At 67.5% G+C, this 56,269-nt stretch carries 55 protein-coding genes and 1 pseudogene (1 of these 56 cut by a window edge); 29 read left to right on the top strand and 27 right to left on the bottom strand.

Annotated elements, in window-relative coordinates:
• The 10 genes from H3O04_RS05780 to H3O04_RS05735 all read left to right on the top strand — a co-directional run.
• Positions 1-164: the final stretch of a RidA family protein gene (locus H3O04_RS05780; RefSeq protein ID WP_012336771.1), read on the top strand. Its footprint begins 187 nt before the window's first position; only the last 164 of its 351 coding nucleotides appear in the window; the start codon falls outside the window, past its left edge; the stop codon is at positions 162-164.
• Between the two features lie 17 nt (positions 165-181).
• Positions 182-1,426 carry a D-amino acid dehydrogenase gene (locus H3O04_RS05775; RefSeq protein ID WP_237666190.1) on the top strand — a complete coding sequence of 415 codons (1,245 nt, stop codon included), beginning with the start codon at positions 182-184 and terminating at the stop codon, positions 1,424-1,426.
• Positions 1,423-2,238 carry a maleate cis-trans isomerase family protein gene (locus tag H3O04_RS05770; protein WP_027810884.1) on the top strand — a complete coding sequence of 272 codons (816 nt, stop codon included), beginning with the start codon at positions 1,423-1,425 and terminating at the stop codon, positions 2,236-2,238. Before H3O04_RS05775 ends, H3O04_RS05770 begins: the two co-directional genes overlap by 4 nt.
• Positions 2,239-2,328: 90 nt before the next feature.
• Positions 2,329-3,030, top strand: coding sequence for a GntR family transcriptional regulator (locus H3O04_RS05765; RefSeq protein ID WP_011549803.1), 702 nt, complete (start codon positions 2,329-2,331; stop codon positions 3,028-3,030).
• Between the two features lie 154 nt (positions 3,031-3,184).
• On the top strand, positions 3,185-4,069 hold the full coding sequence (locus H3O04_RS05760; protein ID WP_006481237.1) for a glycosyltransferase family 2 protein: 885 nt from the start codon (positions 3,185-3,187) through the stop codon (positions 4,067-4,069).
• Between the two features lie 78 nt (positions 4,070-4,147).
• Positions 4,148-5,083, top strand: a complete 936-nt coding sequence (locus H3O04_RS05755) for a dihydrodipicolinate synthase family protein (protein ID WP_202587310.1) — start codon at positions 4,148-4,150, stop codon at positions 5,081-5,083.
• A gap of 104 nt (positions 5,084-5,187) precedes the next feature.
• The gene (gene rhmD, locus H3O04_RS05750) at positions 5,188-6,366 is read left to right on the top strand and encodes an L-rhamnonate dehydratase (RefSeq protein ID WP_012336767.1); all 1,179 of its coding nucleotides are present in this window, start codon (positions 5,188-5,190) and stop codon (positions 6,364-6,366) included.
• 96 nt (positions 6,367-6,462) lie between these two features.
• Positions 6,463-7,251 (top strand): SDR family NAD(P)-dependent oxidoreductase, encoded by a 789-nt coding sequence (locus tag H3O04_RS05745; protein WP_027810880.1) that lies wholly within the window; start codon positions 6,463-6,465, stop codon positions 7,249-7,251.
• Positions 7,252-7,268: 17 nt separating this feature from the next.
• The gene (gene rhaM, locus H3O04_RS05740) at positions 7,269-7,583 is read left to right on the top strand and encodes an L-rhamnose mutarotase (protein ID WP_023474533.1); all 315 of its coding nucleotides are present in this window, start codon (positions 7,269-7,271) and stop codon (positions 7,581-7,583) included.
• Positions 7,584-7,669: 86 nt separating this feature from the next.
• Positions 7,670-8,566: an amidohydrolase family protein gene (locus tag H3O04_RS05735; RefSeq protein ID WP_202587309.1), complete on the top strand. Its 897-nt coding sequence runs from the start codon at positions 7,670-7,672 to the stop codon at positions 8,564-8,566.
• A gap of 209 nt (positions 8,567-8,775) precedes the next feature.
• On the opposite strand, the gene H3O04_RS05730 is transcribed toward H3O04_RS05735, so the two are convergent.
• The gene (locus H3O04_RS05730) at positions 8,776-9,630 is read right to left on the bottom strand and encodes an SDR family oxidoreductase (RefSeq protein ID WP_034175604.1); all 855 of its coding nucleotides are present in this window, start codon (positions 9,628-9,630) and stop codon (positions 8,776-8,778) included.
• A 139-nt stretch (positions 9,631-9,769) separates the two neighbouring features.
• Between H3O04_RS05730 and H3O04_RS05725 the strand changes: the two genes are divergently transcribed.
• Positions 9,770-10,105, top strand: coding sequence for a winged helix-turn-helix transcriptional regulator (locus H3O04_RS05725; RefSeq protein ID WP_237666189.1), 336 nt, complete (start codon positions 9,770-9,772; stop codon positions 10,103-10,105).
• Positions 10,106-10,124: 19 nt separating this feature from the next.
• On the opposite strand, the gene H3O04_RS05720 is transcribed toward H3O04_RS05725, so the two are convergent.
• The gene (locus H3O04_RS05720; RefSeq protein ID WP_023474529.1) at positions 10,125-11,087 is read right to left on the bottom strand and encodes a LysR family transcriptional regulator; all 963 of its coding nucleotides are present in this window, start codon (positions 11,085-11,087) and stop codon (positions 10,125-10,127) included.
• 88 nt (positions 11,088-11,175) lie between these two features.
• Here H3O04_RS05720 and ilvD point away from each other — a divergent pair, with 88 nt between their 5' ends.
• The 8 genes from ilvD to H3O04_RS05680 all read left to right on the top strand — a co-directional run bounded on the left by ilvD (position 11,176) and on the right by H3O04_RS05680 (position 21,199).
• Positions 11,176-12,891, top strand: coding sequence for a dihydroxy-acid dehydratase (ilvD, locus tag H3O04_RS05715; RefSeq protein WP_202587307.1), 1,716 nt, complete (start codon positions 11,176-11,178; stop codon positions 12,889-12,891).
• A gap of 1 nt (position 12,892) precedes the next feature.
• On the top strand, positions 12,893-14,275 hold the full coding sequence (locus H3O04_RS05710; RefSeq protein WP_006481246.1) for an MFS transporter: 1,383 nt from the start codon (positions 12,893-12,895) through the stop codon (positions 14,273-14,275).
• A complete protein-coding gene (locus tag H3O04_RS05705) occupies positions 14,265-15,182 on the top strand; it encodes a TauD/TfdA dioxygenase family protein (RefSeq protein WP_023474527.1) in 918 nt (305 codons plus the stop codon). The genes H3O04_RS05710 and H3O04_RS05705 overlap by 11 nt, the downstream gene beginning before the upstream one ends.
• On the top strand, positions 15,182-16,468 hold the full coding sequence (locus H3O04_RS05700; protein WP_202587306.1) for an aconitase X: 1,287 nt from the start codon (positions 15,182-15,184) through the stop codon (positions 16,466-16,468). The genes H3O04_RS05705 and H3O04_RS05700 overlap by 1 nt, the downstream gene beginning before the upstream one ends.
• Positions 16,465-16,929 carry an aconitase X swivel domain-containing protein gene (locus tag H3O04_RS05695; protein WP_006481249.1) on the top strand — a complete coding sequence of 155 codons (465 nt, stop codon included), beginning with the start codon at positions 16,465-16,467 and terminating at the stop codon, positions 16,927-16,929. Before H3O04_RS05700 ends, H3O04_RS05695 begins: the two co-directional genes overlap by 4 nt.
• Before the next feature lie 34 nt (positions 16,930-16,963).
• Complete coding sequence (locus tag H3O04_RS05690; RefSeq protein ID WP_006481250.1) at positions 16,964-18,289, top strand: FAD-dependent oxidoreductase; 1,326 nt, start codon at positions 16,964-16,966, stop codon at positions 18,287-18,289.
• Between the two features lie 165 nt (positions 18,290-18,454).
• On the top strand, positions 18,455-19,858 hold the full coding sequence (locus H3O04_RS05685) for an MFS transporter (protein ID WP_202587305.1): 1,404 nt from the start codon (positions 18,455-18,457) through the stop codon (positions 19,856-19,858).
• Between the two features lie 147 nt (positions 19,859-20,005).
• A complete protein-coding gene (locus H3O04_RS05680) occupies positions 20,006-21,199 on the top strand; it encodes a porin (RefSeq protein WP_023476622.1) in 1,194 nt (397 codons plus the stop codon).
• 114 nt (positions 21,200-21,313) lie between these two features.
• Here H3O04_RS05680 and H3O04_RS05675 read toward each other — a convergent pair whose 3' ends face one another.
• Positions 21,314-21,628 carry a hypothetical protein gene (locus H3O04_RS05675; protein ID WP_006481253.1) on the bottom strand — a complete coding sequence of 105 codons (315 nt, stop codon included), beginning with the start codon at positions 21,626-21,628 and terminating at the stop codon, positions 21,314-21,316.
• 135 nt (positions 21,629-21,763) lie between these two features.
• Positions 21,764-23,809: a transketolase gene (gene tkt / locus H3O04_RS05670; protein ID WP_202587304.1), complete on the bottom strand. Its 2,046-nt coding sequence runs from the start codon at positions 23,807-23,809 to the stop codon at positions 21,764-21,766.
• Between the two features lie 799 nt (positions 23,810-24,608).
• Here tkt and H3O04_RS05665 point away from each other — a divergent pair.
• Positions 24,609-26,306: a M4 family metallopeptidase gene (locus H3O04_RS05665; RefSeq protein WP_023476620.1), complete on the top strand. Its 1,698-nt coding sequence runs from the start codon at positions 24,609-24,611 to the stop codon at positions 26,304-26,306.
• A gap of 233 nt (positions 26,307-26,539) precedes the next feature.
• Complete coding sequence (locus H3O04_RS05660; RefSeq protein ID WP_334028551.1) at positions 26,540-27,580, top strand: hypothetical protein; 1,041 nt, start codon at positions 26,540-26,542, stop codon at positions 27,578-27,580.
• A 58-nt stretch (positions 27,581-27,638) separates the two neighbouring features.
• Here H3O04_RS05660 and H3O04_RS05655 read toward each other — a convergent pair whose 3' ends face one another.
• Together H3O04_RS05655 and H3O04_RS05650 are read right to left on the bottom strand one after the other, a co-directional pair.
• Positions 27,639-28,628 (bottom strand): ABC transporter substrate-binding protein, encoded by a 990-nt coding sequence (locus H3O04_RS05655; RefSeq protein ID WP_023476618.1) that lies wholly within the window; start codon positions 28,626-28,628, stop codon positions 27,639-27,641.
• Positions 28,629-28,673: 45 nt separating this feature from the next.
• A complete protein-coding gene (locus tag H3O04_RS05650) occupies positions 28,674-29,018 on the bottom strand; it encodes a DUF3088 domain-containing protein (protein ID WP_006481258.1) in 345 nt (114 codons plus the stop codon).
• A gap of 491 nt (positions 29,019-29,509) precedes the next feature.
• On the opposite strand from H3O04_RS05650, the gene H3O04_RS05645 reads away from it, so the two are divergent.
• From H3O04_RS05645 to H3O04_RS05630, 4 genes are all read left to right on the top strand, one after another.
• Positions 29,510-30,694: a porin gene (locus H3O04_RS05645; protein ID WP_023476617.1), complete on the top strand. Its 1,185-nt coding sequence runs from the start codon at positions 29,510-29,512 to the stop codon at positions 30,692-30,694.
• Between the two features lie 130 nt (positions 30,695-30,824).
• Positions 30,825-32,081 (top strand): sulfite dehydrogenase, encoded by a 1,257-nt coding sequence (gene soxC / locus H3O04_RS05640; protein WP_202587303.1) that lies wholly within the window; start codon positions 30,825-30,827, stop codon positions 32,079-32,081.
• Positions 32,074-32,598 (top strand): c-type cytochrome, encoded by a 525-nt coding sequence (locus H3O04_RS05635; protein ID WP_202587302.1) that lies wholly within the window; start codon positions 32,074-32,076, stop codon positions 32,596-32,598. The genes soxC and H3O04_RS05635 overlap by 8 nt, the downstream gene beginning before the upstream one ends.
• Before the next feature lie 79 nt (positions 32,599-32,677).
• On the top strand, positions 32,678-33,865 hold the full coding sequence (locus tag H3O04_RS05630; RefSeq protein ID WP_202587301.1) for an LLM class flavin-dependent oxidoreductase: 1,188 nt from the start codon (positions 32,678-32,680) through the stop codon (positions 33,863-33,865).
• Between the two features lie 54 nt (positions 33,866-33,919).
• Here the strand turns inward: H3O04_RS05630 and H3O04_RS05625 are convergent, their stop codons facing one another.
• The 7 genes from H3O04_RS05625 to H3O04_RS05595 all read right to left on the bottom strand — a co-directional run bounded on the left by H3O04_RS05625 (position 33,920) and on the right by H3O04_RS05595 (position 40,823).
• Positions 33,920-35,137: an acyl-CoA dehydrogenase family protein gene (locus tag H3O04_RS05625; protein WP_202587300.1), complete on the bottom strand. Its 1,218-nt coding sequence runs from the start codon at positions 35,135-35,137 to the stop codon at positions 33,920-33,922.
• A gap of 157 nt (positions 35,138-35,294) precedes the next feature.
• Positions 35,295-36,182, bottom strand: coding sequence for an ABC transporter permease (locus H3O04_RS05620; protein ID WP_202587299.1), 888 nt, complete (start codon positions 36,180-36,182; stop codon positions 35,295-35,297).
• Positions 36,179-37,177 (bottom strand): ABC transporter ATP-binding protein, encoded by a 999-nt coding sequence (locus H3O04_RS05615; RefSeq protein ID WP_202587298.1) that lies wholly within the window; start codon positions 37,175-37,177, stop codon positions 36,179-36,181. Before H3O04_RS05615 ends, H3O04_RS05620 begins: the two co-directional genes overlap by 4 nt.
• A 67-nt stretch (positions 37,178-37,244) precedes the next feature.
• Positions 37,245-38,276 (bottom strand): ABC transporter substrate-binding protein, encoded by a 1,032-nt coding sequence (locus H3O04_RS05610; RefSeq protein ID WP_011545454.1) that lies wholly within the window; start codon positions 38,274-38,276, stop codon positions 37,245-37,247.
• Positions 38,277-38,324: 48 nt separating this feature from the next.
• Entirely contained in the window at positions 38,325-39,251 is a 927-nt protein-coding gene (locus H3O04_RS05605) for a TauD/TfdA dioxygenase family protein (protein WP_006481267.1), read from the bottom strand.
• 209 nt (positions 39,252-39,460) lie between these two features.
• Entirely contained in the window at positions 39,461-40,468 is a 1,008-nt protein-coding gene (locus tag H3O04_RS05600) for an SDR family oxidoreductase (RefSeq protein WP_027810850.1), read from the bottom strand.
• Positions 40,469-40,541: 73 nt separating this feature from the next.
• Complete coding sequence (locus H3O04_RS05595; RefSeq protein ID WP_202587297.1) at positions 40,542-40,823, bottom strand: hypothetical protein; 282 nt, start codon at positions 40,821-40,823, stop codon at positions 40,542-40,544.
• A 285-nt stretch (positions 40,824-41,108) separates the two neighbouring features.
• On the opposite strand from H3O04_RS05595, the gene H3O04_RS05590 reads away from it, so the two are divergent.
• The gene (locus H3O04_RS05590; RefSeq protein ID WP_023476607.1) at positions 41,109-41,255 is read left to right on the top strand and encodes a hypothetical protein; all 147 of its coding nucleotides are present in this window, start codon (positions 41,109-41,111) and stop codon (positions 41,253-41,255) included.
• A gap of 77 nt (positions 41,256-41,332) precedes the next feature.
• Here H3O04_RS05590 and H3O04_RS05585 read toward each other — a convergent pair whose 3' ends face one another.
• From H3O04_RS05585 to H3O04_RS05570, 4 genes are all read right to left on the bottom strand, one after another.
• Positions 41,333-41,497, bottom strand: a complete 165-nt coding sequence (locus tag H3O04_RS05585) for a zinc ribbon-containing protein (protein ID WP_023476606.1) — start codon at positions 41,495-41,497, stop codon at positions 41,333-41,335.
• Between the two features lie 36 nt (positions 41,498-41,533).
• Positions 41,534-41,806, bottom strand: a complete 273-nt coding sequence (locus H3O04_RS05580; protein WP_202587296.1) for a DUF2934 domain-containing protein — start codon at positions 41,804-41,806, stop codon at positions 41,534-41,536.
• Positions 41,807-41,832: 26 nt separating this feature from the next.
• On the bottom strand, positions 41,833-42,258 hold the full coding sequence (locus tag H3O04_RS05575; protein WP_202587295.1) for a CBS domain-containing protein: 426 nt from the start codon (positions 42,256-42,258) through the stop codon (positions 41,833-41,835).
• A gap of 71 nt (positions 42,259-42,329) precedes the next feature.
• Positions 42,330-43,040: an MgtC/SapB family protein gene (locus tag H3O04_RS05570; RefSeq protein ID WP_077179803.1), complete on the bottom strand. Its 711-nt coding sequence runs from the start codon at positions 43,038-43,040 to the stop codon at positions 42,330-42,332.
• A gap of 509 nt (positions 43,041-43,549) precedes the next feature.
• On the opposite strand from H3O04_RS05570, the gene H3O04_RS05565 reads away from it, so the two are divergent.
• The gene (locus H3O04_RS05565) at positions 43,550-43,834 is read left to right on the top strand and encodes a helix-turn-helix domain-containing protein (protein ID WP_011545460.1); all 285 of its coding nucleotides are present in this window, start codon (positions 43,550-43,552) and stop codon (positions 43,832-43,834) included.
• The gene (locus tag H3O04_RS05560) at positions 43,824-45,128 is read left to right on the top strand and encodes a HipA domain-containing protein (RefSeq protein WP_202587294.1); all 1,305 of its coding nucleotides are present in this window, start codon (positions 43,824-43,826) and stop codon (positions 45,126-45,128) included. The genes H3O04_RS05565 and H3O04_RS05560 overlap by 11 nt, the downstream gene beginning before the upstream one ends.
• A 69-nt stretch (positions 45,129-45,197) precedes the next feature.
• Here H3O04_RS05560 and H3O04_RS05555 read toward each other — a convergent pair whose 3' ends face one another.
• Positions 45,198-46,163 carry an SDR family NAD(P)-dependent oxidoreductase gene (locus H3O04_RS05555; protein ID WP_202587293.1) on the bottom strand — a complete coding sequence of 322 codons (966 nt, stop codon included), beginning with the start codon at positions 46,161-46,163 and terminating at the stop codon, positions 45,198-45,200.
• 139 nt (positions 46,164-46,302) lie between these two features.
• On the opposite strand from H3O04_RS05555, the gene H3O04_RS05550 reads away from it, so the two are divergent.
• Positions 46,303-47,223, top strand: coding sequence for an AraC family transcriptional regulator (locus H3O04_RS05550; protein ID WP_023476599.1), 921 nt, complete (start codon positions 46,303-46,305; stop codon positions 47,221-47,223).
• 143 nt (positions 47,224-47,366) lie between these two features.
• Here the strand turns inward: H3O04_RS05550 and H3O04_RS05545 are convergent, their stop codons facing one another.
• From H3O04_RS05545 to H3O04_RS05505, 9 genes and pseudogenes are all read right to left on the bottom strand, one after another.
• Entirely contained in the window at positions 47,367-47,897 is a 531-nt protein-coding gene (locus tag H3O04_RS05545; protein WP_202587292.1) for an OsmC family protein, read from the bottom strand.
• A gap of 60 nt (positions 47,898-47,957) precedes the next feature.
• On the bottom strand, positions 47,958-49,028 hold the full coding sequence (locus tag H3O04_RS05540) for a substrate-binding domain-containing protein (protein WP_202587291.1): 1,071 nt from the start codon (positions 49,026-49,028) through the stop codon (positions 47,958-47,960).
• A 166-nt stretch (positions 49,029-49,194) separates the two neighbouring features.
• Complete coding sequence (locus H3O04_RS05535) at positions 49,195-50,256, bottom strand: ABC transporter permease (RefSeq protein ID WP_202587290.1); 1,062 nt, start codon at positions 50,254-50,256, stop codon at positions 49,195-49,197.
• Positions 50,253-51,815, bottom strand: a complete 1,563-nt coding sequence (locus tag H3O04_RS05530) for a sugar ABC transporter ATP-binding protein (RefSeq protein ID WP_202587289.1) — start codon at positions 51,813-51,815, stop codon at positions 50,253-50,255. The genes H3O04_RS05535 and H3O04_RS05530 overlap by 4 nt, the downstream gene beginning before the upstream one ends.
• Before the next feature lie 102 nt (positions 51,816-51,917).
• Positions 51,918-53,300 (bottom strand): LLM class flavin-dependent oxidoreductase, encoded by a 1,383-nt coding sequence (locus tag H3O04_RS05525; protein ID WP_011545468.1) that lies wholly within the window; start codon positions 53,298-53,300, stop codon positions 51,918-51,920.
• Between the two features lie 26 nt (positions 53,301-53,326).
• Positions 53,327-54,094, bottom strand: a complete 768-nt coding sequence (locus H3O04_RS05520) for an ABC transporter permease (RefSeq protein ID WP_202587288.1) — start codon at positions 54,092-54,094, stop codon at positions 53,327-53,329.
• Positions 54,091-54,825 carry an ABC transporter permease gene (locus tag H3O04_RS05515; protein ID WP_202587287.1) on the bottom strand — a complete coding sequence of 245 codons (735 nt, stop codon included), beginning with the start codon at positions 54,823-54,825 and terminating at the stop codon, positions 54,091-54,093. Before H3O04_RS05515 ends, H3O04_RS05520 begins: the two co-directional genes overlap by 4 nt.
• A 4-nt stretch (positions 54,826-54,829) precedes the next feature.
• Positions 54,830-55,633, bottom strand: a complete 804-nt coding sequence (locus H3O04_RS05510) for a transporter substrate-binding domain-containing protein (protein WP_202587286.1) — start codon at positions 55,631-55,633, stop codon at positions 54,830-54,832.
• A 177-nt stretch (positions 55,634-55,810) separates the two neighbouring features.
• A pseudogene (locus H3O04_RS05505) lies at positions 55,811-56,269 on the bottom strand (LLM class flavin-dependent oxidoreductase); the annotation flags it as partial.

Genomic DNA, 56,269 nt, shown 5'->3' with positions numbered 1-56,269 from the left:
TATCCGCGAGCATCTGGCTGGCCGACTATCGCAGCTTCGCCGAGATGAACAGTGTGTGGGACGCGTGGGTGCCGCAGGGCGACGCACCGGCACGCGCGTGCGTCGAATCGAAGCTCGCGTTTCCCCAGTACACGGTCGAGATCGCGGCGATTGCCGCGAGCTAGTACAGGAGAACCGGACGATGAAGACGATCGTGCTCGGCGGCGGCATCGTCGGCGTGACCACTGCATATTTTCTCGCGAAGGCCGGCGACGAGGTGACGGTGATCGAGCGTCGCGACGGCGTCGCGCTCGAAACCAGCTTCGCGAATGCGGGGTTGATCGCGCCTGGCCATTCGTATACCTGGGCGTCGCCGCGCGCGCCGAAGATCCTCTTCAAGTCGCTGTTCGCCGACGGCCAGGCGCTGCGGCTCAAATGGACGCCCGACTGGCGCATGTGGGCCTGGTGCGCGCTGTTCCTACAGAACTGCACGGCCGAGCGCTCGCGACGCAACACGTCGATCAAGGTGCGGCTGTGCCGTTATGCGCAGCAGCGGCTTCAGCAGGCGACGCGCGACGAGCTGCTCGAGTACGACCGCACGAGCGGCGGGCTGTTGTACCTGTATCGCGATCCGGCGTCGTTCGAGCGCGGCGTCGCGAACATGCGGATTCTGACCGACAACGGTCTGCCGCTCGACATCCTGGATGCGCGGGCCACCGTCGAACGCGAGCCGGCGCTGCGCCACGCGGCGGCCGGGATCGCGGGTGCGATCCATTGCCCGAGCGACGAGAGCGGCGACGCGCATCTGTTCACCCGTGCGCTCGCCGAGCGCTGTCGTGCGCTCGGCGTCGAATTTCGCTTCGGCACGTCGATCGACGGCGTGCGCGCGAGCGCCGACGCGATCGACTACGTCGAAACATCGCAGGGTCGCGTGAGCGGCGATCGTTACGTGCTCGCGCTCGGCGTGTATTCGCCGGGCGTCGCGCGCGCGCTCGGCTACCGGCTGCCGATCTATCCGGTCAAGGGGTACTCGGTCACGCTGCCGATCGGCGACACGCACGAGCCGCCGGCGCTCGGCGGCGTCGAGGAGAACCAGCTCGTCGCCTGGGCGCGCTTCGGCGACCGGCTGCGGCTGACCGCGACCGCCGAATTCAGCGGCTACGACACCACGCATTCGCCGGGCGATTTCGCGCACATGCTCGCGACCGCGCGGGCACTGTTCCCGAACGGCGCCGACTACGCGAAGCCGTCGTACTGGGCGGGGCTGCGGCCGATGACGCCGGAGGGTACGCCGATCATCGGTGCATCCCGGCACCGCAACCTGTTTTTCAACACCGGCCACGGCCATATGGGCTGGACCATGTCGTGCGGCACCGCGAAGATCGTGGCGGATCTGATCCACGGCAAGCGGCCCGACATCGACATCACCGGGATGACCCTGCAATGAGCGAACTTCTCTCTACCCCCCAGACGTCCGATCCGGGCGTCGGCGCCGGCCCGGCGCGCGATGCGTACGCCCGCTTCGATTTCTCGCTCGACGCCGGCATCGCGCGGCGCGCGGCGATCGGCCTCGTCGTGCTGGCGACCGATCATACGATCGAATACGAGTGGCGACGTCTGCTCGCCATCGATGGCGTCGCGTTCTACGAAAGCCGGATCGCGAATTCGGCCGAAATCACGGCCGAAACGCTCGCGCGGATGGACGGCGGCATCTGCGCGGCGGTCGAGTTGATCCGGCCGGGCGAGCGCCTCGACGTCGTGGCGTTCGGCTGCACGTCGGCGTCGATGGTGCTCGGCGAGGAGCGTGTGTTCGAGCGCATTCGCGAGGCGCGGCCCGGCGTCGCGTGCACCACGCCGATTACCGCGGCACGCGTCGCGCTGACGGCGCTCGGTGCGCGCGGCGTCGCACTGCTGACGCCGTACGAGCGCGCGATCAACGATGCGATGGCCGCGTACCTGCGTGCGCGCGGCGTCGATATCGTGCGGGTGGGCTCGTTCGAGCACCGCGACGACAACGAGGTCGCCCGGATCGAGCGCGCGTCGATCGAGCACGCGGTGTTGACGCTCGCCGCCGATCCGGCCGTCGATGCGGTATTCGTGTCGTGCACGAGCCTGCGCATCGTCGATGCGCTGGCCGACATCGAGGCGCGGGCGGGCAAACCCGTGCTGTCGAGCAATCACGCGCTCGCATGGCACGCGCTGCGGCTCGCGGGCATCGACGACCCCGTGCCGGGCTTCGGCAGCCTGCTGATGCGCTGATCCATGGCTCGTGCAGGTAAAAAGACGCGCGCGGGCAAATTGCCGATGGATAATGACGCGCGGTGACAACAGGTGGAACCAGGAGACGAGATGTCGACTTCCGTTATGGCTGGCCGGGAGACCGCGGCGCCCACGCGCACGGGCCTCACGGTCAACGAGATTTACGAGCAGTTGAAACAGATGGCCGTGCTGTACGAGATCCGGCCGGGCGAACGGTTCAACGAGCTGGAGCTTGCCGAGCGCTTCAACGTCAGTCGTACGCCGATTCGCGAGGCGCTGAACCGGCTCGTTGCCGAGAATTTGCTGGTGTTCGTGCCGAACCGCGGTTTCTTCATTCGGGAACTGGAGGGGAAGGATGTGTTCGATCTGTTCGAATTGCGTCGCTCGATCGAGACGACCGCGGTGATGCTCGCGTGCGAGCGTGCGTCGGACAACGACATCAAGGCGCTGCGTCGCTTCTGGAAGCAGGTGATGAAGAATGCCGCGCGGATGTCGTCGGCCGAGCTGGTCGTCAAGGACGAGCAGTTTCACCTGGAGCTCGCCGCGTTGTCGGGCAATGCCGAGATCGGCCGGGTGCTGCAAGGGATCAACGCGCGGATTCACTACGTGCGCTGGGTCGACGTCGATCAGCGACGCAACGAGGCGTTTACCGAGCATCTCGAGATTCTCGATGCGCTCGCCGAACGCGACGCGGCGCGCTGCACAACGCTGACGGACACGCATATCCGCTGGCGGATGGAAGAGATCACGCGCGTCGTCCAGGCGAGCGTCGTCAAGCTGTACGCAAAATAAGGAAAGACCGGCTGCGGCGCGTGCGACGCTCGCGTGCCGCACGCGAACGGGCAGGACCGGCCGGTCGACGAGACAAGCAGTCGTGCAAAGGAGGACGGGCCGCCCGGATCGACCGGCGCGGCGCATCGCTACCTGATCGTCACGAGGTGCCGTCATGCCACACGGTACGTTGGTCACGCTGTACAAACCCTCCGCCGCGCAGATCGAGCATTTGCTGACCTTGCCCGCGAAAAGCCCCGCCGTCGTCGCGGTCGACAATTCGCCCGTCGCCGATCCCGCGCTGTACGCACGGCTCGCTGCGGGCGGCGTCGACGTGATCCCGAATCACAATCGCGGCGGTATCGCCGGTGCGTTCAACGCCGGCGTCGAATTCCTGATCGGCCGCGGCTGCGACGTCTTCTTCATCTTCGACCAGGATTCGCACGTTCCGGACGACTATTTCGATCGCATGCTGGCCGGCTGCGCGCGGGTGGGCGACAGCCGCTTCCTGGTCGGCCCGCGGATCTTCAACCGCAATTTTCAGCGCGACCTGCCGTTGTTCACGGTGCGCCGGTGGTCCGCGCAGATCACGCCGATCCACGGCGGCGCGCACGGCCTGCTGTCGTGCTCGGTCATCATCTCGTCGGGCACCGCGATCTCGCTCGACGCGTATCGTGCGCTCGGCCGCTTTCGCGAGGACTTCTTCATCGACCACGTCGACGCGGAATACTGCATGCGCGCGCAGGCGCACGGCGTACCGGTGTGCGTCAACGCCGACGTGTCGCTGCCCCACGAACTCGGCAGCCCGTCCGCGCAGCAGCACTGGCCGCGCGTCGAGATCTTCGATCAGAGCGCGCTGCGCCACTACTATGCGGCGCGCAACTGCATCCTCGTCGCGCGCGACTACTGGCGGCGCTATCCGGCGATGCTGCTGATCAATCTCATCACGCTCAAGCACGTCGCGTTCGTGCTGCTGCATGCGCGCAACAAGCGACTGAAGCTGAAGGCGATCTATTGCGGCGTGACGGACGGGCTGCGAGGGCGGTACGGGCGCGTGTGACGCGTGATTTATCGCGGCATCGGCGCACGATGAACGCGCCATACAATTCGGATCACTGATTATAAGAGAGGATTCCAGATGAACTTGCCTACGCCGATTCACCGCCGCTATACGGGCGCGTTCTCCGTCGCGCCGACGATCTTCACCGAGTCGGGCGAGATCGACATGCCGGGCCAGAAGCGCTGTGTCGACTTCATCATCGACGCGGGAGCGGACGGCCTGTGCATCCTGGCGAACTACTCGGAGCAGTTTTCGTTGACCGACGACGAGCGCGAGCGGCTCATCGCCGCGATCCTCGAGCACGTGGCGGGGCGCGTACCGGTGATCGTGACGACCACGCATTTCAGTCCGGCGATCTGCGCGGCGCGCAGCCGCGCCGCGCAGGCGGCCGGTGCGTCGATGGTGATGGTGATGCCGCCGTACCACGGCGCGACGATTCGTTGCGGCGAGGCTGCGATCGAGCAGTTCTATGCGGAGCTTTCCGACGCGATCGCGATTCCGATCATGTACCAGGATGCGCCGATGAGCGGCACGCAGGTATCGGCCGCGTTTCTGGCGCGTATCGCGCACACGATTCCGAATCTGCGCTACTTCAAGATCGAGGTGCCGCAATCGGCGGCGAAGCTGCGCGAGTTGATCGCGCTCGGCGGCGACGCGATCGAGGGGCCGTTCGACGGCGAGGAAGCAATCACGCTGCTCGCCGATCTCGATGCGGGCGCGACCGGCAGCATCCTCGGCGGCGGTTATCCGGACGGGCTGCGGCCGATTCTCGCCGCGTATCTCGCCGGGCAGCGCGACGAGGCAGTCGCCCAGTACGAGCAATGGCTGCCGTTGATCAATTACGAGAACCGTCAGGCCGGCCTGCTGGCGGCGAAGGCGCTGATGAAGGAGGGCGGCGTGATCGCATCGGACGCGCCGCGCCGTCCGCTCGCGCCGCTGCATCCGGCCACGCGCGCGGGCCTGATCGAGATCGCGCGACGGCTCAACGCGCTGGTGCTGCGCTGGGCACGCTGACGCGGCCGCCTCGCAGCACGACCTTGCGATTTCCGCCGCGGTCCGTGCGCACGACGCGTACGCGTGGCCGCCGCACTCGATGACCCAACCAAGGAACCCGAAGAATGAGCATGCCGACGATACGCGCGGTCCGCGCGCTGACGGTGCGTGGTGGCGGTGCCGACTACCACGATCAGGATGCCGGTCACTGGATCGACGACCACATCGCGACGCCGATGTCGCGCTACCCCGAATACCGGCAAAGCCGCCAGTCGTTCGGCATCAACGTGCTCGGCACGCTCGTGATCGAGGTCGAGGCCAGCGACGGCACGGTCGGTTTCGCGGTGACGACCGGCGGCGAGATCGGCGCGTTCATCGTCGAGCGGCATCTCGCGCGCTTCATCGAAGGGCAGCGCGTGACCGACATCGAGAAGATGTGGGATCAGATGTTCCATGCGACGCTGTACTACGGGCGCAAGGGTGTCGTGCTCAATGCGATCTCCGGCGTCGATCTCGCGCTGTGGGATCTGCTCGCCAAGGTCCGGCGGGAGCCCGTGCACCAGTTGCTCGGCGGCAAGGTGCGCGACGAGCTCGAGTTCTACGCGACCGGTGCCCGGCCCGATCTCGCGAAGGAGATGGGCTTCATCGGCGGCAAGCTGCCGCTGCATCACGGCCCGGCCGAGGGAGAGGCCGGCCTGCGCCGCAATCTCGACGCGCTTGCCGACATGCGTTCGCGTGTCGGCGCCGATTTCTGGCTGATGCTCGACTGCTGGATGAGTCTCGACGTGCCGTATGCGACGCGGCTCGCGCACGAAGCGCACGCGCTCGGCCTGAAATGGATCGAGGAATGCCTGCCGCCCGACGACTATTGGGGCTATGCGAAGCTGCGCCGCGACGTGCCGCGCGGCATGCTCGTCACGACCGGCGAGCACGAGGCGACCCGCTGGGGCTTCCGGATGCTGCTGGAGATGGAGTGCTGCGACATCATTCAGCCGGACGTGGGCTGGTGCGGCGGGCTCACCGAGCTGATCCGGATCTCGGCGCTCGCCGACGCGCGCGGCGTGCTGGTGATTCCGCACGGCTCGTCGGTCTACAGCTATCACTTCGTCGCGACGCGCCACAACAGCCCGTTTGCCGAATTCCTGATGATGGCGCCGCAGGCGGATCGCGTCGTGCCGATGTTCGATCCGCTGCTGCTCGACGAACCGGTGCCGGTCGGCGGGCGGATGAAGGTGCCCGACACGCCCGGCTTCGGCGTGCGCCTGAATCCGGACGTGCGCATGCAGCGTCCGTACGAACACTGAGCGCGCGAATGCGTGCATCCGCATCGTGATGTGGCCGGCTCGAACGGCGCGGCAGCCGCTGCGGCGCGCGCGATGGTCGAGGCAGAGGAGGGCGCAATGACGAAGTTGCTCGAAGACAGGATCGTCGTCGTGACGGGCGGATCGCGCGGGATCGGCCGTGCGATCGCGCTGGCGTGTGCTCGGCATGGCGCCGACATCGTCGTCAATTACTGGACGAATCCGTTGCTGCCCGCGCAGGCCGAGCACGAGATCGACGCGCTCGTCGACGCGATCCGCGCGACGGGGCGCGACGCGCTGGCCGTGCCGGGCGACGTCGCGCAGCCCGACACGGCGCGCGCGCTGGTCGCGGCCGCAGTCGAGCGATTCGGCCGGATCGACGTGCTGGCGAGCAATGCCGGAATCTGCCCGTTCCACGGCTTCCTGGACTTGCCGCCCGAGCTGCTGCAACGAACGATGGAAGTGAACCTGCACGGCGCGTTCTACATGACCCAGGCCGTCGCCCGGCAAATGGCCGCGCAAGGGCGCGGCGGCGCGATCGTCGCGACCAGCTCGATCAGCGCGCTGGTCGGCGGCGGCATGCAGACACACTACACGCCGACCAAGGCTGGCGTCCATGCGCTGATGCAGTCGTGCGCGGTCGCGCTCGCGCCGCACCGGATTCGCTGCAATTCGGTGCTGCCCGGCACGATCCGGACCGAAATCAACGACGACGATCTCGCCGCGCCCGGCAAGACCGAGTACTTCGAGCGCAGGATTCCGCTCGGTCGCCTCGGCGAGCCGGACGACGTCGCCGACTGCGTCGTGTTTCTCGCGTCCGACATGGCGCGCTACGTGAACGGCGCCGCGCTGCTCGTCGACGGCGGCATGTACGTGAACCTTCAGTGAAACGACGACGCATGACCATGGAAACGATCGCCTTCAGGATGCGCCTGCAACCCGGCAAGCGGGACGAATACCGGCGCCGGCACGATGCGATCTGGCCGGAACTGGCCGACGCGCTTCGTGCGGCGGGTATCTCGGACTACTGGATCTTTCTCGACGATGACACCCATCACCTGTTCGCCGTGCTCAAACGGCCGGCCGATCACCGGATCGCGCAACTCGCCGAAACGGACGTGATGCGTCGCTGGTGGGCGTACATGGCCGACCTGATGGCGACCGGGCCGGACGGGCGCCCGGTCGAGAAAGCGCTGGAGCCGATGTTTCATCTGGAATGAGGCCGGCCGCTCGACGGGCGGCCACGTTCGACGTGTGCCGACCCGTTGCAGCGGATCATCGTGTCGCATCAACTCATGGAGCCCACATGCAGGTTGTCGATCCCCATGTCCATTTCTGGGACGCCGACGCGCTGAGCTACGGCTGGCTCGATCGTGCCCAACCGGCGTTCTCGGGCGCGGTGGCGGAATTGCCGCGCCGGTACCAGCCCGCGGACCTGCGCGCGGACGCCGGCGCGGATATCGACGTGCTGAAGGTCGTGCATGTCGAGGCGATCCACGATGCGTGGACGACGCCGAGCGAAGTCGACTGGCTGCAGGCGCTTGCCGATGCGCCGGCGAGCGGCGGGATGCCGGACGGCATCGTCGCGGGTGTCGACCTGTTCGCGCCGGACGCACGCATCCGGCTCGCCGGCGCGGCGGCGCATCCGAACGTGCGCGGCATCCGGCAGGTGTTGAACCGGCATCCGGACCCCTGGTACAACTACGTCGACGTGAATTATCTGGCCGAGCCGCGCTGGCGAGAGAACTTCGGGATGCTGAGCGAGTTCGGTTTGTCGTTCGACCTGCAGCTGTACCCTGCCCAGGTCGGCGCTGCGCTTGCCGTCATCGATGCGCACCCCGACACGCCCGTGATCGTCAATCACACGGGCATGTTCGTCGACCGAAGCAGCGTGCACGGCTGGCGCGAATGGCGCGACGGACTGCGCGGGCTCGCGCGGCGGGCGAACGTGACGATGAAGCTGTCCGGGCTCGCGATGTTCGACCATCGCTGGACGGTCGAAAGTTTCCGCCCGTACGTGCTCGAGGCCATCGACGTGTTCGGCGTGGCGCGCTGCATGTTCGCGTCGAACTTCCCGGTCGATCGGCTCCATGCCGGCTATCGGGCGCTGTGGCACGCTTATGCGGCGATCGTCGCGGGAGCCGGCGACGATGAGCGCGACGCGCTGTTCGTCCGCAATGCACTGCGAATTTACCGATTGTGAGCCGCGTGCCACCGTGGACGTCAACGGACGTGCACTCCGCGCGTCGCCGGTCGGCGTGATTCGCACCGCGCCGCAACGTACGCTTGCGCCGGCGCCGACGGGCCACGCGCAGTAGCGCGGCTGGCGCGATCGATGCGGCTGTATCGGCGCCGGCCACACTGCGCGCCGTCGAGCGGCGCGGGCCGGCGCCGCCCAGGCACCTGCTCGCTTCAACCGCGCAGCGCGGTCGCGACGACGCTCGCCAACGGCGTCGTGGGTCGACCGATCAGTCGCGCGAGGGCGCCGCCATCGTCGAACAGCGCACCGCGCGACGCGGCCACGTCGGCGTCGGCCAGGACGCCGGCAAACTCGGGCGGCAGCCCGGCGCTCGTCAGCGCGTCGGCATAAGCGTCCTGCGCGAGATCGTTGTACACGACGGGCTTGCCGGACTGCCGCGAAACCTCGGCAGCCAGTTGCGTGAGCGTGAACGCATCGTCCGCCGCCAGTTCATACGTTTTTCCTGCATGGCCGTCCGTCGCCAGTGCCACGGCCGCGGCCGCCGCATAGTCCTCGCGCGCGGCGGAAGAGAAGCGCCCGTCCTTCGCGGCCCCGATGAACGCGCCGTGCTCGAGCGCCGCGGGGAGAGCCATCAGATGATTCTCGGTGTACCAGCCATTGCGAAGGATGACGGCGGGAAGGCCGGCGGCCGCGATGATTTCTTCCGTCTGCCGGTGCTCGATCGCGAGTCGGGCGGGCGAGGTGTCGGCGTGCAGCATGCTCGTATAGGCGAGCAGCGAGACTTCCGCCCGCCGGGCCGCGTCGATCACCGCGCGATGCAGCGGCAGGCGCCCGGCGACTTCGGTCGACGAGATCAGCAGGAGTTTGTCGACCCCGACGAACGCGCTGGCGAGCGTTTCAGGCCGCGTGTAGTCGGCCTCGCGCACCACCACGCCGCGCGCCTCGAGGTCGCGTGCCTTCGCGGGATTCCTGACCGCCGCGACGATCCGGCTGGCTGGCACGGTTTCAAGCAAGGCATCGATCACAAGGCGCCCGAGTTGCCCGGATGCTCCCGTTATTGCATACATGTTCATTCTCTCCGTGAATCGGTGGGTGAGGCTCCCAGTGTAGGGATGAAGGTTTCCATTGGAAACCACCTATCCATCGGTTACCATCATTTTCAAGTAACCAAATGGAAACCATCCCGGGACGACGATGGGCTTGAGAATGCGAAAGAAGGTGGAGCCGCTTCCCGGCTGCCCGATGTCGAAATGCATGGCGCTGATCGGCGGCCTCTGGACGCCCGAACTGATCTGGTGCCTGAGCAATGGCTCGCGTCGGTTTTCGGAGTTGCGGCGCGACAACCCGACCATCACCGCGAAGGTGCTGACCGGCAGGCTGCGTGATCTCGAGGAGCGGGGCGTGATCCGGCGAAGCGTGTTGCCGACGTCGCCGCCGTCGGTGGAATACGAGTTGACGTCGCTGGGCCAGGAACTGCTGCCGGCGATTACGTCGATCGTGGAGGTCGGGTCGCGCCTGCTGCTTCGCGACCGGCCCCGCTAGCCATTTCCGCCTGGCCGGCCTACCGTGCCGCCGCCGAACGCTTCCGCTTCGTATTTGGCAACGGCTCGTGCTGCATCGGCCCCTTGACGAGTTCGCTCATCGCGTCGCGAATCCAGCGGTTGGCCGGCTCGTGATGAAAGCGCGGATGCCAGTGCAGATAAAGCTCGTACGTGGGGGCGGGGAAGGGCAGCGGCAGCAGCTTGACGTTCACGAACTCCGCGAAGCGCCGCCCGACGGCCTGCGGCACCGCCGCGATCATGTCCGACCCGGCGACGACGAACGGCACGCCGATGAAGCGCGGCGTACTGAAGCGGACGTTGACGCGAATCCCGAGGCGCTCGTGCGTGCGGGCGAGCACGTCCTGCTCGCGGCCTTCGGGATGCACCATCACGTGCGCGGCGGCGCGGTACTGATCGAGCGATAGCGTGTCCCCGATTTCCGGATGATCGTCGCGGGCGATACACACATACGAGTGCCGGTACAGCGCCTTGCGCTTCAGCGATTCGCTGTTCAACCCCGGAAAGTAGCCGATCGCGAGGTCGACGTCGCCGCTCGCCAGCCCTTCCTCCAGCTCCGGCATGCTGAGCGCGACCGTCTTGATGCTCACGTGCGGCGCGGCCTTGTCGAGAAAGCTCTCCAGGCGGGGCAGGAACACCATTTCGCCGATGTCCGACATGCACAGCACGAAGTTGCGCGACGACCCGGCGGGGCGGAACTCGGGCATCGGCAGGATTTCGGTCTGCACCAGATCCAGTAGCCGCGCCACCGGCTCGCCGAGCGCCTGCGCGCGCGGCGTCGGCTCCATGCCGCGGCCCGTGCGCACGAACAGCGGGTCCTCGAACAGCTCGCGCAGCTTCGACAACGCATAGCTCATCGCCGGCTGGCTGAGCCCGATGCTGACGCCCGCCTGCGTCACATGGCGCTTTTTCAGCAGCGCATCGAACACTTTCAGCAGATTCAGGTCGACCTGACGAATATCCATGGTTTGGATGATACCTATCGATTTCACATAATTGACGGATTTTATCGGGCTTCCTACCATCGTTTCCACAACAAAGGAGTGAGACACCATGTCCGATGGACGCAAGCCGCAACGCCCGTTGCGCAGCAATTTCCCGCGCGGTTCCTACCTCGGCGCGGTGCGCGCCGCGCAGTGGCGCAATCTCGGCATCAGCGAGGAAGACCTCGACAAGCCGAAGATCGCCATCGTCAATTCCTCGTCCGAACTCGCCACCTGCTTCAGCCATCTCGACGGCATCGCCGCGCAACTGAAACAGACGATCCGTGCCGCGGGCGCGCTGCCGTTCGAGATCCGCACCGCGGCGCCGAGCGACTTCATCACCGGCGCGGGCGCACGCGGCGCCTACATGCTGGCCGCGCGCGACCTCGTCACGAACGACATCGAAGTGGCCGTCGAGGGCGCGCAACTCGACGGCATGGTGTGCCTCGCGTCGTGCGACAAGACCGTGCCGGGCCAGCTGATGGCCGCCGCGCGGCTGAATATCCCGAGCATCGTCGTCGCGTGCGGTTATCAGCCGAGCGGCGAATATCGCGGCGAGCACGTGGACATCGAGGACGTGTTCGTCGGTGCGATGCATGCGCTGACCGGCAAGCTGCCCGTCGAGGACCTGATCGGCATGAGCCAGAACGCGATTCGCGGCCCCGGCGTGTGTTCGGGGCTCGGCACCGCGAACTCGATGCACATGGTCAGCGAGGCGCTCGGCATGTCGTTGCCCGGCAGCACGCCGGTCGCCGCCAACAGCGAGCGGATGTTCGCGTTCGTGCGCGAAGCCGGCGCGCGCATCGTCGAGATGGTGCGCGACGACCTGAAGCCGCGCGACATCCTCACGCACGGCGCGTTCGCGAATGCGGTGAAGACGGTGCTCGCGGTCGGCGGCTCGATCAATACGGTCAAGCACTTGCAGGCGGTCGCGGCCGAAGGCGGGCTCGACGTCGACGTGTACGCGCTGTTCGAAGCATTCGCCGCGCAGATCCCGGTGCTGACCGGCGTGCGTCCGGTCGGCTCGCACACGATCGAGCAACTGGAGGCGGCGGGCGGCGGCCGCGGCGTGATGAAGCGGCTCGAAGCGTGGCTCGACACCGGTGCGCTGACGGTGACCGGGCGCACGGTGAAGGACAACCTGGCCGAGGCGACGATCGCCGACGACGACGTGATCCGCCCGCCGCAACGCGCGTTCGCGAACCATCCGGCCATCGTGCTGGTGCGCGGCAACCTCGCCCCGCAGGCCGGCATCGTCAAATTCGGCATCTCGCCGACCAAGCAGCGCACGTTTACCGGCGACGCGATCTGCTTCTCGACCTCCGACGACGCGATCGCCGCGATCAAGGACGGCCGCGTGCAGCCGGGCAAGGTCGTCGTGATGCGCGGCGCGGGCGTGTGCGGCGGCCCGGCGATGGGCGGCGGGGCGTCGCGCGTGGTGTTCGCGATCGACGGCGCGGGCTTGTCCGAGCAGGTCGCGATGCTCACCGACGGACATCTGTCGGGGCTGGTCTGCAAGGGGCTGGTGGTCGCGGAAGTGGCGCCGGAAGCGGCGACTGGCGGCCCGCTCGCGTTCGTCGAGGACGGCGACACGATCGACATCGATCTGGACCGGCGCGTCTGCGACCTGAAGGTCGACGAAGCCGAGCTGGCGCGCCGCCGCGCCGCATGGCAGCGTCCCGCGCCGGTCAACGACACCGGCTGGCTGAAAATCTACCGCGCGACGGTCGGCACGATGCCGCAAGGCGCGGTGCTCGGCGCGGACCGGCCGGCGCGGGAGCGTTGAGATGAGCGGCGAAACCGTAATCGACATCGGCACGGTGATCGAGCGGCAGCAGACCACCCGCTTCGGTGTCCTGCTGATCGTCGCGATGGGCGTGATGATGATGACCGAAGGCTACGACCTCGCCGCGATGGCGTTCGCGGCCCCGGCGCTGAGCCGCGCGTGGCACCTCAAGCATGGCGTGCTCGGCCCGGTGTTCGGCGCATTCGTATTCGGCACGATGATCGGCGCGTTCGTGCTCGGCTATCTCGGCGACGTGATCGGCCGCAAACGCATGATCGTGATCGGCAGCGTCGTGCTCGCGGGCTTCACGCTCGCCGCGTCGCGTGCCACCGGCCTCGAACAGCTGCTGGTGCTGCGCTTTCTGGCGGGCATCGGCATCGGCGGCGTGGTGCCGAACGCGATCGCCTATACGACGGAGTTCGCGCCGAAGCGCTGGCGCGCGACGTGGGTCACGCTGATGTACAGCGGCTATACGATCGGCAGCAGCGTGGGCGGTCTCGTGTCGGCGTGGCTCGTGCCGAAGTTCGGCTGGCAGGTGGTGTTCGTGATCGGCGGCCTCGCACCGCTCGTGTCGAGCGCGATGTTGTGGTTCGCGGTGCCGGAGTCGATCCGCTTCCTGACGCTCAAGGGCCGTCATGCCGAAGTCGCGCGAATCGTCGCGCGGATCGCACCGGGCTTCGCCGTCGCGCCGCAGGCCCGCTTCGTGATCGGCGGCGCTTCGCAGGATCACGCGCACGAGCGCCGCCGCGACGGCTCGCTGCGGCTGCTGTTCGCGGGCCGGCTGCGCGCGCTGACGCCGGTGCTGTGGGCCGTCTACATCGCGAACTCGATGGCGCTGTTTTTTCTCAGCAGCTGGTTGCCGGTGCTGATCGAAAGCGTGGGCCTCGCACCGCGCGACGCGGCACTCGTCTCGACGATGTTCCAGGTCGGCGGCACGCTGGGCGGGCTCGCGCTGATGCGCTTCGTCGACACGCGCGGCGCCATCATCATCACCGTGCTGCCGCTCGTCGGCACGCCGCTCGTCGCGCTGCTCGGCACCGGACTGCCCGCGCCGATGCTGGTCGCGGCGGTGTTCCTGACCGGCTTCACGGTGGTCGGCACGCAGTTTGGCCTGAACGCGGTCGCGGCACTCGTCTATCCGACCGCGCTGCGCGCGAAAGGCACGGGCGCGGCGGTCGGTATCCAGAAGATCGGCGCGATCGCCGGGCCGGTGATCGGCGGGATGCTGATGTCCGCGCATCTGCCGGTCGAACGGATGTTCTTTCTCGGCGCGGTACCGGTCGCCTTCGTCGCGCTCCTCGCGTTCGCGCTCGGCCGCCTGCATCGCCGCGGCGACGATGCCGCGCCGGACAACGCTCAAACAGGAGCTGCCCATGTCGCTTGAAGTCGTTCCCATTGACGCCGCGCGTCCGGATTTCGTCGGTCTCGCCAGCGGCATCGATCTGACCGCGCCCGTGTCCGAACCGCTCGCATGCGCGATCGACGCCGCGATGAACCGCTACGCGGTGCTGGTGTTCCGCGCTCAGCCGCTCACGCAGGACCAGCAGCTCGCGTTCGCGCGCGCGCTCGGACCGCTCGATGTCGGTTTCAAGCGCGTCGCGCGTCCGCATGCGCGGCTCGCATACCAGGAACTCGCGGACATCTCGAACGTGGACGAGTCCGGACAGATCGCGGACCGCGCGCATCGACGCATCGTCGGCAATCTCGCGAATCAGTTGTGGCACAGCGACAGTTCGTTCCAGCAGCCGGCGGCGCGCTATTCGATGCTGCATGCGGTCGTCGTGCCGGAGTGGGGCGGCGAGACCGAGTACGCGGACATGCGCGCCGCGTGGGATGCGCTCGACCCTCGCGAGCAACGTGAACTCGACGGGCTCGAAGCGGAGCACTACGCGCTGCACTCGCGCTTCCTGCTCGGCGATACCGACTACACCGACGCGCAACGCAACGCGCTGCCGCCGGTGCGCTGGCCGCTGGTGCGCGAGCACGCCGGGTCGGGGCGGCGGCATCTGTTCATCGGCGCGCACGCGACGCATGTCGTCGGTCGCACGCTGGCCGAAGGCCGCGTGTTGCTGATGGATCTGCTCGAACATGCGACCGCGCGCCGTTTCGTGTATTCGCATCGCTGGCGGCCCGGCGATCTCGTGATCTGGGACAACCGCTGCACGCTGCACCGCGGCCGCCGTCACGATCTGTCGGTGCGCCGCGAGTTGCGGCGCGCGACGACGGTCGACCTCGACCGATACGTGACGGCGCCGGCGGAGCAACTCGAACCTGTACAGGGAGCACGCTAATGCAGTTGAACGACGACGAACAGGCGATGCTCGACGGCCGTGACGGCGCGGCCGTGCAGCGCGCGATGGATCTGCTGGTGCGCTACGGCGAAGCGCTCGGCGCGTCGCGCCTGGTGGACACGAACAACGTGTGCGGCACGGTCGGCGCGACGATGCCGTTCCTGCGCGATTACGCGGCCACGCACGGCGGCCTCGACGCGGTGTTTTCCGAATTCAACCTCGATAGCCCCGAGGTGGTCGAGGTGCCGAAGGCGAAGGTCTTCAGCAGCCACCTGCAGCAGGGGCTCGACCCGCAGCATGCGGGGCGCCAGGGCATCGACGGCGAGATCGTGAAGCTGTACCGCCAGGGCGAGGCGTTCACCGGGCGGCTCGGCATCCAGCCGCTCAATACCTGCGCGCCGTACCTGACCGGCAACGTGCCGGTGCGCGGCGAGCATTGCGCGTGGATGGAGTCGTCCGCGGTCATCTACATCAACGCGGTGCTCGGCGCGCGCACCAATGCCGAAGGGCGCGAGAGCACCGGCGCCGCGATGCTGACCGGCAAGATTCCGTACTGGGGCCTGCACCTCGACGAAAACCGCGGCGGCACGCATCTGATCGAACTCGACGTCGACGTGAAGACGGTGCAGGACTGGGGGCTGCTCGGCTACTACGTCGGCGAATGCGTGCAGGACCGCATTCCGGTGATCGACGGCCTGCGCGACGTGCCGAACCTGCCGAAGCTCAAGCACTTCGGCGCGGCCGCGGCTTCGTCGGGCGGCGTCGAGATGTACCACATCGTCGGCCAGACGCCGGAGGCACGCACGCGCGACGAAGCGTTTCGCGGCCGCAAGCCGCTCGAGACGATCCGCTACGGCGCGGCCGAGCGGCGCATCGCGTACGAGCGCGTCAACACCACCGCGAAAGACGCCCAGGTCGACTTCGTGATGCTCGGTTGTCCGCACTATTCGATCGAGCAGATCTGGGAGGTCTGCCAGTTGCTCGAAGGCCGCCGTATCGGCACGAATACCGAGCTGTGGATCTTCACCGCGCGCGCGACCCGCCAGCTGGCGGACCAGGCCGGCTATACGAAGCTGATCGAGGACGCGGGCGGGGTGCTGATGACCGACACGTGCTCGGCGATCGGTCGCGTGATGCCCAAGGGCACGCGCGTCGTCGCGCTCGATTCGGCGAAGCAGGCGCACTACCTGCCGGCGATCATGGGCGTGCAGGCGTGGTTCGGCACCACGGCCGATTGCATCGAGGCTGCGGTGAGCGGCCGCTGGAACGGAGGGCTGGCGGCATGAGCACGCATCACGAAATTCACGAAATGACGGGCAAAGCCCGCACGCCGATCGTGCTGCGCGGACGCAAGGTGGTCGGCGGCCGTATCGAGGGCGAGGCGCTCGTCACACGCGATCGCATCTCCGGCTGGGGCGGCATCGATCCGCGCACCGGCACGATCATCGAGACGCGTCACGAACTGCGCGGCCAGAGCTTCGCGAACAAGGTGCTGGTGTTTCCCGGCGCGAAGGGTTCGTCCGGATGGTCCAGCCAGTTCCATATCGCGCGAATCGCGGGCACCGCCCCGGCCGCGATGCTGTTCAACGAAATGACCACGAAGATCGCGCTCGGCGCGGTGGTGAGCCACGCGCCATCGCTGACCGACTTCGACATCGATCCGCTCGACGTGATCGAAACGGGCGACTGGGTGCGCGTCGATGCCGAGCGCGGCGTCGTCGAAGTGCTCAAGCGCAGCCGCACCTGATTCCGGCGCGCGGCTTCGCCCGCGCGCCACCGCGATGGATTTTCAAGGAGAGCATGTTTTGAACACTGGTACTCGTATCGTCCGCCGCGACGGCCAACCGACGGGCTGGACACTCGACGCCGACGTGTGCATCGTGGGGGCGGGCATCGCCGGCACCTCGGCTGCGCTCGAAGCGGCCGCGCTGGGCCGCAAGGTCGTGCTGGTCGACAGCCTGCCCGCGCTCGGCGGCCAGGCGGTCAACTCGATCATCGGCACGTTCTGCGGGCTGTTCTCGAACGGGCCGCGGCGGTTCCAGGTCACGCACGGCATCGCGGACGGCATCCTGCGCGATCTCGGCGAGAAGGGCGCGCTGCACTACAAGGAGGGGCCGCTGACGACCGTCGTGCTGTACGACGAAGTCGCACTCGCACGCTGGATCGAGCAGAAGATTCTCGACGCAGGCATCACCGTCGTGCTCGGCGCCGTGTTGCGCGACGTGGTGCGCGAAGGGCGGCGGGTGCGCGAGCTCGACGTCGCGACGCGCTACGGCGACGTACGCATCGCGGCCGACGGCTTCGTCGACGCAAGCGGCGATGCCGCGCTCACGTGGCTGGCCGGGTTCGACTGCCAGGAGCCGGAAACGCCGATTCGCGGCACGCAGATGATCGTGCTCGAGAACCTCGACGAGACCGATCTGCCGACGCCGCCCGCGTTTCGCGAGCGCGTCGAGGCAAAGGCGCACACGTATGGGCTGGAGCGCAAGGATGGGCTCGTGTTCTATTTCCGCGGCCGCAACATCGGCATCGCGAACATGACGCACATCGAGACGCCGCTCGAACCGATGGCGGCGTCGCGCACCGCGCTCGTCGGCCGCGACCAGGCGGACCGCGCGTTCGAGTTCCTGCGCGCCGAGTATCCGCACATCTATCGCAACGCGCACATCCGCAGCTACGGGCTGCCCGGAATCCGGCAGACGCGCTGGATCGTCGGCGCCCAGCAGTTGCGCTCGGAAGACGTGATCGCCGCCCGGCAGTTTCCGGACGCGGTCGCACGCACCTCCTGGCCGATCGAATTGCACGATCGCGCCGAAGGCTACGAATGGAAGCCGTTCGGCGACGACCATCTGCATACCGTGCCGTTTGGCAGCCTCGTCGTGAAGGACGCCGACAACCTGATCGCGGTCGGCCGCTGCATCGACGCGGACGCGACCGCGCTGTCGAGCGTGCGGGTGATGGGGCCGTGCATCGCGATGGGCGCGGCGGCCGCGCACGCGTTCGATCTCGCGGATGGCGGCAGTGTCCACGACATCGATCGCGGCCTGCTGCGCGAGCGGCTCGCCGACAATGTCGATCGAATCGATCCGCCGCATCTGAAGCACTGACGCACGACCCGCCGGCCGCGCGGCAATACCAAAGAGGTGCATCGGGCGCTCCGCGAGGAGGCTCGCAACCAGCATCCGCTGCCGCGCCGGCCAGAGACGAAACGAAGGAACGCGTGACGCGCCGGGATCTGCCGGCGCGCCGACGCGGCACCTGAGGAGGAGACGATGATTCAAACCTTGCCCGATGCGCGCACGGTGGACGTGTCGCGCCTGATCGACGAACAGAGAATCGGCCGCTTCGCGATCCTGCTTATCGCGTCGACCTGGCTCGTGATGCTGACCGACGGCTACGAGCTCAGTGCGCTGGCGTTCGCCGCGCCTTCGCTGATTCGCGCCTGGCACATCGAGCGCAGCGTGCTCGGGCCGGTGTTCGGCGCCAACGTCTTCGGCATCATGATCGGCTCGATCCTGTTCGGCTATATCGGCGACCGGATCGGGCGCAAGCGCGCAATCCTGTTCGGTGCATGCTGGTACGGGCTCATCACGTTCGCGACCGCATGGGCGTCGAGTGTCGACCACCTGCTGTGGCTGCGCTTCGCTGCGGGCATCGGCATCGGCGGCGCGGTGCCGAACGCGTTCGTGCTCGTGTCGGAATTCGCGCCGAAGCGGCTGCGGGCGACCTGGGTCACGCTGATGTTCACCGGCTATACGCTCGGAGCGGGCTTCGGCGGCGGCGTTGCCGTGTGGCTCGTGCCGCACTTCGGCTGGCCCGCGGTATTCGTGGTCGGCGGGCTCGCGCCGCTCGTGGTGGCCGCCGCGCTGTCGTTCGTGATGCCGGAGTCGCTGCGCTATCAGGTACTGAAGGGCTGGCCCCGCGACGGCATTGCCGCGACCGCCGCGCGCGTGCGACCCGAACTCGCGTTGCCGCCGGAGGCGCGGTTCGTCGTAACCGACGAGCGCCGCGTCGCGAAGTTCTCGCCGCGCATGCTGTTCGCCGGCCGGTTGCGCTACGTGACGACCGCGCTGTGGCTCGCGTACATCGCGAATTCGATGGCGCTGTTCTTCCTGCAAAACTGGCTGCCGGTGCTGATCGAGGCGACCGGCGTCGCCGCGCATCGCGCCGCGCTGATGACGACGCTGTTCTCCGTCGGCGGCACGCTCGGCGGCCTCGTGCTGATGCGCTTCATCGACCGCCATGGCGTGCGGCTCGTCACCTGTCTGCCGCTCGTCGGCTTTCCGCTCGTCGCGGCGCTCGGCATGAACCTCGAGACCGCCTGGCTGACGGCCGCCGTGTTCGGCGTCGGCTTCTGCGTCGCCGGCACCCAGGCAGGTCTCAATGCCGTCGCGTCGATCGTCTATCCGACCAGCTTCCGCTCGAAAGGCACCGGCACCGCGATCGGCGTGGCGAAGATCGGCTCGATCTCCGGCCCGATGATCGGCGGGATGCTGCTCGCCGGGCATGTGCCGGTGCGCGAGTTGTTCCAGGTCGCGGCGCTGCCGGTCGTCACCGTCGCGGCGCTGATGTTCGTGCTCGGTCGCATGTACCGGCCCGGCGACACGCACGACGACGGGCTCGCGGCGTGTGATCCCGCCGGCGCCGAGCCGCCGCTACCCGCGGCGGAGCGCTAGGAACAGCGGCAGCGGCGGAGCTGGCCGGGCGCGGCGCGCGCTCGCGCACGGTCGCCGGTGCGATGCATGCGGCGCGTTCGCGCCCGCCGCGCGTTCCCGCCGCCTTCGATCCGCATCACCTCATTCCATCGAAACCGGAGAAGCACGATGAAAACAGCAGTCTGCACTGCTGCGGTGGCTTGCGCCCTCGCGGCGCCGCTGACGGCCCATGCGCAAAGCTCGGTCACGTTGTACGGCATCATCGATACGGGCATTGCCTGGACGAATACGGTCGCGTCGTCGATCAAGGCGCAGGGCGCCTCACGCTGGTCGATGGCGACCGGCTGGGGCAGCGGTGACCGCCTGGGTTTCCTCGGACGCGAGGACCTCGGCGGCGGCCTCTCCGCGGTGTTCCAGCTCGAAGCGGGGTTCAGCGGATTGAACGGCACGTCGTCGCAGGGCGGCCGACTGTTCGGACGGCAGGCGTACGTCGGCTTGTCGAGCAAGCAGTACGGCAAGCTGACGCTCGGCCGTCAGTACGACTACACGTTCGACTACGTCGCACCGCTGATGGCATGGCTTCAGTTCGGCAGCATCTACGGCGCGCACATCGGGGACGTGGACGACAGCTTCCAGACGTTTCGCCTGAACAACAGCGTCAAGTACGAGGTAAGTCCGCTCGCGGGACTGAAGCTCGGCGCGCTCTATGCATTCAGCAACCAGGCGGGCGGCGGCGCCGGCCAAGGCTTCGCCAACAACCGCGCGTACGGCTTCGGGCTCGATTACCTGCGCGGACCGTTGCATGTGGTCGCGAGCTATCTGCAACTGAACAATCCGTCGGCGGGGATTGCGTCGTCGGGGAATAATCCGAACGGCGCGATCGGCGACGAGTACAGCGGTTCGACCAGCCTCTTCTACAACGCGGGCTTCGTCGAGCGTCAGCGCATCTCGGCACTGGGCGCCGGCTATTCGTTCGGCGCGGCAGCGGTGAACCTGGTCGTCACCGACACGCGGCTCGCTTATCGCGGCGGCCACAGCCTGCGCGTCGACAACTACGAGATCAACGGGCGCTACAACTTCACACCGGTGCTGATCGCGGGGGTCGGCTACATCTTCACCGATGGCCATGGGTATACCGGCAGCGGCGCCACGTCGTTCGCGACCGGCGACCGGCCGAGATGGCATCAGGTGGATGCGGGCATCACCTACCTGCTGTCGAAGCGCACCGATCTGCACATGTCGATGGTCTATCAGCGGCGGGCCGGCGATGCGGGCACCGTTGCGATCAACTTCTTCGGACCGGCGGGGGCGGGGCGTAGCAGCCAGATCGCGGTGCTGGCGGGGCTGCGGCATCGCTTCTAGCCTGCGAGTGGCGCGCGGCGGGCCGGCGCGCGTTGCCGCTTGCCGAACGGGACAGCATCGTCACGACGCTCCGTGAACAGGTCGCCCGGTGTGGCATCCCGCCTGCGCCACGCGTTACGCTTCTTTCAGCCAGGGCATTTCCACGGGCGACACGACCAGTTGCCGGAATTCGCGCTTCAGGTCGAAGATGAACCCGACCAGGATCATGGAGTCGGCGTAAGGAATCGGAAAGACCTGCGGATTTTCCGGGGTACGCAGCGGGCGCTCCGGCGTGTCCGCTGTCGCCGCGGCGTTTTCGCGAACGCTTTCCAGGTCGTCTGCCATGGCCGGGCCGCCGGCTTTCAGCACGCGGCTACGCAGCTCGCTGAAAGGTTCGATGCGCGCGGCGTCTTCGTGGTATTCGGGCACTTCATAAACGAACCAGGACATTGTCGTCTCCCATGAGAAGGGGCGCTATTCTAACGCTACGCGTGGGCGCTGCCGAAAATCCGGGGCGCCCCGTCTTCATGTGGGCTTTCGCCCGGAACGTCAAGTCTTCGCGCCCATAAGTGGATCGCAGCAATGTCACACTTCGGATAGCACCTGATGCGCCGCTCGAACGACCGCATCGACCGTGATGTCGAATTTTTTGTACACGTCCTTGATTTTCCCCGACTCGCCGAAGCTGTGCATGCCGACGAACCGGCCTTCCGGTCCGAGGTACCGCTCCCATCCCAGTTCGACCGCCGCCTCGACCGCGACTCTCGCGGGAGAAGTGCCCAGCACGGCCCGCTGGTAATCGCGTGGTTGCTCCTCGAAGAGCAGGCGGCACGGCATCGATACGACGGCCGTCGGCACGCCTTCCTGCTGCAGGATGTCGCGTGCCTGGACGGCGAGGTCGACCTCCGAGCCTGTCGCGAGCAGCGTGAGTCGGCGCGGCCCGCCATCGGCCTCCCGCAAGACATAGGCGCCGCGCGCCGACTTGTTTTCGTTTCCGGGCTCGTTGCGCAGGAGCGGGACCGGCTGTCGTGACAATGCGAGCAGCGCAGCCCTGCGGGGCTGTTCGAGAATCAGCTCCCAGCACTCTGCCGTTTCGACTGGATCGGCCGGCCGATAGACGGCGAGTTGGGGAATGGCCCGAAGGGCGGCAAGGTGCTCGACGGGTTGATGCGTCGGGCCATCTTCTCCGAGACCGATGGAATCGTGCGTCATCACGAAGATGGCGCGCACCCGCATCATCGCGCTCAAGCGGATCGCCGGACGGCAGTAGTCCGAAAAACAGAGAAAGGTGCCACCGTACGGAATGAGGCCGCCGTGAAGGGCAATGCCGTTCATGGCGGCGGCCATGCCGTGTTCGCGGACGCCGTAGTGGACATATGAACCCTTGAACTGCCCGGGCTCGATCGCGATCTGGTTCTTCGTCTTCGTATTGTTGGACTGCGTAAGATCCGCCGAGCCGCCCAGCAATTCCGGAATCGCGTCGAAGAGAAGATCAAGCACTTCACCGCTGGCCTTGCGGGTGGCCATTGCACTGCCTGAGGCAACAAACGCCTGCCGTGCTGCCGCAATCGCCGTCTTCCAGTCATCCGGAAGCTTTCCGGCATTACGTCGGTCGAATTCGGTACGCAGCGCCTGCGGCGCCCGGCGGACACGCTCATCCCACGCGAGTCTTGCCGTGCGGCCGCGCGCCCCGATCTCCCGCCATGCTTTCAACAGGTCATCCGGGATTTCGAACGGCGGCGAATGCCAATCGAGGGCCTGGCGTGCGCCCGCGATTTCATCCTCGCCCGGGGCATCGCTGTGGGCTTTCTCGGTGCCAGCCTTCGTCGGAAAGCCGAACCCGATGATCGTCCTGCATGCGATCAACGTCGGTCTGTCATGCGTTGTCCTGGCGGTCTCGATCGCGCGCCGTATCGCATCCGTGTCGTGACCGTCGATTTCCAGGACGTGCCACCTAGCCGAGTGAAAGCGCTCGATCTCGTTGTCCGAGACCGCGAGTTTCGTGGCGCCGTCGATGGAAATCGAATTGTTGTCCCAGAACGCGATCAGTCTGCCCAACCGGAGGTGGCCGGCCAACGAAATGGCCTCGTGGCTGATGCCTTCCATCAGGCAACCGTCGCCGAGAAATACGTACGTGTAGTGATCGACGAGATCATCGCCGAACTGCGCATTCATGACGCGCTCGGCCAACGCCATGCCGACGGATTCCGCGATGCCTTGCCCGAGGGGACCGGTCGTCAGTTCGATTCCATCGGCGTGCGAGTACTCCGGATGCCCCGGCGTCTTGCTGCCGACTTGCCGGAAGCGTTTGAGCTCGTCGAGGGTCATGTCGGCATAGCCCGTGAGATAGAGCAGGCTGTAGAGGAGCATCGATGCGTGTCCGTTGGAAAGGACCAACCGATCCCGATCGATCCAGTGGGGGGCGGATGCATCAAATTGCATGAACTCCTTGAACAGGACCGTCGCAACGTCGGCCAGCCCCATTGGCGCACCAGGATGGCCGCTGTTGGCATTCTGTACTGCATCCATTGCAAGGAAGCGAATACAGTTCGCCAGCGCGCGTAGATGCGGGTCTCGCGGGGGCGGCACCGCTTTGGCGGTCGTGCGGGAATGTGCGGTGGGATCGCTCATCGGTTCTCCTGTTTTTGACTCGGAAAGATGAGGCTACGGGGCAATATCCATGCCTTTTCCACGGGTACTGGCCGACGGCCGGGTTGAGATCAATCCTGGTTGGGAATTCCGGGGATTCGACCCTTTTAAATTGATAATACGCATTATGTCAATTTATGTTCCCGTGGTCATCGTGCGCAGCGACTGCGGTCACCCGAAGAGTCGAACATTGCAGTGAGGCATCAGCACCCGTCGTTCGTCCAGATTCGTATCTGTAAAACCCGGTGTGCTCTCATCGAACCGATACAACCCATTCGCAAAACACCTCAATCAATCACCACCTGGCTATTGTCAGGTGACCGTCGCTCGCCCGACATCCATTGCAATTTTAATGAAGGCGCGGCAGAAATATAAAATATCAAAGGCTTGGAAATTAATTTTATGGCGCATGAGACGGAAACAATCAAAACCAATATTCAATAAACGGAAATCCAGGTATCTCTTTAACCTGGCTTCACATCCCCGCGGCCTTCTTACATGCCCGGCACACACCCGTCTCGGCCAGAGGCCGTGCGCAGCCACACGCTGTCGATGCGTCGCTCTCCCGTTCCCGCTACCCATCAGCAACGATCATTTCAAATCCCTCACCAAATCCCGACTTGATTGACGGCGACGACATGAAAAATTAATCTCAAAGAAAATATCTTGTAATTATAAAAACGACCTTCTAGCATCCCCCTGCTGTTCGCGACATGTCTTGTTTAAAAGTCATCACTTGATGCATTCCTCGAACAAACCCATCCATAACCTGGGGAATTACATGAAGAAACTGTCTCGACTGCTGCCCATCACCGCGATTACCGTCGCGAGTCTCAGCGCTTTTGCCCAGGCCGGCGACCAGCCGGCCGCGGTCGACAAGGCACTGCAACTGATCCAGCAGAACCCGGCCGCCTTCAGCGTGGCCGTCAGCGGCACGGCACGCACGTTGAAGTTCGCGGGGCCGCAAGCAGCCGCACCGACCGACGGCGATCAGTTCCAGGTACGTGACGTGATCGTCGATCCCGACGGCACCGAGCACGTGCGCTTCGACCGGTTCCATGCGGGCCTGCCCGTGATCGGCGGCGACGTGGTCGTCCATTCGAGCAAGGGGCAACTGAAGCAGGCCAGCGTGACCCAGCTCGCGCCGATCAACCTCGCCGGCACGGTCGGCAAGGTCGGGAACCGCGCCGTGGTACGCAACGCCCCCGACGTGGGTGCGACGCGCGCGAGACACATCGCGGCCGCACGCTTCAACTCGGACGTGCGCCGCGTCGAGGACGCGGAGCTGGTCGTGTTCGCACGCGACGTCACGCCGACGCTGGCCTACGCGGTACGCGTCTACGGCAAGGCAACCGACACGCATGGCGACGCCGTGCTGTACTACGTCGACGCACGCACCGGCACCGTGCTCGACGCACAGGACCTGATCAAGACCGCCGCCGCGACCGGCACCGGCCGCTCGCTGTACTACGGCAACCTGACGCTCACGACGGACCAGACCGGCACGAACGCGTACCGGATGCTCGATCCGGGGCGCGGCGGCGGCTCGGTCTACGATGGTCGCGGCCTGAGCTCGGACGAAGTCGAGCAAGCGACCGACCTGCCGATCTTCACGAGCAGCACGAACGTGTGGGGCAACAACACGACCACCGATCGGCAGACCGTCGCGGCAGACATCGACTACGGGCTGGCATTGACTTGGGACTACTACAAGACCACGCACAACCGCAACGGCATCTTCAACGACGGCCGCGGCGTGAAGAGCTACGCGCACGTGGTGTTCAATACCGGCAGCGGCACGACGGGCGCGAACGCGGCATGGCTGTCGTCGCGCGTGATGGCATACGGCGACGGCGAACCTGGCACGCGCCTGCCGAAACCCGTGGTGTCGGTCGACGTCGCCGGGCACGAGATGAGCCACGGCGTGACCGAAGCCACCGCCAACCTGAACTATTCGGGTGACGCGGGCGGCCTGAACGAATCGACGTCCGACATCTTCGGCACGCTCGTGAAGTTCTACGCGAACAACCCGAACGATCCCGGCAACTACGTGATCGGTGCACGCGTGGTGAGCGGCGGCCTGCGCAAGATGTACAAGCAGGATCTCGACGGCCGGTCGTTCAGCTGCTATCCGTCCGGCGGCTTCTCGTGGTCGAATCCGCGCCACGATCCGCATTTCTCGTCGGGGGTCGGCAACCGCTTCTTCTATCTGCTGTCGGAAGGCCCGTCGGTGCCGTCGACCGACACCGGCCTGTCGAGAGCGCAACTGGTCTGCAACGGCGACACGACCTTCAGCGGGCTGGGTCGCGACAAGGCCGGCAAGATCTGGTACCGGACGCTGACCGTGTACCTGAACGCCAACTCGAGCTATCCGAACGCGCGGCGTGCGTCGATCCAGGCGGCAAACGACCTGTATGGCGCGAATTCGGCCGAGAGCGCGACGGTCGCGCGCGCGTGGAGTGCGGTGGGGGTGAACTGACCGTGTTTGTATGAACGCGTCGAATCCCGGAAGCCGCGTGGCGGGATTTCGCTTCGGAGAAAAGCGATTCGGCCGTAGTCATGCGGCGTTCGGGTGAATGACGGGAAGGTGCCGACCGATCGTCTGCGTATGCAGGCGGTTGGTCGGTGGATCGTGCGTCCTTGCGGTCCGACAGACGAAGGGGCGCTCGACGGGTACGCATTCCATATGCTGCCAGGCGTGCCGCCTCCAACGTGGCCGGCGTATTCGCGAATCGTTCGACCGGACGCTGCCGTGCTCCCTTCCATCGTATCGACGGCACCGCCCAGGCAGCCGGCTTCCTGAGCGAGCCGACAACGCGCTATATTCTGGTCCCAGGCGGAATGACGACGGAAGTCTCCCGCCATCGCCGCCCTTCCCCACGCGCTTCCTCACCCGAGAGAACGATAAAAATGGACCACGCGCAGTATTTCAGCCAAAGCTCGATCCAGGCCGCGAATCTTCGCCTGCACTATCTGTCGCAGTTGCTGCGCGAGCAGACGGGCTCGATCGTCCAGTACGGCATCCTGCGCGGTTTTCCGATCGGCTTCAGTCACTGGGCGGAAGTCGCGGTCGGCGGCTATCTGCTCGGCACCTACGAGATCGCCGTTTGCGCGATCCTCGAAGCGCTCGGATCGCCGGAGAAGGTGTTGGTCGACCTCGGCGCCGCCGACGGGATTTTCGGCATCGGCCTGGTCAGGAACAACGTCTTTGCGCGCAGCCTGTGTTTCGAGATGGACGAGCAGCGCCGCCACGCAATCCAGCACCGCGCCGCGGAAATGGGGCTGGCGGACCGCGTCGCGGTCTTCGGCAAGGCCGATCGCGACTTGCCCGCGATTCTGTCGGAGCACGGCGGGGAGCCGGCCGGACGGGTCATCCTGTGCGATATCGAAGGCGCGGAGTTCGACCTGTTCGACGATGCGCTGCTGGAACAGCTCTCCGGCAGCCACGTGATCATCGAAATCCACGACTTCCTGCTTTCCGACCCGGAGCAGGCCGCACGCGCCTTCGACGAATTGAGCCAGCGTGCGGGCAAGTACTTCAACGTGTACGAGATCCGCGACGGGCTGCGCGACATTCGCGACATCCCGTTGCTGCGACACTGGTCGGACTGGGACGCATGGCTGATGTGCGTCGAGGCGCGCTACCGGATGATGCGGTGGCTGTGGCTCGAGCCGAAAAGCCAGCCGCGACGCGCCGATCAGGACATCGATCGCCTGATCCTCGACTACCAGCGGCGGATTTTCGCCGTTTGACGAACGCGAACCGGCACATATCGGGCGACCCCGCACGCGCCCCCTCCGTTTCATCGCATCACCCCGCCGCAACCACCGAATTGAACGACGTGTCCCAGAACGGCGCGACATGGGCCGGCCCGTCCAGCACGCCGATGCGGGCAAACACGTCCGCGACCTGCTGGTGCTGCGCGACCACGTCGGGCGTCACCGGCAACAGCGCGAAGTCTTCGCTGCGCTGGTCGAACATCGCGACGAGATCGGCAACCGGCACACGCGTCTCGCGATTCTGCGCGAGCGCATAGTCGCGGAAATGCCCGTTCGCCCACGCATACGCACGTCGAAACCGCAGCAGCAGATCGCCCGTCGCCGCGCGGCGACGCGCATCGTCGAGTGTGCGCGGATTCGCGTACACCGGAAAATTGCCCGACAGATACCCCTTCCCCGTCTTCAGCACACGGGCGTCGTAACGATTGCGCGCGAGCTGGCCGTTGTAGCCGTAGATCGCCCACGCATCGATGTCGCCGCGATCGTACGCGGACAGCCCGTCGGTCGGCGACAGGTTGATCGGCTGGATGTCGTCGAAGGTCAGGCCGGCTTCCGCCAGCTGTCGATACAGGAAATAGTGCGACGTCGTCGCGCGCACGTAGCCGACGCGCTTGCCCTTCAGGTCCGCGATGCTGCGGATCGACGTGTCCTTTCGCGCGAGCGTGACCTGGTTGTTCAGGTCTTCGCGCACGCGCGAGATGAATCGCACGTTGGCTTTCTGGCGCGCGGCGAACACGGCCGGAATTTCGCTACCCGAACCGATATCGAGCGCGTCCGCATTGAGCGCCTCGATATGCAGCACGCCGTTGTTCAGTTCGCGCCAGTCGATCCGGTACGGCGTGTCGGCGAGCCCGGCCGCCTGCAACAGCGCGCGCCAACCTCCCTTGTAGGTCGCGACGCGCAACGTCGTGCCGGCCAGATCGGCGTCGGCGGCCGGCGCGGCGAACGCGGCCAATGGGTGCGCCGCGATGGCGGCGCCGGCAAGCAGCAGGCGGCGACGTGCCGCCGACATTGACGACATCGGATGCTCCTGTCGATCGGATGAGAAGGAAGTGAAACCGCCGCGTCAATGCAGCGCCGGGAAACCGTGGCGCTCGGCCAGCAGTTCGAGGATGCGGCGCGCGTCGGTGACGAAGCGCACGTCGCCGAGCGTCTGCGCGTCGTCCGGCGCGGGCTGGTCGCGGCCCAGCACGAGCACCGGCAGGCCCTGGTGGGCGTCGTCGAGCGCGTCGATCACCGCCGGCCGCGGCCGCTCGAAGCCGACGCGCTTCACGTCGAGGCGCGCGGCGAGATCCGGTGCGCTCGCCAACAACCCCTCGATCGGCAAGCCATGCGGACAGACGAAGCGCCGGCCCGGATGCTTCGGATCGGCAAAGCCCGGTTCCAGCAGAAACAGTACATCGCGACTCATGTCGAACGGCTCCTTTCTCGTTGATCGATCCAGTCGGGAAGCGTGCGCACCCGTGCGCCCTGCCGTTCCCGAGGCATGCCCGGTCAGCGCCGGATGCCAGACTCTACCGTCGCACCTCGCTCGGCCCTACCAACGTTTTGCGGAATCGATATGCGAACGCGCATAGCGCATCGGCCAGTGGTCGCCTAGCGGGCCGTTGCGTAAACGCATCGTCCTGCGAACGACGGATATTGCGGACATCGAATGATTTCATCGATCGATATGACCGCGCATGGTCGTTTCCAGCGGGCGACGTTCGCGGTCCGCGCGATGCGTTCGCCGCAGCAGGCGCGCCGGACGCGATCGCGACACACCTGTCGGGCCGGCGGCAACGCACATTGCAAATCGGCCCCGCCGCGATTTACAAACCACGGATCGGCCGTTCATCGGCGCGTCGGTCGTCAATAGCATCGTGATCCTCGCAAACGTACTGATAAAAACAGAGGATGGTCATGATCAAAAAAACGGTGGTACTGGGTTTGGTGTCGATCGGTTCGGTCAGCGCGCAGGCGCAGAGTTCGGTGACGTTGTACGGCGTGGTCGACGCCGGCATCGCGTACACGAACAACCAGGGCGGCGCGAGCAACATCCAGCAGACGAGCGGCAAGCTGAGCGGCAGCCGCTGGGGCCTGAAAGGCGCGGAAGATCTCGGCGGCGGCCTGCAGGCGGTCTTCACGCTGGAAAGCGGTTTCCGGCCGAGCGACGGCGGGCTCGGCCAGGGCGGCCGCCTGTTCGGCCGGTCCGCGTACGTGGGCCTCGGCCAGAAAGGCCTCGGCACGCTGACGTTCGGCCGTCAGTACGAGCCGATCACCGATCTCGTCGCGCAGTATTCGGGAGCGGGTTTCTGGTCGCCTGCCACGCACGTGGGCGACAACGACAACCTGAACCAGAGCTTCCGGTTGAACAACGCGGTGAAGTTCCGCAGCGACACGATCGCCGGCTTCACGGCCGATCTGCTCTATGCATTCAGCAACCAGGCCAATGGCGGCACGGGCACCGGGTTCTCGAACAACAACGCGTGGGGCGCATCGGCGAACTACGTGAACGGCCCGCTGTCGATCGGCGGCGGCTATGTGCGGTTCAATCATCCGAATGCGGCGTCGAACACCAGCGGCGCGGTGGGCGGCGCGACCTCGACCACCGGCAACGACTACAGCGGCGCATTCTTCTACGGGCTGAACGGCGGCGTACTGAAGCAGCAGATCGGCGCGGTGGGCGCGAACTACGCGCTCGGCCCCGCGACGCTCGGCTTCGCATGGAGCCACACGCAGCTCAACTATCTCGACGGCTCGTCGCGCAAGTTCAACAACTACGACGTGAACGCGCGCTACCAGATCACGCCGGCGACGACGCTGATCGGCGTCTATACGTTTACCGACGGGCGCGCGAGCGGCCTGCCGGGCACGAGCGGCCAGACGCTGAAGCCGCGCTGGCACCAGTTCACGCTCGGGTTCGACTATGCGCTGTCGAAGCGCACCGATATCTACGTGTCGGGCATCTACCAGCTCGCGGCCGGCGATGCGAGCACCGCGACGTCGGGCGGCTATCGCAAGATCGCGGCGATCTCGAACATCGGCAGCGCGTCGTCGACGAACCGCCAGCTTGCGTTCGTCAGCGGGCTGCGCGTGAAGTTCTGAGGGCACGCGCGTCGGGCGCGGCGCAATCGTCACGATAAGCAAAGCGGGAATCGTTGTTTGCCGTGCCGCGCCCGGTTGCCGAGAATGATCGTTTGTCCGCGCGGCTCCCGCGCGCCACACGCATTCGACCATGACCGATTCCCGTTTTCCTCCCCGTGCGCCGCGCTCCGGCCGGCGTGCGGCGCTGCGCCAGCTCGCCGGCGGCTGGGCAGCCGCGATGCTGCCCGCCGGCGGTGCGCTCGCGAGCGAGCCGCTCGACGTGCCGCCGTGGACGCGCACGCCCGGTGCGCCGCTGCTGTCGCCACCCTACGGCGTGCCGGGGCAGCACGAGCGCGACGTGATTCGCCGCAGCGCCCGCACGCCGGCGCTGCCCGGTTCCGGCTCGTCGATGACGCCGCTCGCCGACCTGTTCGGCGACATCACGCCGAACGGGCTCGTCTATGAGCGTCATCACGCGGGCGTGCCGGACATCGATGCGCAACGCCATCGCGTCGTCGTGCACGGCCTGGTGCGCGAGCCGCGCGTCTTCACGCTCGACGACCTGCTGCGCTTTCCGTCCGAATCGCGCATTCACTTCCTCGAATGCTCGGGCAACACGGGCAGCGAATGGAACGGCCCGAGCGGGCTGCCGGTTCAGTTCACGCACGGGTTGCTGTCGTGCTGCGAATGGACCGGCGTCCGGCTGTCGACGCTGCTCGACGAGACAGGCATCGACGCCGACGCACGCTGGCTGCTCGCCGAAGGCGCGGACGGCGCGGCGATGACGCGCAGCCTGCCGCTCGACCGGATTCTCGAGCGCGCGCTGGTCGTCTATGCGCAGAACGGCGAACGGCTGCGCCCGGAGAACGGCTACCCGGTGCGGCTGATCGTGCCGGGTTTCGAAGGCAACACGAACATCAAGTGGCTGCGGCGGCTGAAGCTGGTGCGGGCGCCGGAGATGACGCGCGAGGAAACGTCGAAATACACGAATCTGCTGCCGGATGGCTGCGCGCGCCAGTTCGTGTTCGAGATGGACGCGAAGTCGGTCATCACGCGGCCGTCGGCCGGCCATCGGCTCGCCGCGCACGGCTACTACCCGATCAGCGGCTACGCGTGGTCGGGCCGTGGCCGGATTCGCGCCGTCGACGTGTCGACCGACGGCGGCCGCACGTGGCGACCGGCGCGGCTCGCCGGCGACGTACGCGACCGTGCGCTGACGCGCTTCGAGGCCGACTGGATATGGCGCGGCGAGCCGGCCGACCTGCAAAGCCGTGCGACCGACGAGACCGGCTACGTGCAGCCGACCCGCGACGCGCTCGTCGCCGCGCGCGGCCTGAACTCGCAGTATCACCACAACGGCATTCAGAACTGGCGCGTCGGCACGGACGGCGAGGTGCGCAATGCGTAAGCCGCTCGCCTGCCTGCTTGCAGCCTGCGCGATGATGTCGAGCGCGTTCGGCGCCGGCTTCGGTCTCGGCCAGCCGATCGATCGCGCGGCGCTCGCCGCGTGGGACATCGACGTCGCACCGGACGGCAGCGGCCTGCCGCCCGGTGCGGGCACGGTCGCACGCGGCGGCCACGTGTTCGCCGACAAATGCGCGATGTGTCACGGCGCGGGCGGCGAAGGCGGCGTAGGCGATCCGCTCGTCGGCGGCGTCGGCTCGCTCGCCAGCGCGAAGCCCAAAAAGACGGTCGGCAGCTACTGGCCCTACGCGACGACGCTGTTCGACTACATTCGCCGCGCGATGCCGTACAACGCGCCGCAATCGCTGAGCGCGGACGACGTCTATGCGGTCACCGCGTACGTCCTGCACCTGAACGGCATCGTGCCCGCCGACGCCCGGCTCGACGCGCGCACGCTGCCGCGCGTGCGGATGCCGAACCGCGACGGCTTCGTGCCCGACCCGAGGCCGGGCAAGTTATGACGCGTCTCGGTCCACTTGCCGCCGCATCGGGCCGCGCACCCGCGCGAGTCGCGCCGCACCTTTCAGCAAGGACCCTGTGATGAGCGATTCCACCCTCGCCGCCCCGCTCGCGCCGACGCCGTTCGTCGACGTTCGTTCGCCGGCGGAATTCCCCGACAGCCCCGTCTCGCGCACGCTCGCGCAGCCGCTGATGCTCGGGTTGTTCCTGCCGATCCAGGCTGGCGGATGGAGCGCATCGACGCTGCCGCGCTCGACCGACTGGACGTTCGACTACAACGCCGATCTCGTGGCCCGTGCCGAAGCGCTCGGCTTCGATCTCGTGTTCGCGCTGTCGCAATGGTTGCCGAAAGGCGGCTACGGCGGCGTGTTCGACGGCCAGGCGCTCGACTCGTTCATGACGCTGGCCGCGCTGACGGCGCGCACCGAGCGGATCATCCTCGTCGCGACGAGCCACGTGCTCTACGGGCCGTGGCATCCGCTGCATTTCGCGAAGTTCACCGCGACGCTCGACCACATTTCGCGCGGCCGCTGGGGCATCAACGTGGTGACCGGCCACCGCGCGATCGAGCACGAGATGTTCGGCTGGAACCGGATCGAACACGACCGGCGCTACGAGATGGCCGCCGAATTCCTCGACGCGGTCCAGCAGTTGTGGGCGCAACCGGACAATTTCAGCTACACGCCCGAGCTGTCGAGCTGGGGGCTGGGCGGCGCATTCGTGACGCCGAAGCCACGCTACGGCCGCCCGCTGCTGATCAACGCGACGGGTTCCGATGCGGGCATCGCATTCGCCGCGCGCTATTCGGACATCGTGTTCGTCACGAGCCCGGCTGGCCCGGACGCCGAACGCGCGATCGACGCGCTGCCCGCGCATACCGCCCGCGTGAAGGCGGCGGCCGCCGCGCGCGGCCGCACGATCCGCACCTTGCTCAATCCGCTCGTAATCTGCCGCGAGACGGCGGCCGAAGCGCGAGCCTACCGTGACGCGATCGTCGCGCATGCGGACGAAGGCAGCTTCCACCGCTTCGACAGCGACGCGCACGCGTGGCGCGGCGGATTCGAGCAGCGTGCGCAGGCGGCCGCGCGCGCGATCGGCGGCAACATCTCGATCACCGGCTCGCCCGAAGAAGTCGCCGATACCATCGTGCGGCTGCACCGCGCGGGCATCGACGGCATCCAGTTGAGTTTCTACGATTTCAAGCCCGATCTCGACTTCTTCGGCGAGCGCGTGCTGCCGCTGCTGCGCGAAGCCGGCTTGCGGCGTTGAAGCCGACGCCGAAACCCGGCACGACGGCGTAGCAGCAGCCGTCGGCGGCCGTCGTCAGAACACGCGCCCTTCGGTCAGGTGCGTGGTCACGCCGTTCAGCACGTAATCGCCGACTACGCGCGCCTTGTGCAGCAACGGGTTGTGGCTGAAGATCGTGCGCAGGTTGCGCCAGTGGCGATCGAAGTTGTGCTCGCGCGCCGTCGCCGACGCGCCGCCCACTTCGAACAGCCGCTCGGCCGCATGCAGCGCGAGCTTGCTGACGATCAGTTGCGTGCGCGCGGTCGCGAGCGCGCTGTCGAGCACGAGTGCATCCGCATCGGCGGCGCCGGCTTCGATCGCGTCGGCGGAGCGGTCGAGCGCACGCGCGTTTTCTCGCACGAGCGCGTCGATCGCATGGCTGTGCGCGGACAGCTCGCCGACGATCTGCTGGACGAAATGATCGTCGCGTGCGGTCGGCGCCGGGCTGTGCAGCGCGGGACGGCCATGCGCGAGCACGTAGCGGCGCGCATCGGCCACCACGTTGCGCACGATGCCGGCGCCCGTCGCGACGAGATGAAGCTGCCGCAGCGCGCCGCCATGACGGCCGACGAGCGTCGACCCGTCACGCGGGACCACTTCGTCCGCGAACACCTGCACGTCGTTGAGCAACAGGCTGCCGCTCGCGGTCATGCGCTGGCCCATGCCGTCCCAGTCGTCGAGCACCTGCAGGCCGTCGCGCGCCACCGGAATGATCACGGCGAGCGCGTCGCCCTGCTCGTTCTCCACGTTGATGCGCGCGAAATCGGCGAACGCGGTGCCCGTCGAATAGTATTTGCGGCCCGTCACGCGGTAGTGGTCGCCGTCGCGGCGCAGCACGGTCGTGTTCTCGCCCGGGCGCGACGTGCCGCGCTCGGTCGACGCGCCGCCGAAGATCGCGCCGGCGAGCACGCGCTCGAGCTGCACGTCGTTGAACGCCGTCCGCGGCGACAGCCGCAGCGTCTCGGTCTGGTCGTAGTGGATGCGCAGCGCGTGCGCGAGATTCGAATCGGCGGCCGCCAGCGTCGCGATCGTATCGAACAGGTCGACCAGCGTGCCGCCGAGCCCGCCGCGCTCGACCGGAATCCGCAGCGCGCCCAGCGCCGAGCGCCGGAAGAGCGCGAAGCCTTCGAACGGCAGTTCGCGACGCGCCTCGCGTGGTGCGGCATCCTCGCCGATCGCGGTCGCGAGATCGGGCAGCGCGGCAAGCGCGTCGCGCAATGCGTCGCGCGGATCGACGGCATCACGGGCAGTCATTCGGCAGGTCCTTGTTGGGGGAGATCGGGGGCGAGGCAACGCGCGACACGGCGTCCGTTACACGCATCCGCCGAGTATAAAGACGCCCCCGCCGCGCGTGAAAAACCGATTTCAGCTTACGTTATACAAGCGCCGGGATTGATCGCGGACCGACCCGTCAGTGCTGAATGCCCCAGCGACGCACGGTCGCGCGTTCGAGCGTATCGAACACCAGATTCTCGACCAGCAGCCCGATCACGATGACCGCCGCGAGGCCCGCGAACACGCGGTCGGTATACAGCTCGTTGCGGTTCTGGAAGATGTACCAGCCGAGCCCGCCCTGCCCCGCGCTCGCGCCGAACACGAGCTCGGCCGCGATCAGCGTGCGCCACGCGAAGGCCCAGCCCACGCGCAGGCCCGACAGGATCGACGGCAGCGCGGCCGGCACAAGGATCAGCGCGATCTGGCGCAGGCCCGTGAGCCCGTAGTTGCGCCCGGCCATTTTCAATGTGGCGGGCACGCCGACGAAGCCGGTATAGATGCTGAGCGCGAGCGGCCACAGCACCGCATGCACGAGCACGAACAGCAGGCTGCCGGTGCCGAGCCCGAACCACAGCAGCGCGATCGGCAGCAATGCGATCGACGGCAGCGGATTGAACATCGACGTGAGCATCGTCAGCAGGTCGCGGCCGATGCGCGTGGATACCGCCAGCGACGTCAGCGCGAACGCCAGCAGTACGCCCAGCGCATAGCCGCGCAGCAGCACCGACATCGAGATGCCGGTCTTGACCAGCAGTTCGCCCGACTCGACGCCCTGCACGAACGCGGCCAGCGTCGCGCCGAAGGTCGGGACGAGCAGATCGTTCGCGACGATGCGCGCGACGATCTCCCATGCGGCGATCAGCACGAGCGCGATGACGCTGCGGCGAAACCAGGCGGCGCCGGCGATGCGGCGCAGCAGCGGCGCGGGCGCCGCACGCTCTACGTCGGGCAGCGTATCGAGCGTGCGTGTGTATTCGGCACGCACGGGCGGCAGCGGCGGCACGGCCGGATCGATCGTACTCATGATGCGGCGTCCTCCGTCGTCGCTGCGTGCGGTGCATGCGGTGCATCGGTGTCGAACAGCAGGTGGTGGATTCGCGCGACGTTGTCGCGGAAGTCGCCGGTATCGACGTTCTCCAGCGAATGCTCGTGACTGTTGAGCTCCGCGCGCACGCGGCCCGGATGCGGCGACAGCAGCAGAATCCGGTTGCCGACCACCAGCGCCTCCTCGATCGAGTGCGTGACGAACAGCAGCGTGAAGCGGAATTCGTCCCACAGCCGCAGCAGTTCCTCCTGCATCTTGCGGCGCGTGAGCGCGTCGAGCGCCGCGAACGGTTCGTCCATCAGCAGCACGCGCGGCTGCATCGCCAGCGCCCGCGCAATCGCGACACGCTGCTTCATGCCGCCCGACAGCGTATGCGGATAGGCGTCGGCAAACGTGCTCAGGCCGACCTTGTCGAGATAGTGCAGCGCACGTTCGCGTGCTTCGGCGCGCGACAGCTTCGCGGCGGCGCGCAACGGAAACGCGACGTTCTCGACGACCGTCTTCCACGGCGGCAACTGGTCGAACTCCTGGAACACGACGATGCGATCGGGCCCCGGCCCGCGCACGGGCTGGCCGTCGAGCGTGATCGAACCCGAGACGGGCTCGATGAAGCCGGCGACCGCCTTCAGCAGCGTCGACTTCCCGCACCCCGACGGGCCGAGCAGCACGAAGCGGTCGCTGCCGTATACGTCGAAGCTCACCTGATGCGTCGCGCGAACGATCCGCGCGCCGCTGCGGTATTCGAGGCTGACCGCGTCGATGGCGAGCAGGCGTTCGCTGTGCGCGCCGGCCTGCGCGGCATGCGCCGCCGGCCGCCCGGCGGCACCAGCATCGGGTGCGGCGGACGCGGCCGGCGACGCGCCGCCACGTGCCGCATACGGCGGCAACCAGGTTCGGGGAGAAGTGGCGTTCACGATCGAATCTCTTGCGGGAAAAGCATCAACATACGGCTGGGCGCCGTGCGGACCAACCATCGATTGTACATATCGAAACCGCGCCGACGCATAAGCGTCGATCGCGGCGTCACGGCATCGGCGCCGCTCAACTGCCGCCGGCCGTCGCCGGATCGTCGAAGAAGTAGTCGCGCCACGACTTTGGTTCGTTGCGGATCGCGCCGGTGCGATGCATGAACTGCGCGAGAGGCAGCGTGTTCTGCGGCGCGGTCTTGAACTGCACCTGTGGATTGCGCAGGATCTTCAGCAGCAGCGCGCGATCGATCTTCGACCCGTTCACGCGAATATAGGTATCGGCCGCGCGCTCCGGATCGGCCGCGATCTGCCGGGCGGCGTCGGCCAGCGCGGCGACGAACGCGCGGTAGGTCTTCGGGTTGTCGTCGCGGAACTTCTCGGTCGCGTACAGCACCGTCGCGGAGCTCGGGCCGCCGAGCACGTCATACGAATTCAGCACGATGTGCGCGTTCGGATTGCCGGCGAGTTCCTGCTCCTGGAACGGCGGATTGCCGAAGTGGCCGGTGATCACGTTGCTGTTCGCGAGAATCGCGGCCGTCGCGTCCGGATGCGGAATCGCCTGCGTGAGCGGGTCGAGCTTGTCGAACTGCTTGTCGCCCCACTGCTTCGCCGCCGCGTACTGCAGCACGCGCGACTGCACCGACACGCCGACCGCCGGCACCGCGATGCGGTCCTTCGCGCTCAGGTCGGCGATCGTCTTCACGTTCGGGTTGCTGCTCACGAGGTAGTACGGAAAATTGCCGAGCGACGCGACGCCCTTCACGTTCTGCCGGCCGCGCGTGCGGTCCCACACGGTCAACAGCGGCCCGACGCCCGCGCCCGCGATGTCCACCGCGCCGGACAGCAGCGCGTCGTTCACGGCCGCGCCGCCCGACAGCCGCACCCAGTCGACCTTGATGTCGAGGCCGGCCTTGCGCCCTTCCTTCTCGATCAGTTGCTGGTCGCGCGCGACGTTCAGCATCAGGTAGACGACGCCGAACTGCTCGGCGATGCGGATGCGGCCTTCCGCATGCGCGGCTTGCGGAATGACCGCGCCCGCGAAGGCGAGCGCGGCGGTGAGCGTGGCCGCCAGCGCACGACGCGCCGGCAAGAACGAAAACGACATCGGAACTCCGGTCAGGAAAAAGCGGAAATGAATGACGCGGCGCGCGGCTCAGAAAGGCGCGTCGCCTTCGATCGTCGTACGGTACAGCTTGCGGCGCAGATGGTCGGGCGTGCCGGCGGCGAGATGCATCAGCGAACGGTTGTCCCAGAACACCAGATCGTGGTCGCGCCATGCGTGCCGATACAGGTGCTCGGCGCGCACGCTGTGCGCGAACAGTTCGTCGAGCAGCGCGCGGCTTTCGTCGTCGGGCAGCCCGACGATGCGCGTCGTGAAATGCTCGCTGACGAACAGCGCCTTGCGGCCGGTTTCCGGATGGGTGCGCACGATCGGATGCACGACCGCCGCGACCTGCGCGATCTGCTCGGGCGACAGGTTCGGCCGCCACGGGCTGCGCGCCTGCAGTTCCGCATAGCGCGCGAGATACGTATGTTCTGCGCGCCGCCCTTCGACCGCGCGGCGCAGGTGCGCGGGCAGCGTGTCCCACGCGAGATGCATGTTCGCGAACAGCGTGTCGCCGCCTTCCGCCGGCAGTTCCTGCGCGTGCAGCAGCGAGCCGAGGCTCGGTTTTTCCTTGTACGACAGGTCGGAATGCCAGAAATGGCCGGCGTCGCCGAGCCCGACCGGTTTGCCGTTCTCGACGATGTTCGACACGATCAGCACTTCCGGGTGGCCGGCCAGCGCGAACTGGTGCAGCACGTGAATCTGCAGCGGGCCGAAGCGGCGGCTGAACGCGATGTGCTCGTCCGGCGTGATGCGCTGGTCGCGAAACACCAGCACGTGGTGATCGAGGTGCGCGCGATGGATGCGCGCGAAATCGTCGGCGCCAAGCGGTTGCGACAGGTTCAGGCCGATCACCTCGGCGCCGAGCGGCGCGTCGAACGGCACGATGTCGAAATGCTGCGCCGCGCCGTCCGGCCGCAAGGCGGGATGCCCGGCGGAAAGCGTTGCGGCGTCGCGGATGGCGGTAGTCGTCACGGCACGGCCCCTGATTCGGTCAAAACGCGAATCTACGAGGCCGTGCCGGACTGCGTCAACGAAGCGATTCGGATACGTTTATCTGCTGCGGTGATAAAGATCGCTGCTCGCGCATACGGCGCCGATTTGGGGGCGGAATCGCCCAAGCAGTGTCGATGACCGGTGGCGCCGGCCGCATACAGCCGCGTCGGCCTGCACCGCACAGCCGACTAAGGCTGCCCCGCCCCACCCGACGCGCCATAGATCTGCCCGGTCACGTAGCTCGAGCGCGACGAAAGCAGCTCGACGTAGATCGATGCGATCTCGGCCGGTTGCCCCGGCCGCCCCATCGGCACCTGTTCGCCGAACGTCTCCACGTTGTGCGTGGTCTGCCCGCCGCTGACCTGCAACGGCGTCCAGAACGGCCCCGGCGCGACGCCGTTGACGCGGATGCCGCGCTTGATCATCTGCTTCGCGAGCCCCTTCGTGAAATTCGCGATCGCCGCTTTCGTCATCGCGTAGTCCAGCAGGTTCGCCGACGGGTCGTACGCATTGACCGACGTCGTGTTGACGATCGCCGAACCGGGCGGCATGTGTGGAATGGCGGCCCGCGTGATCCAGAACATCGCGTAAAGGTTGGTGCGCAGCGTCCAGTCGAACTGCTCCGTGCTGATGTCGAGGATCGATTCGTGGCTCTGCTGGCGGCCCGCGTTGTTCACCAGAATGTCGAGCCCGCCGAGCGCGGCGACCGCCCGTTCGACGAGGCCGTTGCACGCGCCTTCGCTGCGAATGTCGACCGGCAGCGGCACCGCCTTGCGTCCCGCGCCGCGGATCAGGTCCACGACTTCGCGCGCATCGGGCTCCTCGTCGGGCAGATAGACGATCGCGACGTCCGCGCCTTCTCGGGCACAGGCAATCGCCACCGCGCGGCCGATGCCCGAGTCGCCGCCGGTGATCAGCGCCTTGCGGCCGTCGAGCCGGCCGCTGCCGCGATAACTGCGCTCGCCGTGATCGGGGCGCGGCGTCATGCGGCCCGCGAGGCCCGGCCAGGGCTGCTGCTGTTGCGGAAACGGCGCATGCGGATAAAGCGTGCGCGGATCGCGCGGCGCCGTATCGCCGGCGTCGGGCGCGCCGCCGCCCGTCTGCGCGAGCGTCGGCAGGGCGACGCTCGCGACCAGTCCGGCCGTCGTGCCTTGCACCCATTTGCGGCGCGACTCGGAAACTTCGTCTGATGACATGATGGACTCCGGTGCGTGGATGGCGGAACGGAACGACGCGTGACGATTCGGCCGGCGCCCCCGCTCCGGTGCGCTACAGCGGCCGCGGCCGGTTGCCCGAATCGTCGGGCGCGTCGTGCTCGTCCGGCCACGGCTTGCCGGCCGGATCGTGCGCCTCGGTCTGGCGCGGGTCGTCCGGCACCACCTTGCGCGCCTGATCGTCGGGAATCGTGTCGAGTTCGCCGCCGCCGGGCGCATGGCCGGGGCGCGCGGTCGGTTCGCCGCCACGGGTCGGGTTACGCCGCTCCGGCGTGTCGGCCGTCTCGCGCGCCGCGTCGGGCGACGCGGGGTCCTGTCGTTGACTGCCCTGGGTCATGAATTTCTCCCTGTCCGGATGGGGACTGCGTTGCGCCGCACCGCGCCTCAATGGGCAGTGCCGCGGCCCGCAACGCTTCCAGCAAACGACATGCCGTCATCAGGCTGCCCCGCCTCACCGCGAGCGAATGAATCCGCTAAAGAAATTACAAGCGGCGCGTCATACGGCGCAGCCTGCGCAACGCGAGTGGCAGCGCCGATACGAAACGCAACCCGGCACGCGCAATGCTCGAAAGCGACATGCCGGCTGCGCGCCGGTGCCCTGTCGACACCGAGGAGGACGATCATGAGCGCGACGCACACGACAAACGCGACACCGAACGACGACGAGATGACCGACACGCCGGATATTCCGCCGCCCGAGCCCGACGACGGGCGCCACGACGACCTGCCCGACTTGCCGGACCCGACCGAAGTGGGCGAGGACGGTTAGCCGATCGCGCCGCCGCAGTGCACGCTGCGGCCCGATCGCGCACGTCGCGTCGTACGATGCGACGTGCGACGGCGCCCCTACTGCTTGTTGCCCGGCTCGCGCGTACGCTCGCCATACGTGCCGTTACCGCAATGCGGGCACTTCGGGATCGGGTGTCCCGCCTGCACGTGCGTCGACCGATGGCATTTCTCGCATCGAAAGTCACCGGTCTTTTCCGCCTTTTCTCCTGCGTGCGCCGTCATCTTCGTCCTCCTTGCCGGCTCGCCGCGCACCGCGTTTCACCGCGTGCGCCGCCTTTCGTGCGCGACCTCATCGGTCGGTATGGCATCGGTGTCCTGCAGCGGCTCGCCCGGAATGCGCCGCTTCGCGGACTGATCGGCCGGCACTTCTTCTGTCTGCCCGGCGGGCTCGTCCACTGCGATACTGCCCTCGGCGTCGAGCTGCTGCTCGGCACGCTGCCAGTATTCGTCGGCCCTGCCGTCCGGCGCGCCGTCCGCCTGCCACAGCCGGTACGCGCGCTCGCGGATCTGCGTTTCCCTGTTTTCGTTCATGTCGTTCTCCGTGTCTGCCATGGCGATCACCGATCCGGGCGCGACGGCGCCGACACCGCGCCGAGCGTCGACGACATCGCGCCGTCCGCGGCGCTCGCCAGATCACCCAGCGCGACGATGCCGACCAGCCGCTTCTGCCGGTCGACCACCGGCACGCGGCGGATCTGCGCGTCCTCCATCTTCTTTTGCACCACCGAAATGTCGTCGTCCTCGTAACACCAGTTCGCGGGCCCGCTGACGACACCTTCGACCGCCTCGTCCGGCGGCACGCCCATCGACACCGCACGCACGACGATGTCGCGGTCCGTCAGCATGCCGATCAGGCGCGTGCCGTCGCATACGGGCAGCGCGCCGACGTTCAGGTCGTTCATCAACCGGGCCGCCTCGCGCAGGCTCTGCGTCGGCCCGATGGTCGCGGCGTCGCGTGTCATTACTTCCGATACACATGTCATGTTTCGCTCCTTGATCAACCGCCCACGGCGGCTTGCTGCACGAGCATCGCGCGTTCCGGCCGTCGGGCCGGTCAGTTCTCCGTCGAGCAGCGGACCGACGTCAGGTCGGCCGATTCGACGATCCGCATCAGTTGCTTCAGCATCACGTCGGCGCCGATCGCTTCGCGCCACTGCACGAACAGTTCTTCCTCGCGCACCGCCCGGGCGGCCGTTTCGCAAAAGCTTTTCGTCCGGCAGGTGAAACCCGCATCGCGCAGCTTCGCGGCCAGTTGCTCGCGCGCAGCCGAGCCCAGCGGATATTCGACCGTGACGAGCGCGGTCCTGACACCCCGCAAGCGCCGCTCGACGAACCGCAGCGGCCAGACGACCAGCAGCGCGAGCGCCAGCCCGAGCACGCCGAGCGACAACTGGCCGCCGCCGATGCACAGCCCGATGACCGTCACGAACCATAGCGTCGCGGCCGTGGTGACGCCCGACACGAGGCCGTCGCGATGCAGGATCGCGCCGCCGCCGATGAAGCCCATCCCGGTCAGGATGCCGAGCGGCAGCCGCATCAGGTCGAGCACCGAGAACGCGCCCTCCGGTTTTCCCGCCTGCAGCAGCAGCGCATTGACCTGCAGCATCGACAGGCATGCGGCGAGACAGACGAGGATCGTCGTGCGCAGGCCGGCCGTCTTGCCGGATTCGCTGCGGTCGACGCCGATCAGCCCGCCCGCGACCAGCGCAAGCGCGATCCTGGCGAGCACGTCGTGCCACTGCAGTACGACCGGCATCGGTTCCATACGCCCTCCCATGCAAATCGTCATGTGTCATGTGTCGGGGCGCGAACGCCGCCGCCGACGCTTGCCGGCCGCAAGGATCGGGCCTGCTTTCCGGGTGCGACGGCGCGTGTAGCGTGTCGGGGAAATTGTAGAAAGGGGCGTTCCGCGGACAGCGTGCCGCGGTGGCGAAAGGTTCGGGCCGAATCTGTTCGCGGAACGATCGAGGATCGTCGCTCGGCGCGCGGAACGGCCGCGGACTGACTGCCGAGGCGGACATCCAGCGGGCGCCGTCGTCGGCGTGGCCGGTGGGGCGCGTGCAAAGGTGCCACGGTCTCCGCCTTCTCCGTATCCGATCGGATACGAACATCGTCACAGCACGCCTTTCTCGGCGATCCGCTCCCGATCGGGAACGAAATAAAGATTACAGCTTGCGGGATCCGCCGTTCGTTCCCGTACGAATACGAATTGCTGCCGAATCCGATGAGGTATGCAATACTGTTCCCGATCAGATACGAAGCACGGAGAACGTTATGTCGGAGTCCCAATCCGTCGACACGATCGGCGCGCTCGCCCACTTCATTCGCGCCGCGCGAATCCAGCAAGGGTTCACCCGGGACGAACTCGCGAACGCGACCGGGCTGTCGCCGAAATTCATCAGCCAGGTGGAAGCCGGCAAGCCGACCGCCCAAATCGGCAAGGTCATGCTGCTGCTGGGCGAACTGGGCGTGCGGCTGTATGCCGAGTCGTCGATCGAGATCTCCGAAGCCACCGCGCTGAAGGCCGCGCAACGCCGCAGGAGCAGCCATGGCGGCTAGAACGCTGATCGCATCCGCGAACGGCGTGCGCATGGGCACGCTGACAGACGACAAGGGGATCTGGTCGTTCGCGTACGACCCGCAATGGCTCGCGTCACCCGTCGCATATCCGCTGTCGCCGGCGTTTCCGCTGCGCGCGGGCGTGTTCACCGACACATCGACCGATCGCCCGGTCCAGTGGTTCTTCGACAACCTGCTGCCCGAGGAGGGCATGCGCACGTCGCTCGCGCGCGAGGCGAAGGTCGATGCGGCCGACGCGTGGGGCCTGCTCGCATACTTCGGCCGCGAATCGGCCGGCGCGCTGACGCTGCTGGCCGATGGCGAGCAGGAAACGCCCGGCGGCCTGCAGCCGCTGTCGCTCGACGAACTCGAGCGCCGGATCCTGGCGATGCCCGAGCGCGCGCTGACCGCCACCGCGCCCAAGCGCATGTCGGCGGCCGGCGCGCAGCAGAAGCTGCTGCTGGTGTTGCGCGGCGATGCGCCCGACTACGCGCTGTTCGAGCCGGTCGGCAGCGAACCGTCGATGCACCTGCTCAAACCCGACATGCGCGCGGCCGGCTATCCGCATTCGGCGATCAACGAGTTCTTCTGCATGCAGCTCGCGAAGAAGATGGGGCTCGACGTGCCGGACGTGCATTTCCTGCGCGCGCCGTCCGCCTGCTACGTGATCGACCGGTTCGACCGCGACATCGCGTCCGAACCGGCCGGGCGCGTGCATACGATCGACGCGATGCAGTTGCTCAACTACGACCGCGGTTTCAAGTACCAGCGGGCGAATGCGCAGGAGCTCGCCCGCGCGATCGACCGCACCAGCACGCGCGCACTGACACGCCTGTCGGTGTTCCGCTGGACTGTGTTCAACGTGGTGGTCGGCAATGCCGATGCGCACCTGAAGAACCTGTCGTTCTTCGTCGACGCGCGCGGCTACCGGCTCGCGCCGTTCTACGACATCATCAGCACGGTCGTGTATCACACGCCGACGCACCGGCCCGACCATCGCGGCGAGCACTGGCCGCACTGCGAGCTGACGATGCCGCTCGGGCATGCGACGCGGTTCGCCGATATCGACGCGAATGCGCTGGTCGCGTTCGGTCAGGCGCTCGGGCTCAGGGAGAAAGCGGCCGCCAGCGAACTGCAGCGCTTTCTCGAGCCGCTCGATCGTCACGTCGAGCAGACGCTCGATGAAGTGCGAAACATCGCGCATCCGGACGCCGGGGAAATGCGGTTGCTGAATTCAATCGTCGCGATGCCGATCGCGGAGATGGGGGGCGCGCTGCGGCAGGCGCGCGGCTAGCTTGCCGCGCGCGAGTATCGAACCGCCGCCGATACCCGCGCGGCGCCCGGCCTGGCGAATGCCTGGGCGTCAGCCCCGCGCCGCAAACGCATCGACGCCCGTCGCTGCCGCGGACCACGCCCACAGCCGCGCCGCGTCCTCCGGATCGATCGCATGCGGCCGCACGCCCGACTCCTCATTGCCGCGCGTCACCGTCGCGACGTCGCAATCCTCGCAATAGACGCCGCCGAGATCGGCCAGACGCGGCGACGTCGCCGCCCATACCTGGGTTGCCGCTCCCTGCGCGGGCGTCTTGAACGTCGGATCGATCGGCACGCCGTGTTCGTCGACCCAGCCCTGCGCCATCATTTCCTCGCGCGTCAAATGACGCTGCAGCGGCGTCGCGATCTTGCCCGGATGCAGCGAATACGCGCGAACGCCGTACGGCGCACCGAGCACGTCGAGCTGTACCGCGAACAACGCATTGGCGGTTTTCGACTGCCCGTACGCGAGCCATTTGTCGTAACCACGCGCGAAATCGATATCGTCCCAGCGGATCGACGACAGCCGGTGCCCGAGCGACGACACCGCCACCACGCGGGCGCCGCCGCCATGCGCGAGCACGGGCCACAGCCGGTTGACGAGCGCGTAGTGACCGAGGTGATTGACGGCCAGCTGCGCTTCCCGACCGTCGCCCAAGCGAGTCTCCGGGCACGCCATGATGCCCGCGCTGTTGATGACGATATGCACGTGGCGTCCCGCATCGACGAACCGCGCGGCGAATGCGGCCACGCTCGCGGCGTCGGCAAGTTCGAGCGCCGCGATCTCCACGCCGGCGATGTCGTGCGTCGCCTCGCGCGCGGCCGCGACGCTCCGTGCGCCGACGACGACGTGCGCACCGGCCTGCGCCAGCGCCCGCGTGGTTTCGACGCCGAGACCCGAATGGCCGCCGGTGACGACCGCGGTCTTGCCGTGCAGGTCGAGGCCGGCCAGGACGTCGCTCGCCGTCGAGGCGGCGTCGAATCCGGAATGAAGGGGATGCTGCCTGCTCGTCATCGAAAGCTCCAGAAACGGTGCGCGAAGCACGCAGCCGCCCATCGGCCGCGTTACTGCACGAACGCATTCTCCAGCGGCGCATCCGGACTGTGAATGCAATAGAATCCGGTTTTTCGTCGAGATCGTCCGGGGAATGCGCGTGGACCCGCTATCGGAAGTGCTGTCGCTGCTGGAAACGCGCGACTCGTTTTTCACCGGCCTGCGCGCCGGCGGCCCGTGGGCGGTCGACCTTCCCCCGCCCGACGGAATCAAGTTCAACGCGGTGGTCGAAGGCAGCTGCTGGCTGACCGTCGACGGTGCGGGGCCGCCCGTTCGGCTGCGCACGGGAGACTGCTTCCTGCTCGCCGCGCCACGGGCATTTTCGCTGGCGAGCGATCCGTCGGTCGCGCCGGTGCCTGCGGCCGACGTGTACCGGCATCTCGAACGCGGTGTCGCGCACTACGGCGAGCCGGCCGACTGCTTTCTGATCGGCGGCCGCTTCGCGTACGAGGAACGCATGCCGCTGCTGCTCGGCAGCCTGCCACCCGTGGTGATCGTGAGCGGCGATTCCGAACCGGCGGCGGTGCTGCGCTGGTCGCTGCAGCAGCTCGCACGGGAATTCGGCGCGTCGTCGCCGGGCGGGTCGCTGATGGTTCGACATCTCGGACACATGATGCTGGTGCAGATCCTGCGGCGCTACGTGGACGCCGGCGCGAACGGCGATGTCGGGTGGCTGGCCGGGTTCGCGGATGCGCGGGTCAGCGCGGCGCTGGCCGCGATTCACGCGGCGCCCGAACGGCGCTGGACCGTCGACGCGCTGGCGGCCTGCTGCCACGTGTCGCGTTCGACGTTCGCGCTGCATTTCAAGCGGCGGCTGGGGTTCGGGCCACTCGAATACGTGCTGAGGTGGCGGATACAGCTGGCGATGCGCGAACTGCGCCGCTCGAATGCGTCGATCTCGGCGATCGCGCAGCGGCTCGGCTACGACTCGGATAGCGCGTTCGGCCACGCGTTCAAACGCATCGTGGGCTGCTCGCCGCGCGCCTATCGTCATGACGTGACGAAGGAACCGGGAAACTAGCGTCGTGACCGCCCTCCCCGGGCGCGCGATGGTGCGAATCCGTCAACGCCACGCTTTCGCATCACGACCATCGGGATAAGTATTCTTATCACAATGGATCGATTTCAATTCAAAACTCGACCGTGCGACAACGCGTCGGCGTATCACCCGCCGGTATGCCGCAATTCCCCGTCGATGTGCTGCGGCAGCCGCAGCAGGTTGAAGATCGGGCACACCTCCTCCACCGCCTGATGCAATGCACGAATGGCCTCCGCCGACTCCGGCGACACGATGTCCAGCGTATAGCGGAGGTTGTGCGGGAATACCGGCACATGCTCGAACCCCGGCTGCTGCGCGAGCGGATGCTGGTCGCCGGTGACTTCGACTTCGATCGCGTCGATCTTCAGCCCCCGCTCCGCGGCCTGGATCAACGTGATGTGCGTGAGGCAACTGCCGAGCACGCCGAGCTGCAACTCCGGCGATGCGGGCCCGAGGTTGTAGCCCGCGAAATCGGCCGGGCTGTCGCTGATCACCTGGAAATCGCGAATCCGGATCTCGCGCACGCCGCTGCGGCCAAGCGCGCGCACGGTCGCCTTCAGCGGCGTCGCCTTGAAATCGGGATCGTTGCGGGCGGCCTGCTGCTTCGCGTGCCACGCATCGCGCTTTTGCGCGAGATAGTCGTTCAGGGTCGTCATGGTCGAGTCATGGGTAGGCGGCACGCAGGCGACCGATCGGTTCGCTGCGTGCCAGCGCGATCAGTCGAGCGCCGGAATCCACGCGGCCGTCGCCGCGTCGCTCGCGCGAAACGCCGGAAACTTCGCGCCGAGTTCGGCCACGGTACGAATGTCGTTCTTCACGAGGTCGTCGCGCGTGATCAGCGTCGGCTTGACCGCGATGCGCGCGCCCGGGTTTTGCCCGGCGACCAGCAACGCCGCAGCCCGCACCGACACCGCGCCGACGACCGCCGGATTGGTCGCGGCCGTCGCGACCCACGCGCTGTTCGGCGCGCGGATGGCCGCGATGTCGGCCGTCGACACGTCCGCGCTGTAAATGCGAATTTTCGACGAGAGCCTGGCCTCGTCGGCCGCGAGCTTCGCGCCGCGCGCGAACTCGTCGTACGGGGCGAACACGACGCGAATGTCCGGATTCGCACGGTACGCGGCGGCCGCCTGGTTCGCGATCGACTGCGCGATCGGATTGTCGACGGTGCCCCAGCGCGCCTTTTCCTGCACCTTCGGGTGCGCGCGCTTGAAATCGCGCCACGCGGCATCGCGCCGGTCGAGCGGCGCGAATCCGGCCACGTACACGTACCCGGCAGAGAACGCGTCGCCGTTGTCCTTCACGGCCTGATCGAGCAGCAGGTTCGCGAGGTCGCGATCGTTCTGCTCGATCTGCGGCACCTTCGGATTGGCGAGATCGACGTCGAACGCGACGACCTTGATGCCTTTGTCGAGCGCGCGCTGAACGACGTCCTTCAGCGATTCCGGCAAGCCGTGATTCACGATGATCGCGGACACGCCGATGCTGATTGCCTGCTGAATCTGCTCGCGCTGCTCGGCCGCGTCCTGCCGGCCTTCGTAGATGCGCAGATCGATGCCGAGCGCGCGTGCCTGCTTCTGCGCGCCGGCTTCGTAGGCCTGGAAGAAATCGCCGGTCGACAGGTAGTTGACGAGCGCGATCTTCACGCCGCCCTTGTCGAACGGCGCGGGCGCGCCCTTGAGCGGGCCGGCGTGTGCCGCGGGCACACCGAGCGCGAGCGCGGCGCCCAATACGAGTGCACCGAGTTTCGGTTCGAGGCGCGACTTTCGGCGAAGCAACGAGCGCATGGCGGGTCTGTCTCCGTACAGGACGATATCGACTCAATCTATCAGCACGGCACGCGAACTCAAACCGACCGATTCGGCAATCGATATTACTTTGGATAACAAACAGTCAGGCCTTCGGGTTATTCGAACCAGTCAGTGCCTGTACCAAGGCTTGCGACCTCACCCGTCACGCCCGCGCATCCGCACGGCGACCGATGCCGAACGTGAACGCGAGGGCCAGCACGAGCAGCACGCCCTTGATGAAATCCTGCATATAGTAGGGAGCGTTCAGCATCGTGAGCCCGTTGAGCAGCACGCCGACGAACACCGCGCCGACGACCGTGCCGAACACGTTGGGCCGCTTCGCGCCCCACACCGCGTAACCGATCAGCGCGGCGGCCACCGCGTCGAGCAGCAGCGAATGGCCCGCGCTGACGTCGCCGCGGCCGACCCGCGCGGCGATCAGCACGCCGCCCAGCGATGCGATCGCGCCCGACACGACATACGCGGCGACGCGGTAGCGCGCGGCCGGCGCACCGGCCAATCGCGCAGCCGTTTCGTTGCCGCCGATCGCATAGATCACGCGGCCCCAGCGCGTCGCTTCCATCGTGACGCAGGCCAGCACCGTCACCGCCGCGAGCAGCAGCACCGGCAACGGTACGACGTCGAACACGCGCAGCCGGCCGAGCGCGAGGAACGCGTCGGGGAACACGCCCGTCGCGTCCGTGCCGTCGGGCAGCACGGAGCCGGTCGCGAGCGAGCGGCCGCCGGTCGGGATTAACTGCAGGCCGGCCAGCAGGAACAGCGTGCCGAGCGTCGCGAGCTGGTCGGGCACGCGCAACCGCGTGATCAGCAAGCCGTTGAACAACCCGGCGGCCACGCCGAGCACGACGCAGGCGAGCACGGCCGCCCATGCGCTGCCGTGCCAGACGACCAGCACGTAGCTCGCGGCCATCTGCGCGGTCGCGGCCACGCTGCCGACCGACAGGTCGAAACCGCCGGCCGCGAGCGTGACCGTCACGCCGATGCCGAGCAGCGCGACGATCGACACCGCCTGGAGGATGCTGAACAGATTGTCGAGGTTCAGGAACGCAGGCTCCCTGAGCGCGAACACGACCACGAGAACGGCCAGCACGAGCAGGATGCCCGTCCGCTCGAGCGCATCGCGGATGCGCGCCGGCCCGCGGCGCAACGACCGTTCGACGGATGCGGCTTGACGCACAGCGGAAGAAGAAGTCACGGGTTTCATGAGCAGGCACCCACGATGGAGGAAGTCGGAGACAGGCCATCGAGCGTCGCGCGATCGAACCGCACGATACGATCGGCGATCTCGGCGGCTTCCTCGAGATCGCTGACGAATACGATCGTCGTGCGCTCATGCGCATGACGCCGCAGCGTATCGACGATATCGGCGCGCGCGCCCGCATCGATGCCCTGGAACGGTTCGTCGAGCAGCAACAGCCGCGCCGACTCGGCGTGCCAGCGCGCGAGCACGACCTTCTGCTGGTTGCCGCCGGACAGGTGCGCGACGCGATCGTCCGGCCCCTCGCAGCGAATCCCGAACCGCGCGATCGCCGCGGCGGCCGCCGTGCGTTCGCGCGTTCGGTGCACCGCGCCGCTCGCGAACCAGCGCGACAGGAACGGAAAGCCGATGGTGCCCGCGATCGACGCGAACGGGACGCTGTCGGGAAACAGTGACGTGCGCCAGCGATCCTCGCCGGCCAGGAATACGCCGGCGCGAATCGCATCGGCGGGCGTTCGTGGCCGCCACGGCCGTCCATCGAGCGTCATCTCGCCGGCGGCCGCCCGCACCGCGCCGAAGATCGTCCGCGCGAAGCGCGACTTGCCGCCGCCGACCGGGCCCGCGATCGCGACGATCTCGCCGCGCCGGACATCGAGGTCGAACGGCGTGCTGGTCGGCGTCAACCGGATCTGCCGCACGCTGAAGCCTGATCCGGGCCCGGATTCGGCCGGTGCGACCCGCTCCGACGCCACCGCACGCGTACGCGGCAACGGCCGGCCGATCATCGTTTCCACCGCGGCGTCGAAATCGATCGGCGCGGCCAGATCCGCGACGATCCGGCCATCGCGGACGATCGCCGCGCGATCCGCGATACGACGCAGATCGCCGAGCCGATGCGACACCAGCAGGATGGCGACGCCATCGCGGCGCAACGCATCCACCAGCTCGAACAGTCGCTCGGCCTCCGCCGCCGACAGGCTGGCGGTCGGCTCGTCGAGGATCAGCAACGACGGCTGGCCGGCCAGCGCACGGGCCAGAGTCACGCGCTGCTGATCGGCCAGCGACAGCGAGGCGAGCGGCGCCGCCAGATCGACGTCGAGCCCGACCCGCGCGGCGAACGAACGCGCCGCGGCACGCCGCGCGGCTGGCGGCGCGCGCCACGGCGAGGCCGGGTCGCACAGCCGGTCCAGCAGCAGGTTGTCGGCGATCGACAGCGTCGGCACGACGGCGTCAGCCACCGACTGGTGCACGGTCGCGACGCCGAGCCGCTTGGCCACGTGTGGCGACGCCGGCCGATACGGTTCGCCGCGCAGCGTCAGCGTGCCGCCGTCCGCTTGCAGCGCGCCGCTCAGGATCTTGACGAAGGTCGACTTGCCCGCGCCGTTCGCGCCCATCAGCGCGACGACTTCGCCGGCGCCGATCGACAGGTCGAGCGCCGCCAGCGCGACGGTCGCGTCGAAGCGTTTCGCGATGCCCGTGACGCTCAGGACGGGCGGCGATGCCGATCGATGGGGTCGAGCTTCGCGCCGCGTCGCCTCCATGGTTTCGTTCGTCGCGCTATTCATGCCGGACGATCCCGGTCGGCACGATGCAGTTGCGGCAGGAACAGTACGTCATCGATCATGTCACGCCACTCCGATGAAAGTCGTTCGGCATTGATCGGCTGGTCAGACCGCTTCCGGCACGGGAAACCGGAACGATGCGCCATAGGCCGTGTCCGGCAGGCGGTCGCCGCCGCCCAGCCGTGAACGGAAGGTGCCGCCCGCCGGCGACGTCCGGTACAGGCCGCGCTTCTTCAGCTCAGGCACGATCAGTTCGGCGAAATCGTCGAGCGTGCCCGGGCTGATCAGCGGATTGAGCATGTAGCCGCTCGTCGTCGACTGCCGCGCATGCTCGGCGAGCTGATCCGCGACTTCGTCCGGCGCGCCGACGAGGATCAGGTCGGTGCCGCGCGTGACGCTCGCGAACTTGCGCCGCACGTCGCCGGCGGTGAGCGGCTTGCCGCTGCCGTCCGGCCGCACCACGTAGGACGTCAGCCCTTCCGTCTGCGTCGTCAGCGGTTCGTCGTCCGCATAGCGGTCGATGTCGATGCCGGTGTCGCCCGCATAGCTGACGAGTTGCGCGTGCTGGTGATAGTGCTGCTGCAGCGAGTGATACTTCTCCTTCGCGTCGCTCGACGAGCGCGCCGTGACGATCCGCAGCACCGTCAGCGACTTCACGTCGTCCGCCGCGCGGCCGCGTTCGGCCGCGAGCCGCCGAATCTCGTCGAGGCCCGTGCGAATCTCGTGCGGATTCGATTTCGCGACGAACACCACCTCCGCGTGCTTCGCCGCGAACGCGCGCCCACGCCCCGACCAGCCGGCCTGGATCAGCACGGGCGAGCGCTGCGGCGACGGCGCGCACACGTGCGGCCCCTGCACGCGATAGTGCGCGCCTTCGTGCGCGATCGGCCGCACGCGCTCGCCTCGCGCATAGCGCGGCGCGTGCTTGTCGGCGACGACCGCGTCGTCCGCCCAGCTTCCCTCCCACAGCTTGTACACGACGTCGAGAAATTCCTCGGCGCGTGCGTAGCGTTCGTCATGGCCGATCATCTGGTCGAGCCCGAAGTTGCGCGCCGCGCTCGTCAGGTAGGACGTCACGATGTTCCAGCCGATCCGGCCGTTGCTCAGGTGATCGAGCGTGCTGAAGCGACGCGCAAGCGCGAACGGGTGCTCGTAGGTCGTGCTCGCCGTCACGCCGAACGCGAGCCGTTCGGTCTGCGCAACGAGCGCCGGGATCAGCATCATCGGGTCGTTCGCGGGCGCCTCGACCGCCCACTGCACCGCCGCGTCGGCCGATCCGCCATAGACGTCGTACAGGCCGAGCACGTCCGCGAAGAACAGCATGTCGAGCTCGGCCTGCTCGGCCGTGCGCGCGAGGTTCGACCAGAACGCAAGGGTATTCGCGCGCAGCCGTTCGTCGGCCGGATGGGTCCACAGGCTCGGCGCGCCGCCGCAGCCGACGCTGGCTTGTTCATACAGGGAAAACAGCAAGGGGCGAGGATCGGACATCGTCGAAATCGGTACCAAGGCAGGAATCAGTTGGGTGCCGCCCACGCGCCCGACGACGCGCGGCGGCGCCGGGCAGGCACGCGTTCGTCGGGCTGGCGCGTCAGGTAGCGATTGATGCGCTGCTCGAGACGGGCGGCGGGAATGGTCAGCAGCGCGACCAGCACGACATAGACGATCGCCGCACCGGCCAGCGGTTCGTACACGCGCAACGTCTCGAAGCGCAGCGTATTGGCCGTGCCCATCACGTCGAATACGGTCACGGTCGACGCGAGGACGGTCGATTTCAGCAGCAGGATGGCCTCGCCGGTGAGCGCGGGCAGCGCAAGCCGCCACGCACGCGGGCCGACGATGCGGCGCAGCACCTGCGTGCGCGTCATCCCGTAGGCGTGGCCGGCCTCGATCTCGCCGGCCGGCACGCCGGCGATCGCGCCGCGCAGGATCGTCGCGACGTACGCGCTCTCGTTCACGCTCAGCGCGACGATCGCGTACCAGAACGCGTCGCGCAGCAGCGGCGACGCCCAGCTGTCGCGCATCCATTCGCGCGGCACGATCTGCCCGAATCCGTAGTACAGCAGATAAAGCTGAACCAGGAGCGGCGTGCCGCGGATCAGCATCAGCCAGCCGCGCGCGGACCAGCGCAGCGGCGTATGGCGCGCACCGGCCGCGAGCGCGAGCGGCACGCCCAGCAGCACGCTGGCCACACCCGATACGAGCGTCAGCGCGAGCGTGGTCGGCACCGCGGCGAGCAGCTTCGGCATCACCGTGTCGAGCAGGAACGGCAGCGAGAAGATCATGTCGTCGCGCGCCTCGTGCCGCGGTTCGCATGCCGCTCGAGCGCCGCGAAAATGCCGGTCGACGTGATGCTCAGCAGCAGGAACAGCGCAGCCGTGACCAGATAGAAGAATACGTAGTGCCGCGTCGCACCGGCCGCGAGCTGGCTCGCCTTCAGCAGATCCGTGAACGATCCGAGCACGCTGATGAACGACGCGTCCTTGGTCGCGTTCAGCCACACGTTGCCGACGCCCGGCAGCGCGAGCCGCGCCGCGGGCGGAAGCCGGATGCGCGCGAACGTCTGCCACGGCGTCATCCCGTACGCGTGCGCGGCTTCGATCTGGCCCACCGGCACGTTGGCGAGCGCCGCGCGGAAGATGTCGGTGAGATACGCACCCTGGATGAAACCGAGCGACAGCGCGGCGACGACGAACGGATCGAACGCGAAGTCGCCGGAGACGATGCCGCTGCCGCGCAGCGCGTTCTCGATGGCCGGTGCGACCGCGTAGAACGCGAGCAGCAGGCACAACAGCTCCGGCAGCGCGCGCACGAGCATCGTGTAGAGCCGCGCCAGCCACACGAGCGCCGCGTATCGCGACAGCTTGCCGAGCGCGCCGGCGATGCCGAGCAGCACGCCGGTGCAGAACGACGCGGCCGCGACGCCGAACGTCAGCGCGAACGCGCCCGCGAACACGCGGCCATAACCGCCGTCGCCGAAGGCGAGCAACGCGAGCAGCGAATCGTCCGCGGCCATGCGCTCAACGACCCTTCTCGATCGTGCCCTTCAGGTTCGGATAGCGGGCGGTGATCGCATCCCACGTGCCGTCCTGCTGCAATTGCGCGATCGCGGTCGACAGCTTGCCGCGCAGCGCATCGCCGTGGCGCACGCCCGCGCCGATGCCGAGGCCCAGCACCGGATTGTCCGCGCACGTGGCCTTGACCTCGAAGTCCTTGCCGTCGCGCGACGCGAGGAACGCCGTGAACAGTCCCTTGCCTTCCTGCACGTAGTCGACGCGGCCGGACACCAGATCCGCGAGCGCATTGTCGAACTTGTCGAACGCCTTGATCTGCGCGTCCTGCTTGAAGCGGGCATCGAGGAACGCCGAGAAGTTCGTGCCGGCCTCGACGCCGATCACGCTGCCCTTGAAGGTCGTGGGCACCGCGCAGTCGACACGGCGCCGGTCGCTTTTCGCGCCGACGAACACCGTCGGCGATTCGTAATAAGCACGGCTGAAATCGATGGCTTTCTGCCGCTCGCCGGTGATCGTCATCGACGACCAGATCACGTCGATCTTGCGGTTCTGCAACGCCGGAATCAGGCCGTCCCACGCAATGTCGGTGAGCTCGCACCGTACGTTCAGCTTGCCGCACGCGGCATCGAGCACGTCGATTTCCCAGCCCCTCCACTTGCCGCCGGCGTCCTTCGAAAAGAACGGCGGGTACGACTCGGCATCGATGCCGACGCGCAACGTCGGCTGGGCCGCATGGGAAACCGGCGCGAGGCCGAGCACGAACAGCGCGGCCGCGACACGGCGGACCCTGGAACGCATCAAACGATTCATGTGGCGCATTTCTGAAATAACGTCGGAACGACCGGCGTGGCAGCCGGCAGGAGGCGTGACTGTAATGCGCGCCGAAGCGTGTACCAAATGGTTATTTTTGCGATGGATATCTGATCGCGCGATATGCGCCGAACCGCGCACCGGCCAACGTCCTCGCCCGGTACGCGGGTCATCCGCTCACGCCGCCACGGCCTCGCGCCGCAACGCCGGCAGTTCCAGATTCGCGCGGAAATCGCCGCCCACATAGTCGGTATCGAGCAAATCGCGCCGCCGCAATTCGGGCAGCAAGCCGTTGAGCAGCAGGTCCTCCTGGTCCGGCTGGCCGAGCCCGTGCAGCGACAGCACGTCGACGAGTCCCGCGCGATAACGCGTCTCGATCGCGTCGGCGAGCTGCTCCGGCGTGCCGGCGACGAACCAGTGGCCGGTCTCCTGCGCGCGGATGATCAGCTCGCGCAGCGTCAGCCGCTGGCGCGCGTAGCCGACGAAGATCGCCACGCGTCCGCGCCGGCGGTGCACGCTGTCGATCGCCGGCAGCAGCGATGACGGCAACGGCTGGTCGAGCGGCAGGCCGCTCAGGTCGACGCCGCCGCCCAGCATGTCGGCGAGCTTCAGCCTGCCCTGCTCGTAATCGATGCG

The sequence above is a fragment of the Burkholderia sp. KCJ3K979 genome (assembly GCF_016759955.1).
GTDB lineage: Bacteria > Pseudomonadota > Gammaproteobacteria > Burkholderiales > Burkholderiaceae > Burkholderia > Burkholderia orbicola.
Note: the sequence above shows the minus strand (reverse complement) of the source record. Positions and strands in the feature narration are given on the sequence as shown.

Bases quoted from the DNA above. Each gene is read 5' to 3' on its own strand.
- H3O04_RS05775 (WP_237666190.1), top strand. From the start codon at position 182: ATGAAGACGATCGTGCTCGGCGGCGGCATCGTCGGCGTGACCACTGCA.
- H3O04_RS05770 (WP_027810884.1), top strand. From the start codon at position 1,423: ATGAGCGAACTTCTCTCTACCCCCCAGACGTCCGATCCGGGCGTCGGC.
- H3O04_RS05765 (WP_011549803.1), top strand. From the start codon at position 2,329: ATGTCGACTTCCGTTATGGCTGGCCGGGAGACCGCGGCGCCCACGCGC.
- H3O04_RS05760 (WP_006481237.1), top strand. From the start codon at position 3,185: ATGCCACACGGTACGTTGGTCACGCTGTACAAACCCTCCGCCGCGCAG.
- H3O04_RS05755 (WP_202587310.1), top strand. From the start codon at position 4,148: ATGAACTTGCCTACGCCGATTCACCGCCGCTATACGGGCGCGTTCTCC.
- rhmD (WP_012336767.1), top strand. From the start codon at position 5,188: ATGAGCATGCCGACGATACGCGCGGTCCGCGCGCTGACGGTGCGTGGT.
- H3O04_RS05745 (WP_027810880.1), top strand. From the start codon at position 6,463: ATGACGAAGTTGCTCGAAGACAGGATCGTCGTCGTGACGGGCGGATCG.
- rhaM (WP_023474533.1), top strand. From the start codon at position 7,269: ATGGAAACGATCGCCTTCAGGATGCGCCTGCAACCCGGCAAGCGGGAC.
- H3O04_RS05735 (WP_202587309.1), top strand. From the start codon at position 7,670: ATGCAGGTTGTCGATCCCCATGTCCATTTCTGGGACGCCGACGCGCTG.
- H3O04_RS05730 (WP_034175604.1), bottom strand. From the start codon at position 9,630: ATGTATGCAATAACGGGAGCATCCGGGCAACTCGGGCGCCTTGTGATC.
- H3O04_RS05725 (WP_237666189.1), top strand. From the start codon at position 9,770: ATGCGAAAGAAGGTGGAGCCGCTTCCCGGCTGCCCGATGTCGAAATGC.
- H3O04_RS05720 (WP_023474529.1), bottom strand. From the start codon at position 11,087: ATGGATATTCGTCAGGTCGACCTGAATCTGCTGAAAGTGTTCGATGCG.
- ilvD (WP_202587307.1), top strand. From the start codon at position 11,176: ATGTCCGATGGACGCAAGCCGCAACGCCCGTTGCGCAGCAATTTCCCG.
- H3O04_RS05710 (WP_006481246.1), top strand. From the start codon at position 12,893: ATGAGCGGCGAAACCGTAATCGACATCGGCACGGTGATCGAGCGGCAG.
- H3O04_RS05705 (WP_023474527.1), top strand. From the start codon at position 14,265: ATGTCGCTTGAAGTCGTTCCCATTGACGCCGCGCGTCCGGATTTCGTC.
- H3O04_RS05700 (WP_202587306.1), top strand. From the start codon at position 15,182: ATGCAGTTGAACGACGACGAACAGGCGATGCTCGACGGCCGTGACGGC.
- H3O04_RS05695 (WP_006481249.1), top strand. From the start codon at position 16,465: ATGAGCACGCATCACGAAATTCACGAAATGACGGGCAAAGCCCGCACG.
- H3O04_RS05690 (WP_006481250.1), top strand. From the start codon at position 16,964: ATGGATTTTCAAGGAGAGCATGTTTTGAACACTGGTACTCGTATCGTC.
- H3O04_RS05685 (WP_202587305.1), top strand. From the start codon at position 18,455: ATGATTCAAACCTTGCCCGATGCGCGCACGGTGGACGTGTCGCGCCTG.
- H3O04_RS05680 (WP_023476622.1), top strand. From the start codon at position 20,006: ATGAAAACAGCAGTCTGCACTGCTGCGGTGGCTTGCGCCCTCGCGGCG.
- H3O04_RS05675 (WP_006481253.1), bottom strand. From the start codon at position 21,628: ATGTCCTGGTTCGTTTATGAAGTGCCCGAATACCACGAAGACGCCGCG.
- tkt (WP_202587304.1), bottom strand. From the start codon at position 23,809: ATGAGCGATCCCACCGCACATTCCCGCACGACCGCCAAAGCGGTGCCG.
- H3O04_RS05665 (WP_023476620.1), top strand. From the start codon at position 24,609: ATGAAGAAACTGTCTCGACTGCTGCCCATCACCGCGATTACCGTCGCG.
- H3O04_RS05655 (WP_023476618.1), bottom strand. From the start codon at position 28,628: ATGTCGTCAATGTCGGCGGCACGTCGCCGCCTGCTGCTTGCCGGCGCC.
- H3O04_RS05650 (WP_006481258.1), bottom strand. From the start codon at position 29,018: ATGAGTCGCGATGTACTGTTTCTGCTGGAACCGGGCTTTGCCGATCCG.
- H3O04_RS05645 (WP_023476617.1), top strand. From the start codon at position 29,510: ATGATCAAAAAAACGGTGGTACTGGGTTTGGTGTCGATCGGTTCGGTC.
- soxC (WP_202587303.1), top strand. From the start codon at position 30,825: ATGACCGATTCCCGTTTTCCTCCCCGTGCGCCGCGCTCCGGCCGGCGT.
- H3O04_RS05635 (WP_202587302.1), top strand. From the start codon at position 32,074: ATGCGTAAGCCGCTCGCCTGCCTGCTTGCAGCCTGCGCGATGATGTCG.
- H3O04_RS05630 (WP_202587301.1), top strand. From the start codon at position 32,678: ATGAGCGATTCCACCCTCGCCGCCCCGCTCGCGCCGACGCCGTTCGTC.
- H3O04_RS05625 (WP_202587300.1), bottom strand. From the start codon at position 35,137: ATGACTGCCCGTGATGCCGTCGATCCGCGCGACGCATTGCGCGACGCG.
- H3O04_RS05620 (WP_202587299.1), bottom strand. From the start codon at position 36,182: ATGAGTACGATCGATCCGGCCGTGCCGCCGCTGCCGCCCGTGCGTGCC.
- H3O04_RS05615 (WP_202587298.1), bottom strand. From the start codon at position 37,177: ATGGTTGGTCCGCACGGCGCCCAGCCGTATGTTGATGCTTTTCCCGCA.
- H3O04_RS05610 (WP_011545454.1), bottom strand. From the start codon at position 38,276: ATGTCGTTTTCGTTCTTGCCGGCGCGTCGTGCGCTGGCGGCCACGCTC.
- H3O04_RS05600 (WP_027810850.1), bottom strand. From the start codon at position 40,468: ATGTCATCAGACGAAGTTTCCGAGTCGCGCCGCAAATGGGTGCAAGGC.
- H3O04_RS05595 (WP_202587297.1), bottom strand. From the start codon at position 40,823: ATGACCCAGGGCAGTCAACGACAGGACCCCGCGTCGCCCGACGCGGCG.
- H3O04_RS05590 (WP_023476607.1), top strand. From the start codon at position 41,109: ATGAGCGCGACGCACACGACAAACGCGACACCGAACGACGACGAGATG.
- H3O04_RS05585 (WP_023476606.1), bottom strand. From the start codon at position 41,497: ATGACGGCGCACGCAGGAGAAAAGGCGGAAAAGACCGGTGACTTTCGA.
- H3O04_RS05580 (WP_202587296.1), bottom strand. From the start codon at position 41,806: ATGAACGAAAACAGGGAAACGCAGATCCGCGAGCGCGCGTACCGGCTG.
- H3O04_RS05575 (WP_202587295.1), bottom strand. From the start codon at position 42,258: ATGACATGTGTATCGGAAGTAATGACACGCGACGCCGCGACCATCGGG.
- H3O04_RS05570 (WP_077179803.1), bottom strand. From the start codon at position 43,040: ATGGAACCGATGCCGGTCGTACTGCAGTGGCACGACGTGCTCGCCAGG.
- H3O04_RS05565 (WP_011545460.1), top strand. From the start codon at position 43,550: ATGTCGGAGTCCCAATCCGTCGACACGATCGGCGCGCTCGCCCACTTC.
- H3O04_RS05560 (WP_202587294.1), top strand. From the start codon at position 43,824: ATGGCGGCTAGAACGCTGATCGCATCCGCGAACGGCGTGCGCATGGGC.
- H3O04_RS05555 (WP_202587293.1), bottom strand. From the start codon at position 46,163: ATGACGAGCAGGCAGCATCCCCTTCATTCCGGATTCGACGCCGCCTCG.
- H3O04_RS05545 (WP_202587292.1), bottom strand. From the start codon at position 47,897: ATGACGACCCTGAACGACTATCTCGCGCAAAAGCGCGATGCGTGGCAC.
- H3O04_RS05540 (WP_202587291.1), bottom strand. From the start codon at position 49,028: ATGCGCTCGTTGCTTCGCCGAAAGTCGCGCCTCGAACCGAAACTCGGT.
- H3O04_RS05535 (WP_202587290.1), bottom strand. From the start codon at position 50,256: ATGAAACCCGTGACTTCTTCTTCCGCTGTGCGTCAAGCCGCATCCGTC.
- H3O04_RS05530 (WP_202587289.1), bottom strand. From the start codon at position 51,815: ATGAATAGCGCGACGAACGAAACCATGGAGGCGACGCGGCGCGAAGCT.
- H3O04_RS05525 (WP_011545468.1), bottom strand. From the start codon at position 53,300: ATGTCCGATCCTCGCCCCTTGCTGTTTTCCCTGTATGAACAAGCCAGC.
- H3O04_RS05520 (WP_202587288.1), bottom strand. From the start codon at position 54,094: ATGATCTTCTCGCTGCCGTTCCTGCTCGACACGGTGATGCCGAAGCTG.
- H3O04_RS05515 (WP_202587287.1), bottom strand. From the start codon at position 54,825: ATGGCCGCGGACGATTCGCTGCTCGCGTTGCTCGCCTTCGGCGACGGC.
- H3O04_RS05510 (WP_202587286.1), bottom strand. From the start codon at position 55,633: ATGAATCGTTTGATGCGTTCCAGGGTCCGCCGTGTCGCGGCCGCGCTG.